The following is a 52,558-nucleotide window of genomic DNA, read 5'->3' as shown; positions in this document are numbered from 1 at the left end:
GTAGGGGTGGAGTTAAATTAACATTTCGCGTTACAGAATCTCTTTATGAGTCAATAACTGAACGAGCGAAAGGCTCAGAATCCATTCATCAGATCTGCCGACTAATGTTGACCTCTAACTATAAAATTCAGCCCGTGGATTTAGGTCATATGCATCTCGTAAACAAGATGGAGAGATTCTATTTTTCTAGATTTAATAGCATGGCAAGGGCGCTTGAGATATTACAAGAAAAGCACTCTGATTTAGCAATTAAGTTTGTCCTTGTTTACCGTCAAATTTCAACCTTAAAATTTTTAATGGAGGAGAGTTTTGGTGAACACATTGAAGTTGTGAGAAAAAAATAAAATTTTACACATGATAATTAGATTTGAAACTCGAAAAAGAGGTATTGGAGATTACTTAGTAAATGGAAAGGTCAGACAAACCGGAATTCATCGAGATGAGTACGACATTAGAACACCCTTGCATGGTTCGCTAGAAGCTATTGAGCGTGATGCTAAATGGGTCAGCAAATATCGCAGCCAATGGGAGGGCGCTTACAAGCATATCGTGATCAGTTACGATGAATCGGATGTAGATAAATTCAAGAGCATGCTTGTTCATGATCAGCATGATATGCATAGAGAGATTGTTGAAAAGGTTTTGCGAGCAAATATTCCCCATCGTGAGCTTTCTGAACTTAATTACTATTTTGAAATGCACACTCCTACTCGTAAGCATATGCTGGATCAGTATGGCAAAAAGCGAAAGGCCCACCTTCATGTTGCAGTCTCATTACTAGACCAAAGAACTCAAAGAAAACTGAAATTCTACGACCCTAAAGATTTCGCTTACCACTCCGCTGTTCAATCAGAAATCTGCTCAGAGTATGGTTTTTTAGACCCTGTTACAGTTATGGAAAAAAATGCAGAGCAAGACATTGAGAGGGTTACGCCACTCAAGGGTAAAAAAATTGAGCAACTGGTTAGACAAGACCTAATCGAGCATCTCCTCGCATTCAAGCCAAGATCTGGATTAGAGTTAACAAATGCTCTGCGCGAATTTGAGCATATAGCTGATGTTTCAGAACCTATTACACCTATCGCAACAGGCTCAACAAGAGGCAACAGGTATCTGAAAATACAGATCAACCACAAGAAGGAACGTGGTAGAGGTCGTGGTGGTTGGCGTACCATAAACGTTCGAGGAAAAGGGCTTGAGTTTTTAGACTACCTATACGATCAGTATCGAGTAGACACATCTGATAAAACTAAGATTGACGAGTCAATCAGAAGGTTTAAAACCCAATTCATGACAGATACGTCATCCCCATTCAGTAATAGCCTGATTAACAACGTCTTTTCTGACAAATTGGAGCCAAAATACTCAGCTAAGGCTCGCCGCCGCCGCATTGATAGTGCATTAGCCTCAGGAGCAAACTATCGAGTCGATATACGAGATAACACAGAGCTACGTAGAGCCTTGATAGAGGAAAAACGAGCTAAATTCCTCGCTAAAAGACCAAACCAAACAACAGGCGAGCGCGAAGAACAGATCAGACGCAGCAATAAAAGAAACATCGATGAATCCACTCGATTTATAAATGAATTAACTAAACAACAAAGGCAATTTTACTCAATTTATAAAACGAATATTGATCGCTCTTTTCTCGATGACGGGGTTTTCCTTACGCCTCACGAAAACCCTAACATTCACAAGTATTTCAGTAAGAAATGGAAGTGTTTCATAGAAGATAACGGAGACATGATATCAGCTAGTACAGCAAAAGATTCTCCGTTAGATAAGATCGCTGATCTGATGGTTCAACAAGCTCTGGCAAAAGGTTGGTCACTAGAGACAATCAAAGCCACTGAAGAGTCAAGCAAAGAGTTTAGGGCTGCTATAGAACGCGCAATAGAACGACAGAAGGCTGGTTTGTCGCAGGAAGAGAAAAAAGATTTAAGGGTTGTTGAAATCAAAATACCAACCGCTGAAAAATTTAAGGAACCTGCTAAAAACCTTTACTCAGATCGCCTTGAGAGGGAGTTGTCTGAACGTGTTAATCGAAGAGCGAGAGTTATTTGCGATCACGTCAAAAGCGCCGTTACACCTGAGATGATTAAAGCCATTCTTGAAAGACTTGAACCACTTGGTCGCTCCCCTGACTTTGATAGCCTTGGGTTTGAGCGTAACGATAAAAAGCACCTGATTATTATTGTTGGTGGTCGTCGTCGCTATAACGCGATAGACCTACTAAATAAAGTTTTGGGCGTCTCAGTTAGTGATGCTGTTGATGAAATTAGTAGACAAATCGATTTAGCTAAACCGAAACAGGAAGAAGTGTTAGATGATGATCGCGGGATCGGTGGCGGAGCTGGACAGAGTCCTATTCCCGAACCAGAACCAAAACCTGATCAACCAGAAAACCAACCTAATCGCACACCAAAGCCTAGACCAGCACCTAGAGCACATATCAAACCCGAGATATAACGAAAAAGCCCCTATTTAGGGGCTTTTGGTTTACTGAGCGATATCTACAACACCATTTTTATTGCTGTCAGCATTTGAAGAGAACCGGATATATAAAAAATCCAAACCACGCCTTTATCAACAATATCTAGCAACACTCTGGAAAGCGGCACCTTTGGCTTATCTAAGAAGTTTTTTGTGTGAACTAATGCCTTATGTTTAAAACTAAGTTCCTTGGGTATATTTAGTTTTCGGCGTTTATCCTCTTCTCGTCGCGTTTTGGCTGCAACCTGTCTCCATCGAGCTAAGGCTAGGCAGATTACTGCCGGAATAAGTGCGGTAAATAAGAAACCATCATCAATCATCGTTTATTTTAATTTTACAAAATTTTTGTACGCAACCAAAAAAATGGCGGGAAATCCCACCATTTTCTATCTTACATCTAGTCATTTTTAGGCTCGATAGAGCGCTGAGAACCCGGAGAGTGCTCCTCTTTGGTGTCTGCCTTATCGTTTTGAGATAAAGACTTTCCTTCCCTCTGAGGTGCTTCTTTCTGCCTATCTCTACTCATCCCACCATCAGTCTCTGAAGTGTTACTAGTCTGAGTTTCTGAGGTTGGAGTATCACTCATTTTTCTCTCTGATTGAGGAGTTATAGATTCACTACTATCGTTCCCCTTTTTGTTGTCACTATTATCGGAGGACATTAAAGTTTGAAACTTTTCTACTTCCGAAACTCGTTTCTATCGTGGCTACCAGAGGCCAAATCTGACAATAAAGATTGAAACTTAGACTCTAGCAACGTAGCTCTCCAAACAGTGTGGTCACAGTGACAACACTGTTTGAAACTCACTTTTGGACAAAAATCATTTAGGGTCGATGCTCTAAATAACCCTATATTCATTACTTAATGTATTCTGACCGAGCCAAATACCCCACTAAAGTGGAAGTCAATGATAAATAAATATGCAAAAGGCAAGGTTTTCACACCTTGCCTCTATTAAAATCATGCTGCATACCACCCATCAGCTAGCACTTCAGCCTGATCGAGAACAAGCTTAATCGCCTCTTCAGCCGCATCAGGTGGGTACTTCCAACGACGCAGTAAACGACGTACAAGGTTGCGCATACGAGCACGGACACTCTCACGTTTCTGCCAATCTACCGTAGCGGACTTACGCAGTTGGTGAGTGAGTTCAATGGCGAGTTGACGAAGGTTGTCATCGCCTAGGGTTCGCACAGAAGCTTCGTTGGTGACCAATGCACGGTAAAACGCTATTTCATCAGTAGATAGGTTGAGCTTATCCATCATCTCAGCGTCAGCCTGCATCTCTTTAGCCCACTGGATCAGCTCTTCAATTACCTGCGCGGTTTCAATGTTGCGATTATGATATTTCTGCAAAGTCGACATAATACGGTCGGAATATTTCTTTTCCTGCACTACATCGTTTTTCATTCTTGCTTTTACTTCGTCGCGCAGCAGCTTTTCTAGCAGTTCTACGGCTAAATTCTTCTCTTTCATATTGGCGACATCTTCCAAAAACTCAGGAGAGAGCAAGCCAATATTGGGCTTATCTAAGCCAACGGTTTTGAAGATGTCATCGACTCCATCTGCCACAATTGCATTGTTGAGGATCTGGCGCAAAGCAGAATTGCGTAATTCGTCGCTGCGTTTCTTGTCAACAGTAGAATGTTTTAAGAAGGCGGTCTTAATCGCTCCATAAAAGGCAATCTCGCTCTTATAGCCGTCCACTTCATCCAAGGTATTACACAGTGAGAAGGCTTTCATCATCGCAGCCATAACATCAAGAAAACGGCGTTTACCATCACGAACTTCTTCACCTTTGCTGTTGCGGTGTGAGAGGCCAGATATATGGTTCACGGCTCCCGGAAGCAGTTGCAGTGGTTTGGTTTCAAAATCCGGACGATAATCGAAGACTGTACCATCGACGGGCGTGGCAAACATTCCGCGAATCACGTCTATTTTTTCCATGAAGACAGCGAAAGCTTCAGCGGTGTCGACGGTAGGCTGACCTTTCCCTTGACTGTTGGTATAGGTCTTAAGTGCGTTTTTAAGCTCATTGGCAATACCAATATAGTCAACAACTAAACCTCCGGGCTTATCCTTAAACACGCGATTCACACGCGCTATCGCCTGCATCAGGTTATGACCTTTCATTGGTTTGTCGATATACATGGTATGGCAGCAAGGCGCATCAAAACCTGTTAGCCACATATCACGGACAATTACTAATTGCAGTTCATCACTGGTGTCTTTATAACGTTTCTCGAAAAGCTTCTTAGTCTTCTTATCATGGATATGAGGCTGCATTTTAGCTTTGTCGGCGGCGCTGCCAGTCATGACGATTTTGATCGCGCCTTTATTTGGATCATCGCTATGCCATTCGGGTTTGATAGCCACAATTGCATCGTATAAATCCACACAAATCTCGCGACTCATGGCAACGATCATAGCCTTGCCCGGAAAGGTTTCACAGCGAGTCGTAAAGTGCTCAACCAGATCTTGCGCAACCTGCTGGATTCTTGGCTCTGCACCAACGAGTTTTTCGAGAGCTGACCACTGTGATTTTATTTTCTCACGACTCTCAGTTTCTTCGTCTTCGCCTATTTCCTCTTCGACCTGATCGTTAAGCGCTTCGATTTCACCTTGATTAATATCGAGCTTGGCTAAGCGAGATTCGTAGTAAATCGGCACAGTGGCGCCATCATCGACAGCATCTTGAATATCGTAAATAGAGACATAGTCACCAAAGACACCACGAGTATCTTTATCATCCATCGATATCGGTGTACCCGTGAAACCAATAAAGGCCGCATTTGGTAGCGCGTCACGCATATACTTTGAGTAGCCATACACATAACGCTGATCAATCACATTGCCGTTCTCGTCTTTGACATCAACAAGTCGAGCTTTGTTGCCATACTGACTGCGGTGCGCCTCATCGGAAACCACCACGATATTAGATCGTTCAGAAAGGATAGGATGTGCCATTTCTTCATCGAGCAGCGCAAACTTTTGTACGGTTGTGAAGATGATGCCACCGGACTGACGGTTAAGAAGTAAATCGCGTAATGAATCACGATCTTCAGCCTGTTGAGGGATTTGCTTCAACGTTTCTTGAGCCATGGTGAAGGTATTAAATAACTGACCATCTAAGTCATTACGGTCAGTCACCACCACTAAAGTTGGGTTATTCATCTCCGACTGTTGAAGTAACTTACTCGCGTAGCAGACCATCGAAATGCTTTTCCCGCTGCCTTGGGTATGCCAAACCACGCCTGCTTTTTTGCTTCCGGGCACCACCGTATTGGCATAGTTGGCTCGTGGTTCGGTGACTTGGTCAGAGGTTGTGGCCGCGATGACAGTTGCTTTCACCGCAGCACGCACGGCATGGAATTGGTGATAACCTGCGATTTTTTTGATGATCTTGTCGCCATCATTTTCGAACAATACAAAGTAGCGAATGTAATCGAGCAGCAATTCTGGCTTAAAGAAGCCACGCACCATGGTCTCTAATTGGAATTCGAGTAACGGCTTATCGTCTTCGTCCTCGATGGTTTTCCATGGCAAAAAGCGCTCTTTATTAGCCGTTAACGATCCGACTCGCGCCGTCCAACCATCAGAAATGACCAGCGCTTCATTGAATACAAAGAGATCAGCGATTTCTTCTTTGTAAGTTTGGATTTGATTGTAAGCATTCCAAATATCGGCGTGATCATCGGCTGGGTTTTTTAGCTCTATCACTGCCAAAGGCAAGCCATTGATAAATGCCACGACATCAGGCCTGCGATTGACCTTGGTGCCTGTAATGGTGAACTGATTGACCACTAAGAATTCGTTATTCTCACGGTTCTCAAAATCAATTAAGCGAACATGAGTATGTTTGCTCACCCATTGTTCTTGCTCCATCACAGAGTATTCAACGGGCACACCCTCGATTAAATATTGGTGAAAGAGTTTGTTGTTTTTAATAAGTACAGGCGTTTGCGGCGTGGCAACGGTTTTCGCTACTTCGATTAAGGTGTCACTGGGTACATTAGGGTTTAAGGTTTCCAAGGCAGACACTAAACGCGCCTGTAGAGTGACTTGCTGATAGTTTTCACGTTCAGGCGTATCACCATCCGGTGCTATGTCATAGCCATTTTGGTATTGGTAGCCTAGCTCTTTAAACCAATCGAGGCATTGTTGTTCTAGTTGGTCTTCTGTTATCACTTTGGTTCCTCGCTACTTAAGCGCTGCATCTCGGTGCAAAAGGAATTAAACGCGTCATTCTCAAGAAAAACGCTTTGTAACATTGCCATTTGAGTAAAATATACTTCCGTCTGCTCTTCTAACGTCTGAGCATCCTGAATAAAACTCGTAAGCTCGCGATATATAATCAAAGGATGCCACGGGTTTAATTTATGCCCTGCAATAGTTCTATCACTTAGCTTCCAATCTGTGGGTAATTTCGCCTTAATTTCATTGACCAGAAGGTCATAATACCCTTGAGATTTTAAACTAGACTGGATGCTTTTATTAACACTCAACACTAGCGATGCAATAGGCCCATTTCCCATCAAATCTTCGACTTGATGATCATACCCGTCCATAATAAACCCGCAGAATATTCCGGGTATCCAGCCACTTTCGTCATTGCCTGCATTGATTGAAGAAAACTCCAAACCAATTCGACCGAAAGCATCGTAGCGACCACGCGCGTTACGGTGTTTAGGCGGAATGTGAAATTTAACCTTATTACTTTCCTGATAAACAGGCCATGACCGATGCAGAGAGCGACGCGCTATTTCATAAAGCTGCTTATCTATATTTTTAACGTCATTGTAATAGGCGATCGCCAAAGGATTTAGCGGTGTTGAATTAACTAATCCATTGCTTTTTATTAAGTTAACGAACTCAGCGCGCAACCAGCTCTCTTTATTATCACCTTCACCTAGCGACTCAATAATTTTGGCGACTTCATACCAACACAAAGCGATATCCGGTGATTGGCGGTGTTGTCCAGAATGAGCAGTAACGAGAGCGATGAGGAATGACTTATTCAGATGCGCTTTAGCGAATTTTCGATAATTACTGAGTTGCTTATTGTGTAGTTCAGACCAAACCTTGTGCTCAAAAACAAGGCAAAAGTCCTCATCGGTGGAGTTCCACAACAGATCAGGATACTTTCCACCAAAATTGACTTGAGTATCTATATCTGTGGAAGTGGATAGATTTAAGATCTCCGCTCTATACTGTGGTGATTTTTCAGCAAGTAGCTGAGCATATGCTTTTCTGACCACTTCATCATACTTAAGTAGCCAAGCAAACGCTTCGGTAATAAAGTTTTCTGTAGGGGATGTTTGATGACTTGATGCATATTTGCTGACGTTAACAAGTAAACTTTCCATATCAATGATTCCATGATGCCTCAGTACTTTTAGCTAAGTCTGAGGCTATTATATGTTTATTATTAGTTCTGTTAGCCTAACTCGATTTAGATTATCACCAAGTTGCTATTTTTATCTAATACCAACAGGTCTGGGCGAACTCAGGTATCATCAAAGCCACACCCCCCTTTCTGAATGATTACCATCCCTTCACCGATTGCATGTGGTTGATGATCAGGCCATTCTTGTAAATGTTCTCGCTCTCGAAAACCTAACTTATTAAACGTGAAGCGAACTTGAATACATAACTATTTACTTACAAAAAAGGGAGTCCAAACAAAGCACCAATAATCCCAATAGGGCTAATAGGTAAAGCTACATCACCGACAAGATCTGCTAGTCCTTCACTTACAACGTCACTTGCTACGGATTCACCAACATTGTTAAAAACTTCACCTGTTAATACCTCTGACACGGTATCATCCAATACAACATTGTCGATCCCCGAATCAATCACCAACGTGCTATCCAAGCTATCGGCGACCTCACTAGTGACAATAATTGGGATGTCTGAGTTTTCAGCAAGCGTCTCATTGATATAACTGACGCTGTCTGTCGCTTTAAGCTGAACTTCTGCGGCAATATCACCATCACTCATCAGAGCAATATCCGAAACGGGGTGATTAGTTGCTTCAAATAACAAAGTATCCATACCTTGATCGTTGAGTGCAGTGACAACCTCTTGCTCAAACACAATGCCTTTGATATTGCTGATATGTCCCGACATCGCATCGGGGTCGACATCAGAGAAATAATCAAGAATGTCGTCGTTACTTGCGAGTTCTAACTCGTTATAACCACGACGGACTGCATCAAAAACTGAGCTTTGAGCAATCATTGCTGACGCGATCCTGACAAGTAGTCAACAATTTGCTTGAAGCTAGTATTAAGCATTGGATAAATACGGTGCCCATTTACGTTGCTCAAATTTCCATGCGTCGGTGCATTTAATTTCGCAATATCTTGGGCAGAATTACCCTTTTTAGTTTCAAATTCAGTATTAGCTCCAAGTCCAACCAGTTTCATGACGGATTCAAGGTAGCCACTACTAGCTGCAACCATTAAAGGTGACCATCCATCCTCATTTCGCAAATCAAGATTGGCACCTTTACTATGGATAAGTTCCAATGTTGATGCTTGGTTATAACTTGCTGCCCAATAAGCGGCAGTTCTTCCAGACTTACTCTGAAGATTTACATCCGCACCTTTATCTATCAGCAACGAAATGAGTTCATTTTTGCCATTTTGAGCCAATAAAGATAACGCTGGATGCGAGTCTTTGTTTCTTGCGTTAGGATTCGCACCAGCAGTAACGAGCGCTTTGATCATTTCATCATCACCTTTAGTAACGGCGATAATCAGCATCGTTTCATTATCTTCGTTTTCCACATCTGGATTAACGCCATTAGCTAGTAGCTTCTTAGCGATGTTGACATGCCCATTTTGATACGCTGACAACATAGCGGCTTCTGAGTACTTGGCGCTGAATACCGCACCTTGAGCAAGGAGCTTATCGACGACTTCTAAACGTTGTTTGAAATAAGCGCCCGTAACCGCATTCCAGCCATCGTTATTGCAAACATCGACGGCAGCTCCGTGCTTAAGCAGAAATTCAACCGCTTTGACTCGGCCTTTCATTGAGGCCCAAATTAAAGGTGTCCAGCCCTTGTCGTTTCGGATGTTAACTTCAGCGCCTTTTTCTACCATCAACTCTGCGAGTTCAAAGTATTCATTGTCTAAACAAAGCAACAATGCGCTGCTCATTTGTTGTGGTCGATAGTTAGGGTTTGCGCCTTTGTGTAACAGTGTTTGAGCAATATTCAAAAAACCAAGTTCAATCGCCAACCGAAGTGGGTTATGACCTGCATGATTGATATCAAAACCGACGCTGTTAATGATGTTCTGGGAGAGTGTCGAAAACCCATTTTTCAAAGCAAGCTCAAATGGCGTTGCTTCTAATTCTTCAAAGACGGTGTTAACTAACTCTGGCTGATGTTCAAGTACATCATTCAATAACGCCAAATTACCAGACTCAATGGCAGTCAATAGTTGCTCAGTCATTAGCATTAACCCTTTCGACGTCTAACTCGATTTCGCCGGAAAGCAATTTAGGGAGCAAGGTGTCACGGAGCGATGACAAGCTTTCGATCTCCTTAGATAAAACCTCAACTTTCTGGTCAATTGGGTCTACGATCTTATGAAATGCTTCAATTAGCTCTTGAGGTGGCGCAACAAATGAAACCTTCTTCAACTCTTTCTGATTGATAGAGCTAAAGACTGTTCCCGAAGATCCACTGTCACCTAATTTTTTCTCAATATGGCTCATAAACGCATAAGTAAATGAACGGGAATCACTCTTATGCTTAATAGCGGCTACACCACGTCCAATACAGCAATCAATAGCAGCCATATTCTTATCACCAACAGGGGCACGAACACTAATTAGTGTGTCGCCAGCTTTAGCAAAGCGTTTCGGGTCGGTCGTATAGACACGAACATCTGGGTAGCGGAAACCAAAGTCTCTACGACCTTGGAAAAAGGCAATACCTTCACCTTCTTCGTTATAAGTTTCACCCTTTGGCGATTGTCCCATTGTTATATTGAAATGCTCACCCATAGAGCTAGCACTCCAACCCTCAGGAATCGAACCAAGCTCCGACTCAACGAGCTTATCGGGGAATAGCGAGGCAGTAGCCGCATCCATCCCTTCTGGTTGCTCGCCATTCATCTTGGCTTTTACTGGATCGAAATCGACAAACCATGATTTGAAGATGGCTTGCGCCATTTCTTCTAGGGTCTGGTTGGTTCTTGAATTGAGTTCAATCTTGCTTTCAAAGCTTTCTAATACATCACCAATTCGTTTTTGAACGTCTAATGAGGGTTTTGATACCTCCAAAGACTCCAGCATTGATTTAGTTAAAGCATTTCTCGTGCCTCCTGTACTTGCAATTGTTAGGAGGTAGTTTTGCATCTTTGTAGATGTCAAAAAATATCGAAGATAGCGATGATCGAACTCTTCGGGATCAACTCGAAGAATTGCTACATGCTGATTAACTCGTGCAGGTAAAAACTCATTCGGAGCTAAGCATACTCTTGCTACAGAATCACCAGTGATGTTGATGAGCACATCATTTGGTTCAATAATTACATTTTTTAGCTTCTGAGCAGCTTCAGGCGTTATATAAACCAAACCATCAGATTTAAAGCCTTCATTATAAATATTCTGACTACGAATCAGCGAGATTTCACCATGATCTAGATAGACACTATTCCCACCTTTAGGTGTCGCACCACTGCCGATCTTTGAACAGTAATCTCCAAGTTTTACGATTGGCCAATTACAGCTCATAACCCAACCCCGCTAAGTTCTTCTTAATCTCAGCCTCTAGCGTTGCCGACTCAGCAAACTGCTCGCTCAACTTGGCGGTTAGCGTTGCCATCTTCTCACCAAATGGAACACCATCATCTGATTCTTCTTCTGCGCCAACGTAACGCCCCGGAGTGAGCACAAAATCGTGTTTCTTAATCTCTTCCAACGTTGCGGATTTGCAGAAGCCTGCTTGGTCTTCATAAGCGATGCCATTTACTTCAGCACCCGTTTTCCATGCATGGTAAAGGTCGGCAACTTTCTGAATATCATCGCGAGTGAAATCACGTAGTACACGGTCTTTCATATAGCCAAGGTTACGCGCATCAATAAACAATACCTCGCCTTTACGATCACGTAGCTTACGACCTGATTTATCGGTACGTGCTTTTTTGTTTTTGGTTAAGAACCAGATACAAGCAGGGATCTGCGTGTTGGTGAAAAGTTGTCCCGGAAGCGCCACCATACACTCGACCAAATCGTTCTCGACCAAGGCCGCACGAATTTCGCCTTCGTTGTTGGTGGTTGAACTCATCGAACCATTAGCAAGTAACAAGGCTTGAGAACCATCTGGTGCAAGGTGGTAAAGCATATGCTGCATCCAAGCAAAGTTGGCGTTCCCTGATGGTGGTGTGCCGTATACCCAACGTGGATCGTTATCATCGACACCTGTGTTCCACTCTTTCATGTTGAAAGGCGGGTTAGCCATGATGAAGTCAGCTCGTAAATCAGGGTGTTGGTCGTTGGTATAGGTACTGGCAGGCTCCTTACCGAAATCGTAATCCAAGCCACGGATTGCCATGTTCATCGCTGCAAGCTGCCATGTGGTGTAGTTGTATTCCTGACCGTAAATCGAGATTCTTTGTTTTTGCGTGAGCGGGTCAATCTCTTTTTGGTTAGCACGGCGCTCAATAAACTTCTCTGATTGCACAAAGAAACCGCCCGAACCCATTGCTGGGTCATACACACGGCCTTCAAACGGCTCAATCATCTCAACAATCAGCGAAACAATTGATGCGGGCGTGTAGAACTGACCGCCTTTTTTACCTTCAGCAAGAGCAAATTGGCCTAAGAAGTATTCGTAAATGTGCCCAAGGATATCTTTACTGTTCAGGGATTTATGATTAAACGGAATGGTCGCGATTAGGTTAATCAGCTCATTAAGTTTTGCCTGATCAATTTTTAGCGATGCGTAGTGCTTGTTGAGAACACCTTTTAGTTTCTGGTTGTCGCGCTCAATGCCTTCCAGCGCGTTATCAATCAGGTGACCAACAGAAGTAATTTTCTTCGTCTTACCATCAATCACTAAGTCCGCACCACCAATAACCATCGGGCCATTGTCTTGCAGGAACTTCCAACGAGATTCAGTAGGCAACCAAAACACGTTTTTCTCTTTGTAGTAATCGCGCTGTTCCAGCTCAATCGCGATTTCTTGTTCAAGTTCTTCAGCCGAGTAACCTTCAGGATCGAGGAAATACTCGTGCTCAGGGTTAGCAAAGTCTTGTTTTAGTTCTTCTTGGCGAAGCGTGAAGGCGTCAGACACGTATTTAACGAAAATTAAGCCAAGCACCGCATGTTTGTATTGAGAGGCATCGAGTGACGCACGGAGTTTGTCTGCGGCTGTCCAGAGCTTGCTTTCCAGCTCTTTCAGGAATAGTTGTTCTTGTTCGTTCATTGCTGATTTCTTGAATTCGAAAAATTTACCTTATGATACCAGTAACTAAGCAAACTTCCTTGAGTTCTGCCTTACTTAACAGTGATTTTTATGAAGTAAGGAGCACATTATGGCTGCTTGGAATAAAGGAAAAAGAGTTGGGCAGAAGAAAGCGTTTAAATTGGAGGACATTTGGCGCATCCGAATTCGGTTGGAGCTTGAGGAACGACTGTTTGAGCTGGCGCTGTTTAACCTTGCCATCGATAGCAAACTCAGAGCATGTGACTTGCGTAACCTAAAGGTACAAGACGTTAGCCACAGTGGCTGCGTGATGTCACGAGCGATTGTGAAGCAACAGAAAACCCATCAAGAAGTGCACTTCGAAATCACGCCTAAGACCCAACAAACCTTATCTCAATGGATTATCCTGAATGGTCTGGTACCAACCGACTACGTATTCCCAAGCCCACGCCGTGAAGGGCAACCAATCTCTTACCATTACTACACGACTATGGTTAACAGATGGGTGACTGATATCGGTTTAGATAAAACTCAATACGGCACGCACTCGCTACGACGAACTAAAGCTTCTTTGATCTACGCTAAGACCAAGAATCTTAGAGCTATTCAGTTACTTCTGGGTCATGCTAAGCTCGAAAGCACGATTGAATACCTTGGTGTCGAGATTGAAGATGCACTAAGGATTTCAGAGAGTTGTGAGACGTGAAGGATATTAGAATTCAGATACAGAAAAACCCGCTTTAGGCGGGTTTTTCTGTTAGAATCGTTGCAACTTAGTTCGCAGGTGCTGTCTTTCGAGAGCTAGCCTGAAAATAAATCCAAGTGCTTACACAGAAATAATACGAGAATGACAGGCATAATGCAAGCTCAAGACTACCAATATTTAAAGCAGGATCTTTCACTACCCCGTTTGTCTAGCTATCAGCATTTCTTCAAGCCTCAAACTCCAGCCGAGCTATATGGTCACTATTGCTGGAATGAAGCTATATCTGCTGCTTTTTTTCGTTTAATCGGTATTGTTGAGATAACCCTAAGAAACAAGTTGCACTCAGCGTTAAGTAGCCATTACTACAACTCAAGTTCAATTGGCTCTAAAGCGAGTAATGACTGGTACAAAGCGTTAGACCTCAATCTGCGCTCTGAAGAAAATATTCTTAAAATAACCCACAAAAGAAAAAAAGGGAAATGGCAGCCTAAGCATCCCCCTGTCAGCCACGATGACGTTATATCACGATTAACGTATGGCTTTTGGCCTAAAGTTTTAGATATTCAGAGAGATAAAACAAATAAACCTGTACCATGGGGCCAGATCATTCCCGCCGTTATACCTTACCATCGACACAAAAGTGATAGTTACTGGAAGAAAGTAAAGCATCAAGACGCTCTCTATGCACGACTAGAAATGGTTGGCTCGATGAGAAACCGTATCGCTCATTTCGAACCTATTTGGAAGCAAGGTGATCTCTTCGAAGAAACAAGGGAGCGCCAAAACAAAATTCCAAAAAAACTAGGAAACGCGCCAACTACGGATAAAGAAGCGCTAGACAGACTAATACTCATTCATGAACGTGTTCAAGAGTTGTTAGGTTGGCTATCAGCATCACGATTAAAAAACTATCAAAATAGCTATACTTTTCGTCAACTAAACTGGTTGCTCAGCAAATCAGGAAAGGCAACATACTTAGATTTACAAGATCAAAGCCAACTCAGTAAAACTGAGTTCAAACGAAATATGACAAGCATAGTTTCAAAGCAAAAAACTGTTGCCGTTACTCAAAAAAATGATGTTGTGGGGATATTTTATCCATTAGGACAAATCTAAGGCGCTTTTGTCCCGAAGTGACTCAAAATCATCGTCAGCATATCTCCGGGCAACCGATTTTTAACTACTCACCTTTAATGAATAATTTTGCAAAACCATATGTTTCTCTCACATGAATTTTATTGAGGAAAATTTTGAAGCAGGACGACAAGAAATTTAAAGAGCGAAAATGACAATGGGGCACTTTTGCGTTAGAAAGTGCCCACTGTGAATGTATGAAGCGCTGTTGTACAAAAGGCAAACTACGACAAAAAGCATCGAAAGGTCGAACTTTAATGTCATAGTTCTAGTCTTTATTGTCGAGTTTCAAACTTTAATGTTCAACGACAACTATCACCTCGTTTCTTTTGAGATGCCGCAGCTTCCTGTTTAGCTCTGGCGCTAACAATGTTTAGAGTTTGTGTCACTTGGTTAGCTATCATGTACGCACCGATAGCACTACTAATATTCCCGCCCATAGATTTGAAAATCGACTGAACGCCTATCATATTTAATGCACTGTTACCTAACTCAAACCCTTGTTCGCGACAGAATTTCTCAACTCCACAGTAGAGTAAAACGGTCATCCCCAGTGTTAGTAGGTATGCAACAAAACTAGGTATGAGACTCGATAGGCTACCATCAAATCCCGTAAAATTAAGGGCACCAGCAACGCTGTTTACCATGTAAAAACCTACGCCACCTAGCTCCCAATAAAGGATAAACGAGATAACAATCAAAGGCGCTGTGAGCAAAAGTCTTATTAGTTGATTAACATGATCTTGGTAACTAACCATTCGCATACCGAATACATCGATAAACACTAAGGAGATCGTGATCGGAGAAAAAACAACCGATGCAATCCCCTCTAATAGATACAGTATCACCGCTTTTGTAATTTGCATGATTAAGTACAGCGGTATCATAAATCCGATATAGATTCCCGCAAATAGAAATGGCATCTCTAAACTTGAGATAACATCAGAGATAGCTGCCACAATCCCAGAAAATGCTTGCACATACTTTAGACCAAGCAACGTACCAAAAACCTGTTTAAGACCATCAGCAAAAAAGCTTAATGTGTTTGTTACCCAGTTTCCGCCACTCGAACCATCACTCTCAGTAAGACCTTGAATCTTGGCATTAACTACCTGAATCACTTTGTCTAACACTATTATGTTCAACGCTGCCTTAAATGTATCATGCCCATACATAACAAAGCCGAGAAGAGGGTTCCCTTCAAAATTAAAACATGTGGTTCTTGTTGAACACGCTTGGTAGCTGTCAGTTAATGATAATGCTTTATCAAACCCCATAGCCTTCTTCAAAGAGTCGTCGGCAGGAATCGCCATATCTATCATTGCACGTAATGCGCTATCAACATTGCTAGCGATATCGGTGTCCTGATCTTCGTCGAGGCTAGTAGCTTGAGACTCGACATCACCACTAACTGAGGCGTTAATTACGCTACCGCTAAATCTCGCGTTATCGAGTTCGACAGAATAGTCATCTGCTATATTGCGCATAGACAGAACACCATTAGGCGCTACGTGGCTAGCAGCAGATGCACTAGGTTTAGCCCCGTCCAATGTTGCTCCAATTTTTATAGCCGTATCGTTAGCTGAGAGGAACATAGCAGGTATACCTAGAACACCTCTTTGTCTAGCATCTGTTATTGCTCGCTGACTTGATTCATTAATCTCTATTTCAAGATTCTTTAGAAGAGCATGTTTTTTAGCAGCACTAACTCTCGCGAAATAGTTCGATAAAACATCGATTTCACGTTTAGCATCGGCAAGATATTTTCGCGCCTTATCTTCAGTTTTTGGCTTAAATTGATTAATCAAGATCTCTAATGATGTGTTAATCTCTCCGCTCCTGACCTTACTTACGAGCTGATTAATAACCTTCTGATCATCAGAATCCAGCAAAGATGTGAATGTGCCGTCAGGTGTTGGCAGTAGGCAAACTGGATATACGTAAGCGGCATCAGAGATATTCCTGAATTTATCGTTAGAGTCCATCGATCCCTTGCTAAGGTCGTATGTTAACCACGCCTCCCATTGAGCCATTTGCTCGATGTTTTTGTAGCAGTTAAATCGTCTCAAAGCCGTTGTTGCTAATTTGGTTTGATCAAACAGTTTATAAATTGGCTCATTACCTCGCTCTGCCAACTCACCCGATCTAAAAAACGGACTAAACCTTAACTCGCTCGATAGTGCATCATTTTTGGTCGCATCCAAAGAGAAGGCACCAAATAGGTAGCCATCCAAAGCAGAAAGAATGGATAGTGCTGACGCATCTGGATGCTGATCTTGAACCTCGTAAATTAATTCCTGCATTTGCGAAGAGGCCGATTCACTCGCCGCCTTGGCCTGAGCTTCGGTTGACAAAGCTCTAACCAAAAGGGTTTCCTGAATTTTTGGTATGGCCTTTGAGTTAGCTACCACCCTTAATGCCTCATCTGAGATCTCAGGGATAGGTGATGAGATACTCATTGTGTTTCGAGCCTTATAAAGATCAGAAACAGACAGATTGCGCTCGAAAAGTGGGGCTGAACCATCCTCTCTGTAGTCAAACGGCTCCAGTGTGGCTCCAGCATTACTGTTTAAAACTGGGTTTTTTATTCTAGCAACCAGTGTTGTGTCACCTGCTAGTGAGCTAGCTACATCACCAACGGTCGGGTCACGATCCTCATAATCAGAAAAAAATCCGATTATTGAGTCTAAAAATCCGCCACCTGAACTATTTTCGCCCTTTACCATGCTGGCATTTTCTGTGCGAATGTTCATGTAATTTAAAGTTAACGCTGACTGCTCCGCTCCGTATAATCCACGCACTAGGTTTTCCGCATAATCTTGACCCATACCATTAAACTGCATGTATTCGTCAGCCATTGCTATCGTCTCAGTCTTCTGAGAGCCGAGCATTTTCTCTGGCAAATGTGAGCCAACTGATGCGGCTAATTTTAGTCCGACCAACAATACACTGATATACAAGACTTGGATTAAGGAAATCCCGCCAAGATACGGCGTAGATAGAGCAACCCCGCCGCCAGTTTTTAATAGCGTGATTAAATCATCTCGACTACTAACAAACTTTCCGCTACTCATCGCTCTGTAGAAAAGAAGAGGGAGAACTATTAGCCCAGCCAAAAACCAAATATATCCTGCCGAGAGCGACGTAAAATGGATCATTGTTGATATAAGGCTGGTCTGATTTTTTACGGTTGTTGGTATCTCTGGCGTAGGTGTGTTTGTGAGCCTATAAACGCCCCTTACCGCGCCGTTTGATTGTGGCAAATCTCCCAATAATATGCCGACACCAATCAAACTTGGGTCATTTTCACAAACACTCATGTCTCCTAAAACTACCTTACCCTCTCTATCAAAGGCTGTTCCACAATCGATAGTGTTCGCAAAAATAGATGGAGAGAATAACGCTAGCGCTATAAGGCTAAAGGTGACAAGCCAGTGATAAAAAGAGCTTCGTCTTTTTTTTCTGGAGTTATAATGCATCTCGTTTATTTAAATTTTAATAATAAACAGATCTTTGTACAAATTTTTTGTAAGGTAATTAAATTATTGTTTTTGTTTGCTTGAAAATAAAAAGGGAGGTTTTTTACCCTCCTCGATTAAATATAACTTTTAACATTAAATATTTTAAGTAATGAACTTAATGACTCGCCTTTCTGAATATCATCTCTAGCCTCATCATCCAGTAGATTACCTAGGAAGCTCAGAATCTTAAATGGAGCATCAAATAGGCATTTATACATAATAAATAAATAAAGGAAAAACCCAAGCATAAACAGAATGACGGAATCAATAACACTCGATGAGTCAAGAAGCGATGTACTGTTAACGACGTCATAAACTATATCAGTTGAGTAATAAACTAATACATACCCAGCGAAATTTGCCATAACAGCAAAAATAAAAAGTAATGCAGTGTCTATAATTAAAGTTTTTATATTCGATATTAATGCCCAATCAGATTCTTTATTCACTTCTTCACTTGTCAGGAATGTGTTTTTCAATATAGAAGCGAGTGGTTTAATCATATAAAACAAACACAACTTAATTAATCTGCACAAAATTAGTAGTACAACCTTTGCAGTAAAAAACAATGAAAGCACTCTTGTGCAAAAAATCACAATAGCCACCATCAGAGAAGAAGAACCTAAGGAGCTAATAAAACCTCCAGTTGTCTCCCATCCCAACTTCTCTGCAACGAATCCTCCCGTTACCATCGCCACTGCTAAATTAACGTAAAAGGAAAAGTCCTCGACTCTTTTAGCAAAAGGATCTTTATTCAAGACAACCTCAGATAAATCGCTAAGGTTAAAGCTATCCTCACTAATTTTATTGCTACCTTCAAACCAAATGTTTCTTAAGTATGGGTGGTTTTTTTCTAAAAAAGCAGGGACATCAGAGTCGCTGATTTGCTTGATGGTTTTTGGGCTGTAACTGTATTCCTGTCTAATAGACGATATAGTATTAGGTAGTGTTATGTGCAGGATTTTATCAAAGTAAGGCTGGTACAAATTTTCCAATTCCCTCTGAACCTGAGTTACCCCATCAGTAATACGAAATGAGGAATCCAATAAACCTGAGTGATAAATCACTGTAGCGCTTCGGTCTTTTATGTTTGAATTTGATTCAATTTCAATCAGCTTTTGGGCTGCTGCTTTAGTCATTAGCGATAGTTTTGCGATCTCGGGAATAACTACATTACCCTTTTCATCGTAACTGTAACCATCAACAGCGTCGAACCAAACTCCATCATTACTCTCATAGCCATAGAACCCATCTATCAGTTCTCCCGCCCCGTTTTTCCTTGAACAAAACAGACTGTACTCTAATTCGCTAATTGACACTCGTTGACCATGCACCCTAGGACAGATAACACTACGCTTATAATCATCTAAGGCATTTACTGCATCTTCAAAAGTGCCCTTAAGGTTTTCACGCAGATAACGTTCCGGTGCCGTGAGGCTTTTTTTATCAATTAGTTTTGGTGAAAATTCAATATTCAATCTCGCATTACTAATGTCAGCACCATACTCGGTACTGTCGAGCACCCATCGACATTCAGCGATTTTTGCTTTTTGAACGTAATCTCTGCTAGAGATAAGGCAATTTTCATTAACATTAATGCGAGACGACTCAGGGAGAGCGTCTGCCGCCTTTTTTTGCAGTTGTGCTAGACCAACCAGCGCTTCATTTGACGCAGGTTGACCTTGAGGCCATTTTTTTCGTAGTTCAGAATCCAAATGAGCATCATTGATAATTCTCGACAAAACAACATCTTCAATAACCAACTGTATTGATTGATAAGACTTTTCAATATCTTTAGTCTGATCTAGATTGGGGCTGAGCATACCAGAACCAGTATACAATGCAGAGTAAAGCCAACTTGAGAAAAATGAGGCTGATAATGCCATGAAGATTATCACCGTAGTCATCAAGATACTTAAAACGTTTGTTTCCCAAGATGGAATTGGAGCAATCAGAGCTATTATAATAAACAAATTGATGATGATTTTTACTGAGTCACTCTTAACATCTTCTGCTTCATCATCCCCCTCATGATCATTAGAAAAAACGTATTCCCATCCCCTGAAAAATAGGATGTACACAAACAGCGAAATAGCTACGGCGGTTAGAACACCATAGAAAGCTAAAGATAAATGTTCTAATAAGCTACCTTTACGCTCCGACTGGATATACGTTTGATGGTAAAAATCGTTGTTTTTGTCGGTATAGACTTTGTGAGGGTTGTCTATCGTTATCTTGTTATTGATTGGTAGTGAATTAATGAAACCATCAAGTTCATCAACTGATAGAAGGTCGATTGATTTTTGCGTTGCATTTGGGAAAAGCATAGATGCACCTTCAACAATAGTATCAGGTTTTGAGCGCACATCTATTATGCTGCTTTTACTGTTAGAGTTGCTACCTATTGACTCTGCGTAAGCGACAAACCCAATTGATAGAAAACATATATATATTAAGACACGAATCATCCACCCTGTTAACGTTTATACATTACTTCATATTTTTCCTCGATAGCCTTACCTTCTCTGTAGTCAGAATATTTATCGAATCCTGCATAAAGAATTGTGGCTACAGCAAATAAAACAGCTACTATTGGTGTTTTCATAATTTATTCCTTTTTAAAATTGCAAACTTCTTTCGGTGGGTAATAAATCTTACCGTCGTGGACAAATGCATTTTTAGATAGCATATAAGCAACATGACCTCTAGATTTAATATCTAGCTCTTCAAACAATTTATTTCTGTCATTGTTATATTCCTCACGCAACAACTTAATGAGAGAATTCTCTTTTATGAAAAGCTCAATGTCTTTATATTCCATAAATTTTTTTTCTTTAATTATACAAATTTTTTGAACGACAAACAATATATTTATACCATTTCCCTCAAAAAATTATACATATACAAAAATTTTGAAAGCTATCTTATATATATTAAAATTAAAATAAAAGATGCATTTATATAGACTGATTAGAGTTACTTTTATTGCCTTCATTATATTTATTAGCGCCTGCGCTAATGCTGCTGGCAATACATGCGCATACGACGAATTTAAAGACCCTATCAATAAATTCGCACTCAGCACCTTCGGCTCTGACACTGCTGCAACCCTCATTGATGGAGAATCCAACAAGGAGGCGGTCAGAAGAATGTCTCAAATAGATATAGAAAACTGTTCCTTTAGGGTTAACATCTCAAAAATCACAACCGAAATTATCCCACTCACCTCGGTAGTATCCGGTGTGCTCCTTTTCAGTTTCGGTATTTGGGGGTTATTTGCTAACAAATCGTTTGGCCTGTTGCTGGGTGAGAAAGGTGCAAGCAAAAAAATCTTCACAGCCGTTTTTGTTGTCGGTGGGGTTTTGATTTTACTCGGAAGTACAGGTGGAGGTTTAGCTAACGCTCAGAAATTACTTATGAATCAACTCGCTCGAAGTGTTTCAGGTGCAAAGATCGTGGCTGACGAAATGATGCCACCACAAAAATTGAGCTTGCCATTTTATCGCACACCTCCATCAACGTGGTTAATCGAAAAAACTGAGAGTGACACAATCAACAACTACAACACGAATGCATTCTCGCAAATCATCGACTACTCGCGCTGCGTACTAGAAGAGAAAGGTGACGATGTAACTGTTGATCAGATAATAAAAGAAATTTACACCCACAAAAGCGCAGGCAGGGTTATTGTCAAAGCTGGTAATTCAGGCTCCGCTTGCGAACTAACTGTCTCAACCTCCATCGACTCCCCGATGAGCGATCCAAAGTTCGCTGCTGTATCAGATAGGCTAAAAATTGACAGTTTTATCGATCTATATGAGCAAAATCAACTCCGAACGATAACAGCTCTAACCTACGACCTTGTGCGCTCAGCCCACTCATTCAACAAGGCAATGTATGCCTCCGTTGACTACCGACCCATGTACATTCGAGCTGAATCTCAAAACATCAATATTCCAGAGAACTGGAAATCGCTATGTCCTGCATCGACTGACTACTCAAGCCTAGTTAGCCGCGACAATAAAAAGCTCATTGCATCTGAGATTGTTACAATGCAACGCATAGCAGAGCTATGTATGTCAGATCACGTAACCCAAGTTCTGGCATATCCATCATACACTGATTTTCGCGAAAACAGCGTAAGACAGGTGTGTAACGGTGAGTCTATCGACAAATGCTTACCTAAGGTTTGTTCTGCCAAAACGGATGGTAGTAACAGTAATTTGTTTGAGTGTGGCTCAGCTATCTACGCAAGCGCCTCGACCCATCTGCATAAAGAGAATCTCAAAAGGGGTTGGGCGTTTAGGCCATCTCAATTTCTCTCTGACTTGTCCATAGCTAGCGCGAGACAAGAGCCTCAAACGGTACTGTCTGGCTTTAGAGCTGAGTCTAGAAATAGTCTAGCAGTAACAGCAAACAGCACTCACTCAACAAGATATCGAGATCTTAACGACAAATTACGTTTCGTTATTAGCGATACTGACGCTGGACTGTATAGCTACATCCCAGCCGCACCAAAAGATCAATCCTCTGAGTCTCACGACATCATAGGAATGACAAGATTAACCCAGTGTCTAGAAACACCAAACCAACTGATCACTGACGCAGAAGGTCAACCTAAATATATGTGCGAGGCACCCGTTGTCGAAATCGCCAAAACAGGTCAAACATTGATCAGGTTATATAGCTATTTACAAGCAGGAAAATGGTCAGCGGAAATAGTTAATAAAACCAGTTTATCGAAAAAATCAGCATCTAAGCACGAGGTCGGTCTCACAGGCTCTAAATCTTCTGCTAAAAGCCACGAAGTTAAGAACAGCTCGATGATGCAGGGCGTTAAGAAGTACCTGACTCCAGTGATAGGGACTGCGGCGATTGGAGCAATGGAATACATGATGACAGATAAAGTTTCTCTCGATGATTCGCCATATGCAATGGAGAATGTTAACGGGTTTGCTAATGCATCTCTAAGCACTGCTTACCTCGCAGGATACATCTTGCAGGGCGATGGAGACAGATGGGTTGAGCCATCTCAGATCATATTCCTCGCAGGGTTTGTTATGGCGTACATTATCCCGCTGTCAATAATGGCTATGTTCTATTTCGCCACCATTCTTTGGATTTTGTTAGTTACTCTAACAGTTTGGCTATTAAATCCTTTAGTTGCATACATCGTAACCAAACAGGCGGATGAGATAGCTATGCAAATCAAAAAAATAATAACTCATGTAACACTACTAATAATAGCGCCGCCTCTGTTTGCAATGGGTTTTTACCGTTCGTTAGGGCTAATGGAAACCCACCTACCCATAATGCTCGGCTCTGTAAATGATCTGGCGGCACTATCAGTAATGACCGATTCTTTAGTTAGTTCAATCGTGAAATGCCTTGTTTTTGCAGGGATATACTTTGTTTTTCTGACGATCTTTGTTTATAACATCATTCAAGAGACACCGAGAGGCTACCAGACCGTTCGACGATTAGTGTTCGAGGAGACTAGCGAAGATGAGTTCGGCTCAGCATCCAGAGATGCACTAGGCCAAACCAGAAGCGCCGCCGAAAAGCTCAAGAGTCTTAAATAGCAATAAATACCCCTTATGGTCTTGAAATCAGTACCATAAGGGGCTATGATCAGACTGTAGATGAAGGGCGGTAGAGGAATCCCCCTGTAAAATAGCATCAACCTCATTGGATGAGTGGCGGTAGAGGAATCCCCACATAAAATAGTATCAACCTCACTGGATTAATCTACACAGAAAGCCCCTTTACTGGGGCTTTTTTGTGCCTACGGAAAAGCAATGGACATAAGAACACTCAAGCAGGCATCTTACGAGCAGCTAGCTAAAGACCGACCTCAGGTGCTGGAGAAAAACCGTGGTTACGGCATCGTATCGATTACCATCGATACACTAACCTACGCAATTCCTCTCCGTAGCAATATGAACCACCGAAACGGATTCAAAACCATCCCTATCAAGAGAGGTGGCAAATTGATCTGGAACGGCCTCGATTACTCTAAAGCCTTGGTTGTTCAGCAAGCCGACATTGAATCCGAAGCGTTTAAGCTCCGCGCACAAAAAGAATTCGATAAAATTCAAGCCAACAAGGACAAGATTAAGCTTGAATTCGAGGCATACGTTAAGGCATATATTGAGTGTGTTGCCAAGGGCACGAGTACAACCGATGCTAGATTCAAATTCACCACTCTGCAATATTTTCACGCCGAGATAGGAATAGAAAAAGGAGCCTAATGGCTCCTTTTATGTTACTTACTTATCTGAGCTAGACTCAGGGTCGCTTTCTGGTTTATCTACCCTCTCATCCTGAGAGGCATTATCACCTCTTCGCTTAAGCTCTGGGCGTTCTTGCTCCGGTTCAGTTCTATTATCAGCAACATCGTTCGTCTGAGTCAGTGCCTCTCTTCTCGGCTTACTATTCTCCCTCGCTGGCCTCAAAGTATCTCTTTGCGGTTGGCTTGGTAGTGAAAATCCTTGAATCTCATTTATCTCGCTTCCCGTAACCTGATCCGTGCCGCCCCTGCTTAGGTTTGAGATGTTCTTATTTGTGTCAACACCTACTATCTCACCCCCTTTCAGCATGAACTCTGTAGCGCCCTCTTGAGCCAAAACGCCAACTTTTGCGCCGATCAGCTCAGCCATTTCACTCTCTGAATTTCTATCATCGTCTGTTCTAGACTCTCCAGTAATAAAATCTAATCGATCCCTCATTCCTTCTCGAATGAACTCAGAAAACAGCTTGAACCCAAACCCTAGGCACAAACAAACCATGATCGCGACTGCGACCTGAGATGCCATGATATTACCGTCTACGCTATTTAAAAGCGGCGCAGAAACAGTAGACATCACATCTTTAAAAAAAAACGCGACGAGAGGGAGAGCACAGACAGTAACAACAAATGCAATCGTCATAAAAGCTGGCTGTAAAAAACCACGAATCACACCTATCACGCCAAAACGCTCGTAAAACCATCGATTGCTACCGCCCATAAGAATAAAGGCCCACAGCATCGGAGACACAAACAGAACAGTTAGAGAAAACGTCTCAAATCCAAACAGCGCTATACTAAAAATCACAAGAGGCATGTAGTAGATCAGTAATTGAAACACCCCACCGATCATATGAGTTAAGGCCACCATCCCCACGATAGCTATAGCTATCGTGTTACTAATCAGATCTTTAAACATCGTCCTAGCCGCCCCAAAAAATTTATCCACACCTCCAATCTCGCTGGAATTGCTCGTGTTTTTTTGCAACTTAACAGAACCAGTCAGACCACCATCAGTCTCGGAAGAAACGCCCTTCTTGCTATTAAACTTGCTTAATGCTTTTTTTGCTAAAAAAGCACTTGCACCTACTGTGATCGTGGTTGCAATCACTTCCACACCCAGAGTTATCGCAGCAATCCCCTGATCTCTAAAATACAACATCGGTGATTTTAAAAACTGTGAGCAATAAGCAACCATTTCTGAACGTGTACGCTCTAAGTGGTTCAAAACCGACTGATCTATCTGAACATCACATGCCTTCAGCATCGCATATCTTAATTCAGTCTCAGTCATTGTTGAGTGTGGTCGAGTTTGTGACACAATATCAAATGCGTCCCCAATCACATTGCCGCTCAAATCTAACACTAACTCCTCGTGAGTTTTCGTGTCAGCACTAAACTGCCCTGTTTCGTACTCAAGGCCAGTGTTCATAATGGCATTAGATGTAGAAGTATTTCCGCTCATCGTAGAAATAACAGAATCAAACGACTCTTGCGCAGTCTGTCCAGCTCCAGCGGATTCATCCGTATGGCTGTTAAACATGTAGGCAGGTAAAACGATTTTCACATCAGTGATCCCCTTCTCTCCCTCAATATTCGGAGGCAAATAGGAGGTTTGAGAATCAAAGTTTTTTGTTGCGCTAATACTGGATTGCAGCGCCGCCTTCCCCTCTTTGTTAGTCGTCAGGTGTTGACTAACACTAAGATTTGATTCGTAAGTTCCTAAAAACGCAGAGCCAAATTTAGACATTCCGTGTTTTCTTGCCTCAATTGCAGCCGCTTTACTTCTGCTTGCTGAGTTAAGGCTCGCAATTGCACTATCGACACGAAGATTTTTTAACGCCTGAGTAAATGCTAACTGAACCTCAGCTTCTGATTTATACAAATCTAAAAGCTCAGCGTATGCGTCAGCAATTTTTTGAGGGTGCTGTGCAGCAACCTCTAACGTGGAATGGGTGAAACTTGAAGCTGTACTATCATCAGCATTAAACAAAAGCGCCAAATCACCGCCCTCGTGTACCGCTGAACAGCTAATTGAAAACTCAGAAACACCTACATTACCTGCGTTTAGAGCCTTAACAGTGTACCTATTTCGGATGTACTCAGCTCGATTGCTGAGGCAAGATTTAAGACGCAATTCTTTAGCTATAACGTCAGCGAGAGCCGACCTTTTATTAAATCGCTCCATCGCTTCCTGCTCTTGGCGCACTAAAGCCGCCCCTCCTTCTGCATTAAACATAAGCGCAGAAAAGAAATACTTTAAGGCGCGATCTGCCATCAGCTCTTTATCCAACTCTGGGTTTTCATTAGCCTGAATTGAGCGGTAAATATCCACCCACGCCTCAAACGCTGCATCCCTCTTTATGCGTGATGCATCTTTTAACGAGTCCAGTTTTTTATTAATCAGTTTTGAGAATGGTTTAATTGCTTCAGGTTCGACAGGAGATACAAGCGTTTGAGTTCCACAGATTGTTGCTGAATCCAGATCATGTTCCATTCCCCATCCAGATGTGATTTTTACTGAGTTTTGTCCGGGTTTTAGCTCATGCATTGAGGCAGCAGAGTCGCCCAATGTTGATAAATTTAGACTAGATCCATTTCTGTATGTGCTAGTGTTTGCAGCTAGGCCGTTTTGAGCATCGCGATACACCCCAAGTAGTGCAGCCTGATTGATACAAACCGCCATCTCGATATCGTTACGCGCTCTAGTCAGAGGAAGGTTAGAGGCGGCGGCTGAGTAGGTGACAGTATCAACACCCCCTACCTTCAAACCTTCATCAACAAAATTTGTTGTTAATGTGTGAGAGATAATATTTTGAACAAATAACCCAAATGAATAACCGAGGATACCTATATATGCAAAAATAAAAGCTGCTACATTTACGCTATTGTTCTCAGAAACAATTGAGCTTTGGGAAGGGATTTTTAAACTCATAAACAGTGCGACCGCGCACATAGCAATATAAAACTTTAAACGCTTCTTTTCTGAGTCATTATCATCAGCGCTAGTCATCATTTTAAAAAATGAATAAGATATGTATGCAATTGCGAAAATTATGGCAATGACAAGTAATAGCTGCGAACCCATCATTATGGATGCACGCTCTTCGCCAGCTAAATCCAAATTACTATTACGTAAGGTGTGTTGAATTTTGGCATTTTTAATTATTCCATCAACGTTTTTTTGAAACGGTTTTGCCCCCTTTAACGCTAACTCAATGGTCGCTGGATAGCTTTTAAGTTTCGCTAGAATAAGCTCATCATTTGGGCATATCTGGGCAGACAACATTTTCATGTTTCCTTGCTCATCTGTTAACCCTCTACACTCTGTAACAGGAGTTAAATCGATGAGTTCACCGCTATCGCTAGCAAAGGAAGACAAGGCTGGCAACGCTAAGACGATGATAAAGATTAGTTTTATTACATATTTCATTCCTCGTTAATTTTATTTGATGTAAGAGTTATTTATTACTAACCTTCATTACGTAAGTTAAATATGCATTTAGGTAACTTTCAGTCATAACTCGTTTTTAGCCCCTCTTTTATAGAGGGGTTTTTTATTAATTTTAGAAATTAATAACCTTTAATACAAATTTTTTGTAAGCAGTTTAATTTTTATATTCCTAATCACCCTATTATCTCTTTTAAAATAAATTCAATTGGTTAAACTTAAATTAAAACGTATGACAAACTTAAAAACTGAAGCTAATAAAGAGATCGAAATGACCACCCCCTGCATTTGCGGTAACAGCACAGGAATAGTTCTAGGAACAATCCAGCTAGAAGAACAAAATGAATTCGGAGACGACTATTGCGAGATTGTTGTTGAGTGCTCGTGGTGCGAAAAGGTTCACACATTCGAAGCGCTGGTTGTTTAAGAGATAATTAGGATAGCCTTTTTGCTATCCTAATTTGACACGCCCATTTTGTTTAATTAACATAGTGATTAGCTGCTTAGGCTGATGGTGCGTTTACCTTAAACTAAGCCCTCTCAGAGTGTTCTATATTGCTTAAACTAGTTAACGCTGGTCATGGCAACCAACAAAATTAAACGCGGTATGTCGAGTAAATCCAGCAAATTAACAAGTAAGGCAATATGAATATTGACGCTTATTCAAACTTCATCGAAGTTTCAACACAAAATCTAAAATCTGTTTTCCGCCGTAAATTCAATACAATCCCTAAAGATAAACGTCAGGTATCGCTTACTCAGGCGTATAACATTCTGGCTAAATCTGCATACTTTAGTAGTTATCAGGCCATGATAAGCACTGAAACGGCACTGATTCAAATCAGTGAGGTTGGTGAAGCGCTTATAAACTGCGGCGCTAGCGACTACAACGCCAGCGAGATCGCAAGACTTCTGGGCGCAGACGTAATATGCCCGAGACTAACAGGTAGGTTATCGATCGGTGTAATTGACAATGACTCAGTTCTTTACGACCCGTACCCTCATGATGAACACCCATACCTTTCCGATGTTGAGTTTTATCCATTGTCGGTTGATGAAAATACAGGCGCTTGGATCTCCAATGCGGACTGGAGTAACTTTATCGTTAGTCTCAGGGAAAAAATCACAAAAGGCGAAGAGCTAGAGGATGCCATCGAGTCTTGCTGGAGCGAAGTCAGTATTGAGGGTTGTGACGAGGTATATATTGAAAACCACTTTGATATAGATGAGATCAGAACCTGCTCAGAAGGGCGTTTTCGACAAATAGTTCTAGAAAACACAATTTACAGCCATGCGGATATTGTTTATCAGCACCTAAATCAGGAAAGAGAGAATATTTAAGTAAAAAAGGAAGGCTTACACCTTCCTTTTTATCATTTGACGAGCCAGATCTCTATATCGCTGACTATTGCTTCTCCAGCTATCTCGGTTAGCTGTACTGCTCTATTAGATAGGGAATTTTGTGATGCTGGTCGTTGTTGTAGGGGGGCACACGACGATTCGGAAAATATTGTACGCTAAGAGCGTAACCTTATGTTCCTAAAGGAAAAATTTGCTTAGATTTACTCATCCCCACAAAAAGGAAAGGGAACTATAAAGGTTCCCTAGAAATACTTCGCTTCATTTTTTGCAACTTTGTTGTTGGCCGTGTCACGCTTCAACTCGGACTTAACATGATTACCTATGGGAATCATGGGTCTTCTTGACTCTTACAGTCTGGCTGACCAAGCGCAGCGCGTTCCGCTTTCGATAATTTAGAGAGCAGGGCGGCTCATACCAGCTCTTGATATAAGATTATAACTGAGACTGTATAATGTAAATATATTTATAATCTTACTTGCTTGAACCAAGAATGGTTAAGGCTTCTATGCTAGGCATGGGACACCTAGCTTGGGTAACCAGTTTAGTATAGCTCAATGCCGTGCCTGATATCACCACATCATCAACTAATCAGCCTAGGCTTACACCTTCCTTTTTTACTATTTCACCAACCAGATTTCTACATCGCTGACTATTGCTTCTCCTGCAATTTCTTTAAGTCGCACTGCTCTGTTTGATAAAGAGTTCTGTGATGGTGGACGTTGTTGTAAATGAATTATGTCGTCTTTTGTGATAGGGGCATTTGGGTGAATGATATACATACCAAATTTCAATTTTTCTGAAGGTTCACCGCGCCTGATAACACGAGCTGTGTATTTTTTACCTGATTCTCTTCGAAACGTGATGCTTGAAAACTCCACACCATCCAACGCTGACGCATAATGAAGCAGTTCCTCTGGACTGATAGTTAGCGTAATTGTGTCACCATCATCATCAAGCTCGGGCTTTATTTTCCCGCCTGTTCTGTCACTAATGCTCGCCGCCGTTCTACTCATCTCTCGTTTCGTTTCAACGAGAATGTCATCGAAGTTATCAAGGTGCTCGATATCCCCATAAAACCAGCGATTTATCTCAACTCTGCCATTCATTTGATCGGACGATTTTCGATTCACAGACCTGTACGCTGTTGCGGTTGCTAACGTTAGATTTGTTACCTTGTCACCTAGGAAAATTGGATTGTTTTTGTAGCTAGTAATAGTCGGTTTGATTGATGTGGCTTCGCTCTCTGCAATTGCTTCAAGCAATGCCAAGTATTCTAGATCTAGTTCGTGGTACTTGGCCTTTAGCTGCTCATACTCATCCGCACTTTCAGCTTTGTAAACTGCTCTGATGTAAGGTGAGTAATGCCCCCCACTACATTTTGATTCGTCATATCGAATCAGCGTATTTTCTGATGATAACAACTCATCGAGCGAGTGGTTAATTGTGCTAATTAGTTCTCTGAGTTCCTGTTGTTCAGCAGTCATTTAAACACCAATATAGATAAGAATAGCTAAAAAGCTATCCTGTTCTATCTGTTTAGATAATGAAAGGTAACTCCCAGAAAAATGAGAGCCACCGAGTTTTTATAGATCAATTTGCGAGATTTTCTTGAGTAGCTCAGCAGCACCTTTAGCGTCTGCCTTAGCATCATGCGCTTGGCCTTTCCATTCAACACCTGCCCTTTCCATCGCGGCAGAAAGGCTGATAGTGCCATAGCGATTTGTAGCGCCATAAACTTTTGCTGCTAGACGCATTGCGCAGCGCTCCGCAGTAGCACTAATCCAATCTCCTGAAAACGTTCGCTCGATAGCATTTCTATCAAATGCTAGATTAAAGGCTGTCCACTTCCTGCTCTTCAGCACAACCTCCAGATCTCTACTTACCTCATCTGGCGTAGGCGCACCCTCCAACATACTCGCGCTAATTCCATGGATATCCTGTGCCTCTTGAGCAATCTCTCGATCTGTATGAACTAGAGATGAGTAAAGTGTTTCGCCCGTTTTACAGCAAACAGCAGCGATCTGAATAACCACTCCATCAAGGTCAGTCGTTTCTGTATCAATCATTATAAGGCCATTATCGATAGCCTCTTTGCACCAAGTGAGCGCTTTGCCCTTTGGCGAGGCCATAAGTAATTTTTTAGTTGCGGCGTTTTGTGCTTCAGTTCTTGGTTTGTTGCTTAGTTCGCGCATCGGCACACATTGCCTTAGCGTGAAACATTCAATCTTGCCGCTGCTATATGGATTTTTGTACGAGTATCTGCTACGTGCTTCTTTCGATGGCTTGACTCGGAAAATCGCCTTTAATGTGGGTTTGGTGTGCTGCTTGCCTATCAAATTCGCTTTAGCTGCTGATTCTCGACGTTCAGCAAAACTCATTGCCTCGAATCCTTCAATTTTCTCGATGTAAAAATCTATTGCTCTCATAATTTTGTGTTCGTTTTTTCTTAAACATAGTAACCAAAACCAAGAGCTGTCAACACGATTTTTTCAATATAAACACTTGATATATATAAATTTATTTATATATATCACTTTTTAAAATTACCTTAAACGCAGGAGGTTGAGGAGTGGATTTTTAACTAAAACTACCAGATTAGAATAGCTAAAAAGGCTATTCTAATTAACCTAACCGAGAAAAAAAACTGAGCGGGTAACTAAGCAACCACCGCGATCACCTAATCGCGACAGCAGGTCTTAGTTGGTGCTCGACTTTAACAATGCTTGTTATTGCTGATCTCAGTTTAGAAATGGAAATACGAAGGTTTCTGAGTGCTGTCAAATCCCTATCTGGAATTTCGGTGCCATGATCAGTTACTAGATTTTCAGCTAAACCCTTAATGTTCGTCTCAATTTTACGCACAAACAGATTGGCTTCATCGAGTTTAGCCATACTTTCGCTATCAAAATAGGATTCTGGCGAATCTGACTCCTCGATTTCGCGATAGCGTTCTCTCCAAACACTAGTTTCGCCATCGATGGCGCGAGCAATCTCATTAGCGAATAATGAGAAATTCATAGAATTACAATTCAACACATCGCGGCTTAACATGCTTGGTGCAGTTTCGGCCTCTTCTAGACTGGCAACAGCCGAATTACTTAGCGTTAGTAGTAACAAACCCATAGTTAAAAACCCCTTTTTCATATCAAACCTTAGCATTTAGCGGCTTGATGGATTTAAATCGGCCTGAAACATAAGAGCTTCCTACCTTCAACATGTTCATTTTGCGACTAACCTCGTAGGCCAGCAAAAAATCTAGATGCATACCTGTAAGTTTGTCCATAACGATTTCCCAGCGGCGAGTAAACTCAGGGGCTTTAGGCGATTGGATATCTAAAACAAACCTTAACTCTTGGCCTTCTTTCGTAAAATTTTGGATTTCCGCTGTTATAAACCTGTCCCTTATTTGCTCGACATACCTAGCAAATTCTTCCATACCAGCCCCTTGTGTCTCTTCATGAATAGATTAAAGTAATGCAACTAAATGTACATATCAATAGAATCAAACATAAGCAATCACTAATGCAGTATATATTAAACAAAGCCTTAGAAACTCTTCTACGCCTCGGTGTAAATCGCTCAGAGCGAGCCGCTATTTTGGGGTGTAATGATGCTGAGGTTAAGGCTGAGATAGTGGTTGAGCTGGGTGCAGTCCTTGATGATGTAACCGTGAGAGAACCTTCAGCCCGATTATGTGGGAGAAGGCCGATTGAGTTGCTTAGGACAGGGGATGTAGTATTGATAGCAGAGATGTTCACTGCATTAAAAAAGCCTCATTGAGGCTTTCTGTTTTATCGCTTTGGTTTATTAATAGGTTTTGGGGTTGGTGGGTTTTTCTTCTTATCTTGGTGATCGATTGTGCCGACAAACCTGAACGCAGCCTCAAATACCTCTTGTCCGTAAATGTTTTTTCTGGTTACCTTGTCACCTGTTAGTAACGCGATTTCATCTCCAACCTTCTTTATAATCCGTTTACTCATCCCCAAAATCTAATTCCATTTGATCACCAACCTTCAGCTCATCTTCTTCAATACTAACCACGATAGGCTCTATTCTTTTCCAGATCGGCAGATGGTATATCGCCTCAGTAGTAACATCTTTAGCCACAAAATATGAACCAATAGCGGCATAAATAAAACCAGACGACTCATCAAGTATCAGGCCATGAACCAAAGAACCAAGAGCAATGGCTAGGGTGCCCAGAAGTAATGTAGGGTAATAGGTTGATGGATTTACTCGCAGGTGTGGACGCTTACCTATCATTTCCTTAAAAAATGGGGTTTTAACGTAAGCCTTTCTGCGGTCAGCTATTTTGCTGTTGATTGTAAGTGTCGCGAACAGTGCCCCAATCGGGGCTAGAGCAAGTAAGGGGTTGGCTATAAAGGCCAGAATAGCTATAACTGCCAATACTTCAGCAATTTTTAATTTAGTTTTTTCTTGAATTTCCCACCCTGCCTCAACTGGTGAGACGGAGTGCTTTTTAGGTTGTTTAGTTTGTATTTTCATCCTCTTTTTGTTTGATTTTTAATCTTTGAATCTCCACATTTCTGTAGGAGTGGAGCTTATTAATTGTCTTGTTGATCTCAGTTAGGCGCTTCATCGCTAGAGAGACTGAGGTAGCCGAACTAACGCCAGCCATCCTTGAGGCTTCCCTAACCCCGATGTTGCTATCAGAGCACAACAGTCTGACTGCCTCTTTAACCTCGGCTTTCATCCTAACTAAGGTTAGAAGCAATTCTAATTTTTCAATCTGTTTGTTGTTCATTTGTTTGCATTTTTATGTATGTATTAACAATATTGTCAGCATCTGACTCACTAAAACTATACATCATGCGCAGAAGAGTTTTTACTACTCTAGGCTCCAGTTCATTTACAGCCTCACTAATCGTGTTACTCAAAATCAGATAGTTCAAAACGTTCGGGTCGTCAGCTAATCTAGCTAGCATTCCTGCATTTTCAAGCAGTTGCTCTGCATTTTTTTGAGTTAGAATATTCCAGCGCCTTTCTTTGTTATCGATAGCCTCGATCATGTGTTTTTGTATGTAGTTGCGTACCAGTTGATCAGATTCGATAAGAAATTCATCTTGACTGGGTTCAGGTTCGGCAGGCTTTCTGGTTCCATCGAGGTTGTAGGCTTGGGTATGTAGATTTTTTAGCGTGGTCAGGCATACCGAGGAGACTGTTATTTCGTCGATGGTGTGGTTAATTGATAAAAAATTCTCTTTGTTAGTCATTTGCTCCGTTTTATTTAATATTTCCTAGGCTCTTAATATGGCTATCATCCTTCAAAAGTTGGTTGTACTCAGCCTCCCAATCTCTTTCAATTTGGCGCTGTAATCGACTAAACTCCCGTCTGATTTCGCCCAACTTTTTTTCAGTAAGACTTATTCCGTACCTCATACTTAACGATTTAAGGTCATCAGGGTCATTGCTATTCAGCAAAGCCATTTCGAGGATCTGATGAACACCGTTCTCGTAATTCACATCAACCTCAATCTCGTTCGATGGAGAATACTCGTTCTCGATGTAGTGCATCATTCCTGTTTGCATCCTAAAGTTGAGGCGAACGCCACCAACAACCAGAACACTCTCGTAGACAGCGAAATAATGCGTGTATGGGTCGCGGCAAGTAGGCTGAATCTCTTGCTTCCACTCGATCTGCTTTCTAATTATCGTCATTAATTTGTCTTTTATTTTTTTAGGCTAAGCGCCTGTTATACTTAAATCGTACAAACTAGATTACACACCTTCAAGTAAATGCAGATATTTTTTTAAATTATTTTCATCAACTTAAGACTATGATTGAGGTGACAACTTTTTCACTAGTGAAAATATCGAAGGTTTACCGACAAGATTGAAAAGGTGACAACTTTTTCACTAGTGAAAATATTGAAGGTTTGCAGACAAGGCTGAAAAGTTGACGACTTTTTCACTAGTGAAAATATTGCAGGTTTGCAGACAAGGCTGAAAAGTTGACGACTTTTTCACTAGTGAAAATATTGCAGGTTTGATTGATTAGCACCGAATTCTAGGTAAATCATGCCAATTTGTTGTGTATCTAGGCGTTAGCATATCTCTGCGCATCGCCCATTTTTTCTCAATCCCCTGCGCCCCGAGAAAAAGAGTATCTGAGCCGTAGCGGTGGTTTAGAGCATCATAGACCCCCATCAGCTTAGGGTTGTTGGGATTTTGATTAAAAAGATCGGGTTGTTCATTTCTGCCATCCGCGAGATCTAAAAGGCCAACGCCTATTTTATAAAACCTTACCCCTTCCTGATAAAGCTGGTTAGCGAGACTTGAGGCAATACGTGTTATTTGAGTGACATCTGAAGTTGGGTAGGCAAAGCGGTGAACTGCACGGCGAGTAACCTGATTTCCCTCATCAAACGGTGATGTACTAGCAAAACACATCATCACACGGCAAAGCGATTTTTGTCGGCGAGCCTTCATCGATGCTATGTTTGCGTGTTGACATAAAGCCTGCGTTAACGATTCTAGGTCTGTTATTCTCTGCCCTGCGCTGCGGGTTGAGAAAATTTGTTTCTTATCTACTCTAGCGGAATCCCATGATTTGCATTGCTGTCCATTAAGTTCGCGCACAGTTCTCTCAACCTCTACATTAAACTCTTTACGAATCAATGCAGGCGGGTAGTTCGCAAGCTGCAAAGCGGTGTTGATGCCCATAAATTTGAGGCGATGATATGTTTTCCGACCAATTCCCCACACATCATCAACCTCAAGGTGAGATAAAACCTCTATCCTCTCCTGCTCTGAATCGATAACACAAACCCCGCGATAGCCCGGAATTTTTTTGGCGGCATGATTCGCGATCTTGGCTAACGTCAAGGTTTCCCCAAACCCAACACAAACAGGCAAACGGCATTCCTTCCATACAGCTCGGCGTATCTTCGCACCATGCTCCTTAAGGCAAGGGATGGCTTTGCTAGTGCGCTCAAAGGAAAGAAAGGACTCATCAATACTGTATATGTGCTGGTCTGGCGCAAAGCGCCCGATAACGTTCATCATCTTAGCTGACAGGTCAGCGTATAGCTCATAGTTGGACGATAAGGCGATTACGCCACGCTGCTCACATAGAGATTTGATTTTAAAATAGGGTTCAAATTTAGGCACTCCAGCGGCTTTGGCTTGCCTATTTGCAGCCACAACACAGCCGTCATTATTGGAGAGAACCACTATCGGCTTACCTCGCCATTCTGGTCGAAACACCTGCTCTGCTGAACAATAAAACGAGTTAGCATCCACCAAGGCGAACATTAGCTAGCTCTCAGTAATGGGCTTGGACGATGACAACGGATAGAGCGAATAACCACCCCCTCCATTGAGAATTGGTCACATTCGTTGATTTGAACAGGCAGGTGTTTTTCATTTGCAGATAACAGCAGGCGGCGGTAAATGTCGATCTTCTTACAGATAAACTCGCCATTCAGGTTTGCAACCACAATGTCCCCGTTTTGAACCTGAACAAACCGATCAACTATCAGTAAATCGCCATCAAAAATTCCAACCCCTTCCATTGAATCGCCGCAGGCACACCCAATAAATGTCGCGCTCGGGTGCTCGACGAGAAGCTGGTCGAGGTCTAAATCTAATTGTGTGTACTCAGAAGCGGGGCTTTCAAAGCCAGTGATTCCCGCGCTAGCAGAAATTGGAATAACTCTCATAAAACAAAAAAACCACTGTTTATATATACAGTAATTTTATTGCGAAAATGAGGTTTTGCAAGGATTTTGTAGGTTGATGGTTGGTGCTAAAACAGCTAACCTATCTTTGTGTGGTACATCATCAAAGCCTCGGCGTCGTTTTTCGATTTCGAGGCTTTTTTGTTTCCTAAGATTAAATAAGAACTGAGACACTGCTTGCAACTATCTGATTTAAAAGGCGTTGACCATCATTGACCACGCATGGTCAATAAGCAGCAATGATCTAGTTTTTTAAAAAATCTGGCAGGTTGATAATTGCAGCTAAAACAACTAATCTACCTTTGTTGGATACATCATCAGAGCCTCATGGTCTTTATCACGATCACGAGGCTTTTTTGTTTTCCGCGATTAAAAAATGAAGAAGAATGAGCTAGTTATTTAAAGAATCGGACAGGTTGATAAATGCTGATACAGCAGCTAATCTATCAAGCGTTCGGTACATCATCAAAGCCTCTTGAACACTAGAATCATGAGGCTTTCTTGTTTCTGCTTTATTATTTCTGATCTCGTCTCAGAGCTAAAGATAAAGACTCTCGCTCGCGTTCAGATTGTGAAAGGTCGTGTTGAGTTTGAGAAAGTTGTTTTTGAAGCTCAATAAGCTGGCCTTGGAGTGCTCCAAGTTGTCTACTATCACCTCTCGCCTCAGCTAGCTCAGAAGTTAGGCGGCTGATTTCATTTGTTTGATTTTCAAGCTGCGTCTGAAGCCTGATTGATGCCGATTTTTGCTCTGCTAAATCCGTCATGGTTTGATTGTGAAGCTCAATCGTTTTCTGATGCTGCTCTTGCTCCAGTTCTCTCTTAGCTTGCTCAACACTCAACAATTTTAGTTGTTCGCGTAGGCTAGAAGCCTCCTGTTCCGCTCTATCAGCACGCCTATCTGCGGCAGTAACTAGAGCCTCTGCTTCTTGTTTCGCGTTGCTAACAATAAGGTCGCTCTTGCTTTCAATAGCCTTAATTTCGCTCTCTGCTTTACGCTCAGCTTCTTTAGCAGTCTCTTGAGCATCCTTCATGCCCTGTTCGGCCTTCTCAGCGCGTTCTTTTGCTACTGTGACCTTATCATTAGCCTCATTGATGGCTTGATCTGCCCTAGCCTCTGCTAACTCAACGCGGTGAGTGCAATCAGCCTCTTTCTCAGCTAATAGTTCGATGGCTTCATCAAGTTGAGTCTTTTGCTCTGAAATGATTTTTTGAAGTTGTTCCGTTTTTCGGTCAACAACAGACTGAACTTCAGATGCTAGTAATTTGGCTATTGAGCTAGAACCTAGCTCGTCTGCCATGCGCATCACTTCTGCGTTTCGTTTATCGAAAAAATCACGAAGGTGTTTTGAAACAGTTTCTGTTTTGCCTCCCGTTACAGCTATTACGCCGCGAACAGTTGGGTTAATCCCCTGTCCTAGCATTGTGGAAGCCGCTTTACTGACCTGATCGAATGAAACGCCCTGTTGTGACATGATTTTTAATCCTTATTCGTGTGATGCGGTTATTATATATGCAATTGAGGGAAACAGGAAACATATGTTTCCTTTTATTAATGTTTCCCTAATTCATACAACTTCCCTTCTGAAACAAGAGTGCAAACACTCAAATACACACACCAGAGTGTGTATACACATACACACTAGAGTGTGTATACACACCAAACTAGCCTAACATGACAATTCGTTGAAAAGCCTTACGCTAAAACGTATGAACCGTTATCGAGGCGTTTAAGTACATTCCTGTTTGCCAGCTCTTCTAAATATTTTTTGATCTCTTTTTGTTTAATAACACCTTTAAATGCTTGCCATACATCGCGATGCTTAGGCTCAATAGATTTGCTTTGGATAGCAACGCGCATATTTTCCAAAATTTGCTCAGGCGTTGTCGCAGCAACAAAAGTAACTTCTGGTAGCGTTTCAACGTGTGTCGTTTTACGTTGTGTTTCAGTTACGAAACCAGCAGAGACGGGACTTTCAGGGTAGTTTGTTTCATCTTGTCTCGCAGTGTTTTGCTGTGCTGTTTCTCGGTTAAGGTGAAACAAAACGAATGTCATGGCGATACCGATGGCCTCAAGGCCAACTGCAACTATTAACACAAGTTCAGTTGAGAGTGATGAAAGTAGGTTGTTGTCAGTTGCACTGGATGCAGCCTCAATAGCCTCATTTAGATCAGACGTTTTTTGAGAGATTAGGTTCGTAGTGTTTGCTGCTTTGGATACATGATTGATTGATAACTGTGTAGAACGTAACTCTTCTAATCCTGTGATTTCGGTCTGAATAGCCTCAACCTTAAGCTGTGCGGCTTTTGCGACCTTAGAGTCAGAGAGCATTGTGTCTATACCGTTTTGAAGCGAGAACACCGATGCTGCACCACTAACTCCAATTAAGCCGACACTTAGGACTGCTAGGAGTAGGGCTGTCACTTGACTACGAGAAACAATTTTTGCAACTAGGGTAGGCGCATAACTCTTGAATGCATCGAAAACCAAACCGACTAGCGCGAAAACGATTGGCATCCCTGTGGATGCGCCCAGCTCATACATAAAATGCATTGTGAGGTACAAGCTGATCGCACTAGATGTAAAAAGGATTAGATAGCAAAAGATTTTGTGAGTGTTTGTGTTTGTAGTAATATTCGTCATGATTAGCTCTAATTTTTAGCGAAGTTTGGGTTTGTCACGCCTCCTTCTGGCTGCAACCGGAAGGAGGTTTTATTTTGATTTTTCAATGTGTGTATACACACAAAGGTGTGTATACACACACCAATATATATAATAAAAACCAACGGTACAACAGTATTTTGGTTGATTATTAAAAATATTTCATGCACAGTTAGACAATGTGTGTATACACACAGAGGTGTGTATACAAACTAATTAAATGGAAGATAAAAAATGCCAGTATTAACCATCAGTGCAGAAAAGGGTGGGTGCGGAAAAACACTTCTAGCAGTCACTATCGCAGCAGCCGCACAAAATGCGGGATTAAATAAAATTCTAATCATAGATGGCGATAGTCGAGAGGAGTCTTATGAATGGGCAACGGCTCGCCTTGAGAGCGGGTTAGGTCAGGGTATCGATACACTAAAGTTCAGTCATGAGTTGAGTGCTGAAGCTCAAGGAATCGACATAGAAGCGGTATCATCTAATTACGATCTTACGATTATCGACACAGCAGCCACGCACTCAACGTTTAGTAATGACGCAATGATTGCTAGTGACATGGTTCTAACGCCGTTTATCGTAAACGAGAAAGATGCTAGGGTTAAATCAGTGGAACGCGCACTTAACATCCACAAGGTTCTAAACGCGCACTTCCCTCACATCAAAACAAAAATTCTGATGACTAGAGTTTCTACGCTTAATCAGTTCCAGCAAATATCTAGAGTTAGAGAGATGATTGAACAGGCCGGAGGTGAGTACATATCGTCATTTCTAACAGATTTAAATCCATTTTGGAAAGATTGGGATCGTGGCTTAAGTTGTTTTGAATCATCACTAAAAAGTGCAACCAGAGCACAAAAAGAAGCTAACGATTTAGTTATAGAAATCCTAAAGGAGTGTGTATAATTTGTGTGTATACACATACACACCACTATACACACATAATAGTTAAAGAAACATTATGAATACAAGCACTAACGAATCATCGATTGCGGCACTGGCAGCAAAAGCTAACGAAAAAAAGAAATCAGAAAACAAAGGCAGAGAAGCATTAGCAGAAACACAAGCTCAAAATAACAAATCAGCAAAACCAGCACCAGAAAAGAAAGTAAGCAAAGCTGGTAAACGCCGCAATGTCTACTTTAACCCTAAGTCCCTCGAAAACCTTGTTCGCATAGAGGAAATGGATGAGGTTGGCCTGAGTCCAGCTATTCAAGCGGCATTATACATGTTTGCTAACGCTACAGATAAAAAGCGCAAAGCAGTGTATAAAGAGCTAAGGATACAGTGCAAATCCGATGATTAATGGGGACTCAGAGACAATCATATATCGATAATGCCTCCTCAGGTGAAGGGGGCATTTTCACACCTGTCTAAGCAATACCAAGATCTTCCTTCATCTTCTTCGCAACTCTCGTCACCGTTCGTGGGGACGTTCCTGTAAGTTCAGCTACTTCGCTTATGGTTAGACCATTCACTACTCGCAATTTGTATATTTTCTCATGCTTTTTGAGATCAGGTTTTCGCCCAGTGTATCTTTTTTGGGCTTTGGCCTTTTCTATACCCTCACGTTGGCGGTTGCGCCTTTGGAGATAGTCACGGCGCGACGAAACAGCCAGTACATCCATCAAAAGACCGTTCAGTCCGCGAACTATAACCCTCGTAAACTCATCATCAAAATCAGGAGAAAGACACATATGACTTGTTGGTAAATCCAACGAAACAACCCTTATCTCTTTTTGATTAAGCAGTTCCTTAAGTTGGTTCCAGCCACTTTCGTCCAACCTCGACAATCTGTCGATTGATTCAATAAGAATTACATCTCCTCGCTCTGCGTCATCAAGAAGCTTCATAAGCTGAGGACGTTTAAGGATAGCTCCTGACTCATTCTCAAGATAATAACCTGCGACTCTATGACCTCGCTCCCTAGCAAAATCAATCAAGGCTTGTTTAGCTCGGGAGGCATCTTGTTCTTTGGTTGATGCCCTAAGGTATCCAAAAATATACATTTGATTGCTCCTGTGGCGATTTAGGCCATATACATTATGTCATTAAAAGTAGGTCATATAAGTTATGTCATATGCATAAAAACATCCAGTTTTTATGGTGGTCATATGGGTATACCCAAAAAGCACAAATAAAAGTAAACTTTTTTAGTTTACCACTTGAAGTAAACCAAAATGGTTTATATACTTATCACAAGAAGAAGGAAAACCTCGATAATAAATTTGAAAAAATAGTGAATTAAAAAAGATGAAAACATACGAAAACGTAAACATTACTTATGAAATTATTGAAGAACAGGTTTCATTCGGTGGCCGTCCATTTTTTGAAGTAGTAATTGAAAACCTTAAAACCAACAACGCTTGGAAATTCCAGTTAGATGTCGATGGAGATATTGACGGGGATTGCTGGTACTGGATGAATGGTGATGAAAACCCACTGTTAGAAGATGAAGAGGAAAAAGAGTTTCTTTATGTGCAGGGTATAGCTATTGAGTACATCAGAGATCTCATTAAAAACGAAGATACAAAGATTAAGATTGAAAATCTTCTAGAACTTCAAGGGGAAAATTCATAAATAGTTATGTGGGGCGACTAAGGTCGCCCTGATGTGAAACTTAAAGATAAAAAGAAATATGCTATGCAAGCAATGTTATTAAAGGATTATATAGAGAAATATTACGGTAGCTACTCAGGAGCAATAGCTACTTTTGCTGAAGCTATGGGTGTTGCAAAACAACAGGTTAATAAATGGCTAACAGGAGGCTGGTTAGTGGTTATAGCATCAAATAACCAACCACGAATGGTATCACCAAAGCACATACTACCCGAAACCCCTGTTGCAAAAAATATCTTCATATCTGAGATAAAATACCCAATGTATGACGAAAAAAATAGCTCAGATCCTGTTTATCTATCACTTTGTAAAGTGACCGGAGAGATAGATATTGTTAGAGAAAAGAATGATGAAAATATCAAGAAATACTTTTTTACAGTAGATAGCAGATTGTTTGAGTACAATTCCGTAATCAAACAAATAGTTCCAAAACTTCAAAGGCTATTAGCTATTAATTCTGCCTTAACATACACAACCAAAGACTCTTCAATACCTGATCTTACGGCTAGAATGGAATTAATATTGTTCGACATTCAACATGATTTGTACATGTGCAATTCTTTTGATGATGAACAGTTTTAATGACAACTAAAGAATACAAAATAACTCAAAACCCGATAAAACTAATAATAAATACAACATATGAACAAAGAACTACTCACAAATTCTCAAGAATTTAAATACTGCCCTGAGCTTACACAAGAATTTCCAGAAACAGGAAGATACACTAATTTTTCGATCACATGCAAAAATGAAAGAAGCTCTTTCAGCAAGGTATTGAAATATGATCGAGTTTTAAAAGCTTTTGAGATTCAGGATGAATCAATGGTGCTTGATGATGTTCAGGCGCTAATGAATATGAGAGAGGAAATCCTTAACGACCTCATTGCTCTCGATAGTGAGTCTCAACTTACAGACATTATTGATAAAATTGCTGGAAATTATTTTGATGTTTTCAAAGAGGGTGGGGTTCTGAGTTTTTACACAGAACTAGGTGTACCTGAGGCAAATGTTAGGCAGTGGCTATCTGAAGGTGCTCCTTTAGTGGCTATAGAGATGGCTCATGAGTATGTCAGAAACCTCAACAATTCCATTTAAGCAGTGAAAGCTCCCGTTTGGGAGCCACAAACGACAACTTATTAACACTAAAAATAACGAAATAACTCTACAAAAATAATAAAAACAAACAATATATGAAAATTACTGTAAACAAGAGCATTGTACGCGCTGACAATTGTCACGACATTTTAAGATCTTCATTTATTCGATTCCTAGTTCGTAAAAAGCCTAGCGTTTTTGATTGTAAGGGAAGCAAAAAATCTGAGTCTGAGTATGAATCAACGATACATGCGACCTTCGACTCAGGTAAATACACGATTAAAGAGATCAAACCTATTGTCTCAGCATTTAAGAGGGAATGGCTGAATTCAGATAGCTACCTAAGTGCTGGGTTCGCTAAATCTCAATTGCTTGAGCGAGGTTGGACAAAGGGAGCGATAGAAAAATGGCTTGGTGGTTGTGATATCGAGGTTGATAACCCGCACTACAAGTCAGGTGCGCCAATGCAAATTTATAGTCTTAACCGTGTGCTCAAGGCCGAATCTAAGGAGGATTGGCAAGAATGGTACGAAAACTCACTGAATAAGCGCTCAAAACTCTCAAATGCAGGAAAGGAACGAGTAGAAAAAATTAGGTCTGAACTAATGAATCAGGTTAATTCACTAAACATATCGTTCCCTAAAATGACTAAGCAAAAGCTAAGGCTCGTTGCGGTAAATCACTACAATGACTCGGCTATCGAGAGAGGCAAGAACCTTATTACTAAAAACGATCTATGGGATGATTCGTTTTTAAACAGAATTACTGTTAACTACCTTCGACACTGCTATAACGAATATGATGAGCGGCTTTGGCGTATGACTGGAATGGTCGGTAATAGGGATGCTTATGTTGTTCTAAAAACCAGAATTCTTAGTCAGATTGCATCTCAGTACCCTCATCTAGCGAGTGAGGCCGGAAGACAGGCAAGTAGATACAAGCAAAAATAAACTGGAAAGGCTCCCGAATAGGGAGCCATAACAAGAACCTATGAACATCAAAATATTAGCAAGATCAGCACTAAAGACCGCAAGTTCCTCGAAAATACAGCTAGTTTGTGGCGCGGTGCTTGCCTGTGTGGTTTGGGATTCTCAGGGATATGAGCTAGCATTTATTGCGCTAACGCTAACCTTAATCGCTTTCAGGTTCACTCGACTAACGCTAGACGCATATAAAATAAATCTCCTCCAAGAAGGAGAGAAAAAATTAAAACAAAAATAAAATGAATAAAATAAAAGAAGAGAAACTAATCAAAATTTTAGTTGAATCAACATTAAAATTAACATCAATAATGTTTAAATTTTTATATGCACTAATAATTATTGGCACAATTTTCGGCTCAATGGCTATAACATATATATCTATTGATTTTTGCATATTTAAATCAGAATGCTTACTAATCAAAAGTCGTGACATCGTTGTTTGGGGATTATTATCTCTTATGCTTATCGCTTTTTTTGAAATGGCATGTGCTTTTGGTAAAAGAAACGAAAATAAGGTTATCTGCCTTCCTGACTTACGTGAAAACAAAGAATAATAATTATAACAATATAGAAATGAAAAAAATAAACCCAAATTATCCCAATATCGTACTCCAAACAATGCTATCTATTATTTTTACAGCAACTGGATTGGTAGCACTTTCGTTATTTGCTGCCTCGATGTTAGACTTAATAGATAACACACCTTCTATACACCATCTAGGTCAGTATTCATTATTCCCTCTAGTTATTTTAATTTTCCTGTCTATATGTGAGGAGCAACCTTCAGGGTGCGAAAAACGAAATGATAAAGAAAAGATAATTATTGATATTATTAAAAACCTTATCTCAATTTGTGTTTTGTTTTTATTTATACATTATTATTTGCCTGTTATTGTTGTTACGGCAATATGTTTTACGTCTCCAATGCCACACATTGACGCTATTAATATTTTATCAGGCTTAAATCAGCTTGATTTTCATGGAGTGACGCACCTTCACATCTCATTATTCATAACAGTAATCGCATGTAAGATATTTAATAACTACCTAATCGCTGAAATAAAGGCTAAAGAACATGATAGTTGTGAGGCCACCTGCCTTCCTGACCTTAGACAGAACAAATTTTAGCTAAGACAAACAAAAAAGGCTCCCATTTGGGAGCCTAAAAAACATCATGGTTGGCAGCACTGTTTTTTTTCATGTCAATATTTGAATAGTACTAACTAAATCCCCCCAGATCCAAAATCTCATACAAAACCACCTCAAAGATCCATTTTACTACCGACAGTTAGATCGTTAAGGTCGAAATTCTCTCTGAAATCCACTTTAAAGCCCATTTCTACACTAACCTAAGTATTTCCATCACTAAGCCAAGAAAAACAGATTACAGAGCGTTTAAGTGCGTTTTTGATAGCTCCTAAGCCATTAGTTGTTGAGATCTTTGGGTATTTTGTTTATCAAATCTACGAAAGATCTACAAAATCCGGCCTGAGAAGCCCTGTGAAGCTCCCACACTAGATTTTTCTACGTTCGATACATAACTGTATGATCCACCTCTCAGAGATGCATACAGAGATAATACTGAGCATAAAAAGCAGGTCTAGCAGGGCTAAAATCGAAAAAGATCATGTTTCTGATCTTAACTGTTGTTTATCAAAACACGAACCATACGTAATCACTAGAAACTGAAGCTCGAAAAATTTTGTTAAACCCCCTTAGGGTTTGACGAGATTTTTGAGCAGACAACGAGCCTCAGCGAGGCGTCAGTTCTTTTAAATCTTTAAGTACTTCTTAAAAGTACTTAAAGATACTTAGGAGACCCCAAAAAGTATACTACTCGGAGAAAAAGATATACTACTCGGAGAAAAAGATATACTACTCGGAGAAAAAGATATACTACTCGGAGAAAAATTATTGCCTTAACATTGAATCTAGATATACTACTCGGAGAAAAATAAGATAAAAACAGTATCCTACTCGGAGAAACAAAACCAATGAATGGACTCCTGAAAATCACTGAGGAAAAAGATCGCAAAAACACCCCGATCTCTTCCGCTTTATATGGAAGAGTTTCGATCTTTCATCCATCTCAACGATTAACACCTAACATGAAAGCTCGATTGGTTGAGGTTGCTCAGTCAGGGGGTACAGATCTTAACAACCCACTGGAGTCGGCAGACCTTGAGTACAAGGGCGAAAAGTTCAGAATTGGATTGCATGTAGACTATTTATTGCACCCTCATAGAGATGTGCTTGAGATGATCATATCCTATGCTCGCACCGTTCAACTTCACGACGAATCCTTCGATAACGGTCAGCGCCTTACTTGGTTTGGGGTGTTGTCATCGATATCAGGGATACGTATCTCCAACCCTGAAAAAGAAAAGTCCGACATAATCAATAGTGAGGCAACTGTTTTCTCAATCAGCATGTACGATTTAGCTAAACTACTCAAAATCTCACCTACCCGAAAAAACTATGATCAGATTGAAAGACGAATAACACAACTAGCTACAGCTAAAATTTCCATCAGCACGTTGAATGACGATGGTGTCCCTATTGATGTTAAACCGTTTAGTTTTGTTGAAAGTTTTCGTTTTTGTTATGACTCATCAAAAGACAAAAATAAACGTTCTGACAAGCAAGCTACTAACCATGTGTTTATAGTGCTAAACAATCAGTTAGTCGAAGCAATTGTTGATTATCCAACTAAGCATTTCAGAAAAGATCAGTATAAGATCGCAAACTACAACTCCCTACCACTAAGATCGCTCATAAAGTGGCTAACAACTAACGAGCCAGACTACCTTCATACAAAAAAAATGGAGTGGGTAATCGACAGGTATATAGACTCTGTAGCTACATCAACATCAGCCTCATTTAGATCAAAGCTAAAAAAAGAATTGCTTTCAAATGCTGAGCAAATTGAGGCAGATTACGGACTGAGAATAGCTATAGGTTCAAAAGGTGAGTTCCAATTTTTTAATGTGAATAATAAGTAGGTAGTTAATTGCTATGGTCGATTTTTCCAATCTTTCTTTTATTTCAGCAGGTGAATTGATTGATAGTGGTGATGTTCCCCCGCCGGACTTTGTGCTAAAGGGGTTAGAATCAGCTCACGTGGGAATGTTGATAGCAGCCCCAGAAATGGGGAAAAGCCATTTATGCTTTTCAATCGCTATTGAGCACTCAACTTCTATGAAATTACTCGGCATATCAGCAGCTAAAACCGCCCAAAAAACCTTACTCATTAGTGCCGAAGATAGTGTTTCTGTTATAAAGAACCAACTATCAAAAAAGATCAAGTCATTGCCTGCAAAGGTTCGTAAGCAGGCACGAGACAATATATATCCTTTTTCAGCAACACTTCCTTTTGTTACACCTAATGATGCAGCACTATCAGATCAAAATAACACTAAGGCTTATACAGATAAAATCATCGAACTGATCCGAGAACTAGGTATTAGCCTAGTTGTTATTGATACAGTATCCGAAGTGATTGGATCGTGTGATGAGGTTAAGCACGACAGAGTTATAAAAACTGCATTTCAACGTATAGCTAGAGAAAGTGGAGCAGCTTTACTGCTTGTTCACCACGTAAATAAGGCCGAAATAAAAGGCGAGCACGAGGTATCAATGGCCTCTGGCGCTGGATTAACCACAGTAATGAGATTATCAAAGCTGATTCTAGGAATCACATCTTCAAAGAGAGATAAGAGAAGACTGAATTACCTTAAGGCTAACTATTTATCTCAGGAAGAAAAACAAAGTTTTGATATAGAGTTTAATAATGGTGTTTTAGTAAACACTAATATTGAAACTTTTTTCAAGGAAGGTATAGATTCCAGTGCCCCAGAGCGACCTGAACCAATAATAGTGAAAGGCTCTAACCCTGAAGCAGACATAAAAAACAATAAGCGTCGAAGCTCAATCAGAAAAGCCTTTTAACCGAGATGAATAAAAAACGCTCACTTTACGGAGCATTTTCCATTATTCGAGTTGCTTTAAGTAGTTTTTGATGGCTCTTGATTGAGTATCGCTTAGACCTGAGATGTTTGGATCTTTGGTTATTAGCTCTAGTGTTGAACGGGGAGGTCGGCGTTGCTTTAGAATCTTTATGGTTTTGAGGTGGTTGGATATTGATAACAGTTCGTTCATTGTCATAAAAAGGATGAGCGTTATTAGGAATGCTGTAGGTGCGTTAATAAAAAGACTGTAACCTATATCATTAGTCAAAACGACAAGTCCCACGACGACAGGGATTAATAAAGTACAAACCCCTATGAGTGGACTCCGTACACTCAAAAGCTCCTCCATCAAAATCCTAGTTTTAAAATCCATAACAGATCCTTATGGTTACAAAAGTTACATTCCTAGAAGTAAAAATTGTAACCGAAAAGAGAATATAAAACAGGTACTTATAAACAGGTTACATTTTCCGAAAAAAAAATGTAACCGCTGAAACCCTTACAGGACAAGGCTTATAGCCAATTGGTTACATTTTCCTACCCATTCTTATTAAATAGAGAGTGAAGATAAAAAAAATAGTAGAGGTGTAGAATCACTGATTTTGGCCTAAAATGTAACCTTTATAGTTAAATTCCTGATTTTTAAGGTTAAATTGAGTTACATTTTATTAAAGTCGGCTGTAACTCAACGTAACTTTTGTAACCCGTTTTGTATCTGCGTGAATTATATAGGAGTTTGCGGTTACATATTTTTGTAACCTCCTCCCCGCCAAGAGAAAAAACACTCCATTTTATTTTTCCAATTTTTATTGGTAGTATTTCATTGTTGCTTTGATTGTTGTTGAGGTGGTTCTCGATAATATGCAACTATCTCTCGTTTTTGGCTTGGGATTATAGATTGAACATTAGATACCCGCTCCTGAGTGGGTATTTTTTTACCTAAATTTTTTCATTTTTATTTCATATGCGTTTGACATTAAGGAATGAAAATTACTAACCTTTTTTTGTGGGCACAAATTGATTGTAATTTTAACCACTGCCGAGGGGCTAACCATCTCTCGTTAATTAATCTATAAATCCAAAAACTAAACGAATAATAATGAAAAACACCTCTTTTGGCGGTAATTCCGCACCCCAGCATCAACTAACTGAACTCATGAAGGTCAGAATAACCTCTGACCAGAAAAACTGGCTTAAAACACAATCTAATGCATCTAGGTTAATCAGGAATGCGATTGATGAGTTGATGAAAAAGTCTTTAAATAGAGTTGGTGGCGATCATGGAAATGCTTAATAATGTTGTATCTATTGAAAGCTCGATAGATAAGGTAGATGCGCAAACTCTTAAGCTTGCAAATGAAATCAAATTCGAAATCAATAAACTGCTAGGTATTACCGAATCAGAGTCTGTCGATTGGTTAGATATCCCTATTGATTACGTCGCCTTACATAATCAATTGAAAGGTTCGTTCTATTCGAGTGTTAATCGACGCATTTATTTAGTTAATGAGGATGGCTCTCTTATTCAGTTTGATGGAAGTGAGGCAATATCAGCCTTAACACGACGATATGGGGCAGCTATAGATGATTTGGAACTGGAGGATATTGTTGAAGACCGTGTTCGTCGGATCACCAATGGAAATGCAGAACGAAAGTCACTTTTGAAAAAAATTTCTGAGGTTCCATCAAAGTCTTTAATCAGCTTCATTAAATATTATTCACAACGAGATAAAATTAGTATTGAAGTGGATATTTTCGCTGAAGACAGTTATATACGATTAACTCCTGATTCAGCAATTATCAGATTCAATCATATTCCGTATGAATGTAAGGTCTCAGAAAATAACCTTCGAGATGATATAATCAGTGATTATAAAATGCATTTTCCTCAATTGGATGATCTTTTAAAATTAATTGTAGCGAGTCGTTTTGCTAGAGATAGAAAAAAATGTTATCTGTGGCTAAAGTGTCAATCGGATTGGGGAAAAGGATTTTTGAGTGGGGTTCTATCTGAGCTTGGCTTGGTCGTTCATACAAGTGTGAAAGAAATCGAAAGAATGATGTCAGGATCACCCGTTGCAAAAGACTATCCTGCATTTAAACGTGCTCTAATTCTCTGGATTGACGAGTTTAAGTCGATCAAATCTGAGGTAAAAGAGCTATGCTCCAGCATTAATATTTCTCCTAAAAACCAACTAAGTGTAACCGTCCCTCTGTATACAAAACTCTTCACCTCAGATGAAGGGGTGAGTTCAATGGCAAACGAATATGGAATAGAAGATCAGTTTGCCAATCGATTCAGTTTGATTGAGGTAGACGGCAATATCGAAAAGCGTTCTAAGTGGCTAGAGGTAGGTAAGGCTGTTTACGCTGATAACGTCGGTAGTTATGCAGCAAACACCATTAATAAAATGATTGATGAACTCAGAGTTTTAGGTGAAATTGAAGCCTCAATTGAAGCAGATAAAATCATCGCTGAGTTTGTTTCTAAATACGGAATAGATAAGAAGTTTAGTCGTCTGTCTAGTAGTCTAGATATGGTGGTTTCAGAAATCTCTTCTTATATCTATGAACGTTACAAAAGTCATCCATCAGCGATGAAGATTGAAGGGTATATTTATCTCAGATCTGCAAGCAAAGAGGTCGGTAATATAATAACAGATATTTTCGACAAAAGCATGGCAGGAACATACATCAAAAAGAAAGACCAGATTATTAAAAAATTGAGTTTGTCTGGAGAAGGTGTAAAGGTTGTAAGAATTGATGGCACAACGGTACGCGCTGTTATCGTAAGAAAACCTGAAGATTTTGATTTTAATTTACCTCCAGAGTCGAGCGAACCGCCATGCTAAAGAATATGAAAGCCTCCTTAAATGGAGGCTTTTTTTTTGAATTATTATTTAGGTAGATTATGAACATGAGCTTTTCCATTTTTAATCTTATGTATCATGTCGTTCTTAAATAGATACTCTATAACCCCTTTTCTTTTATTATTTATTTTTATCATCATTAGTTTTCACTTTATTTTTGAATTTCCTAGTGTGTTGCGGTAGATGTTTTTGTATGAATAACTCTAGCTGATATTCTGGAATATTTACAGAAATACTAGCATCCTTTTTAGATATACCAAAACCACTTTTAAATAGCTTTGTTAGATGTTTGTTTGAGAATCCTCTTGATTTATATATATCAATTATTTCTTTGAATTCTAATAGCTGGTTTTCATATTTCGATTTCAATCTATTAATCTGAATCGGCTTAAGTCTGCCACTCTCAACCTTTCCCAAAACCAACTTCAAAAACTCTCTTTTTTGCGCCTCATTTAAGTTAAGGTGATCAATTGAAACTTTATTTTTTTTCATAATATTTATTCGTTTCTCATTAATTATAGTAACCACAAAACTTTGATTCAAATATGTGAATTTGTGTAGTCAAAAAAATATAGTATCATTAAGTTAGGTGGAGAAATAAATTGTGGAGGCACGTCCACATTGTCTACATTTTGCATCCGCAAAGACAATATCGTGCCTTAAGGGCAAGCCCTTAAGAAATCCAGAAAAAAAACAAATAACTAATGACAAATAGAGAGAAAAAGGAAAAGTTAACTAAAGTAATTAGTTACAGAATTAGTAGAGAATTATATGATGAAATTAAGCCCCTTCTATTGAATGGCGAAACTCTAAATTCTTACGCTAGAAATATGATAGATGTTGAGAGAGTTATTCCTCCTGAAGATAAATCTAAAGAACTAAAGGCAGTAGCTATTTTGCAAAATGAATCTGAGTGTTTTGATTCTTTTTCAAAAATATTTTGGGGGATGATAAATCAAGGCTCTTTTACTAAAGATAATATAGACTTCAATATCACTAAATTTTTAATTACCTTGAGGCGAATTTGTCATTCATTATCGATTGTTAATTCAGTTAAATCGGATTCATCGAAAGGTGTTAGTAGAAGCAATGTTTCGGATATTGTATTTGATAATGATTTTGATGCTGAAGGTAGGGGTGGAGTTAAATTAACATTTCGCGTTACAGAATCTCTTTATGAGTCAATAACTGAACGAGCGAAAGGCTCAGAATCCATTCATCAGATCTGCCGACTAATGTTGACCTCTAACTATAAAAT

The 52,558-nt window shown here is 40.5% G+C and carries 48 protein-coding genes; 21 read left to right on the top strand and 27 right to left on the bottom strand.

Translation table 11 applies throughout. From position 1 onward, the window contains the following. Both L3V30_RS22105 and L3V30_RS22100 read left to right on the top strand, forming a co-directional pair. Window positions 1–344: hypothetical protein (locus tag L3V30_RS22105; protein ID WP_237309915.1), on the top strand; the 344-nt coding region annotated here is incomplete at its 5' end. 10 nt (window positions 345–354) lie between these two features. Further along, window positions 355–2,469, top strand: a complete 2,115-nt coding sequence (locus L3V30_RS22100) for a hypothetical protein (RefSeq protein ID WP_029844982.1) — start codon at window positions 355–357, stop codon at window positions 2,467–2,469. A 44-nt stretch (window positions 2,470–2,513) separates the two neighbouring features. Here L3V30_RS22100 and L3V30_RS22095 read toward each other — a convergent pair whose 3' ends face one another. From L3V30_RS22095 to L3V30_RS22060, 8 genes are all read right to left on the bottom strand, one after another. Further along, complete coding sequence (locus tag L3V30_RS22095) at window positions 2,514–2,813, bottom strand: hypothetical protein (protein ID WP_029844981.1); 300 nt, start codon at window positions 2,811–2,813, stop codon at window positions 2,514–2,516. A 77-nt stretch (window positions 2,814–2,890) separates the two neighbouring features. Continuing rightward, window positions 2,891–3,079 carry a hypothetical protein gene (locus L3V30_RS22090; protein ID WP_154218827.1) on the bottom strand — a complete coding sequence of 63 codons (189 nt, stop codon included), beginning with the start codon at window positions 3,077–3,079 and terminating at the stop codon, window positions 2,891–2,893. A gap of 374 nt (window positions 3,080–3,453) precedes the next feature. Beyond that, on the bottom strand, window positions 3,454–6,681 hold the full coding sequence (locus tag L3V30_RS22085; protein WP_237309913.1) for a type I restriction endonuclease subunit R: 3,228 nt from the start codon (window positions 6,679–6,681) through the stop codon (window positions 3,454–3,456). After that, entirely contained in the window at window positions 6,678–7,859 is a 1,182-nt protein-coding gene (locus L3V30_RS22080; protein ID WP_237309911.1) for a PD-(D/E)XK nuclease family protein, read from the bottom strand. The genes L3V30_RS22085 and L3V30_RS22080 overlap by 4 nt, the downstream gene beginning before the upstream one ends. Before the next feature lie 295 nt (window positions 7,860–8,154). After that, window positions 8,155–8,736, bottom strand: a complete 582-nt coding sequence (locus L3V30_RS22075) for a cytochrome P450 (protein ID WP_237309909.1) — start codon at window positions 8,734–8,736, stop codon at window positions 8,155–8,157. Then, the gene (locus tag L3V30_RS22070) at window positions 8,733–9,959 is read right to left on the bottom strand and encodes an ankyrin repeat domain-containing protein (protein WP_237309906.1); all 1,227 of its coding nucleotides are present in this window, start codon (window positions 9,957–9,959) and stop codon (window positions 8,733–8,735) included. Before L3V30_RS22070 ends, L3V30_RS22075 begins: the two co-directional genes overlap by 4 nt. Continuing rightward, window positions 9,952–11,247, bottom strand: coding sequence for a restriction endonuclease subunit S (locus L3V30_RS22065; protein ID WP_237309904.1), 1,296 nt, complete (start codon window positions 11,245–11,247; stop codon window positions 9,952–9,954). Before L3V30_RS22065 ends, L3V30_RS22070 begins: the two co-directional genes overlap by 8 nt. Beyond that, window positions 11,237–12,940, bottom strand: coding sequence for a class I SAM-dependent DNA methyltransferase (locus L3V30_RS22060; protein WP_237309902.1), 1,704 nt, complete (start codon window positions 12,938–12,940; stop codon window positions 11,237–11,239). Before L3V30_RS22060 ends, L3V30_RS22065 begins: the two co-directional genes overlap by 11 nt. 109 nt (window positions 12,941–13,049) lie before the next feature. Between L3V30_RS22060 and L3V30_RS22055 the strand changes: the two genes are divergently transcribed. Together L3V30_RS22055 and L3V30_RS22050 are read left to right on the top strand one after the other, a co-directional pair. Continuing rightward, window positions 13,050–13,646 carry a tyrosine-type recombinase/integrase gene (locus L3V30_RS22055; protein ID WP_140316748.1) on the top strand — a complete coding sequence of 199 codons (597 nt, stop codon included), beginning with the start codon at window positions 13,050–13,052 and terminating at the stop codon, window positions 13,644–13,646. A gap of 153 nt (window positions 13,647–13,799) precedes the next feature. Beyond that, a complete protein-coding gene (locus tag L3V30_RS22050; protein WP_180788106.1) occupies window positions 13,800–14,762 on the top strand; it encodes an Abi family protein in 963 nt (320 codons plus the stop codon). A gap of 320 nt (window positions 14,763–15,082) precedes the next feature. Here the strand turns inward: L3V30_RS22050 and L3V30_RS22045 are convergent, their stop codons facing one another. The 4 genes from L3V30_RS22045 to L3V30_RS22035 all read right to left on the bottom strand — a co-directional run bounded on the left by L3V30_RS22045 (window position 15,083) and on the right by L3V30_RS22035 (window position 21,122). Beyond that, window positions 15,083–18,259 (bottom strand): hypothetical protein, encoded by a 3,177-nt coding sequence (locus L3V30_RS22045; protein WP_237309900.1) that lies wholly within the window; start codon window positions 18,257–18,259, stop codon window positions 15,083–15,085. Between the two features lie 116 nt (window positions 18,260–18,375). Beyond that, on the bottom strand, window positions 18,376–20,667 hold the full coding sequence (locus L3V30_RS22040) for a hypothetical protein (RefSeq protein ID WP_237309898.1): 2,292 nt from the start codon (window positions 20,665–20,667) through the stop codon (window positions 18,376–18,378). A 110-nt stretch (window positions 20,668–20,777) separates the two neighbouring features. After that, on the bottom strand, window positions 20,778–20,906 hold the full coding sequence (locus L3V30_RS23995; protein ID WP_267136968.1) for a hypothetical protein: 129 nt from the start codon (window positions 20,904–20,906) through the stop codon (window positions 20,778–20,780). A gap of 3 nt (window positions 20,907–20,909) precedes the next feature. After that, window positions 20,910–21,122, bottom strand: a complete 213-nt coding sequence (locus L3V30_RS22035; protein ID WP_029844530.1) for a hypothetical protein — start codon at window positions 21,120–21,122, stop codon at window positions 20,910–20,912. Window positions 21,123–21,252: 130 nt separating this feature from the next. On the opposite strand from L3V30_RS22035, the gene L3V30_RS22030 reads away from it, so the two are divergent. Next, window positions 21,253–23,883, top strand: coding sequence for a hypothetical protein (locus L3V30_RS22030; protein ID WP_029844531.1), 2,631 nt, complete (start codon window positions 21,253–21,255; stop codon window positions 23,881–23,883). A 216-nt stretch (window positions 23,884–24,099) separates the two neighbouring features. Beyond that, complete coding sequence (locus L3V30_RS22025) at window positions 24,100–24,552, top strand: hypothetical protein (protein ID WP_029844533.1); 453 nt, start codon at window positions 24,100–24,102, stop codon at window positions 24,550–24,552. Between the two features lie 18 nt (window positions 24,553–24,570). Here the strand turns inward: L3V30_RS22025 and L3V30_RS22020 are convergent, their stop codons facing one another. After that, entirely contained in the window at window positions 24,571–28,020 is a 3,450-nt protein-coding gene (locus tag L3V30_RS22020) for a hypothetical protein (protein WP_029844535.1), read from the bottom strand. A 663-nt stretch (window positions 28,021–28,683) separates the two neighbouring features. Here L3V30_RS22020 and L3V30_RS22015 point away from each other — a divergent pair. Then, entirely contained in the window at window positions 28,684–29,379 is a 696-nt protein-coding gene (locus tag L3V30_RS22015; RefSeq protein ID WP_029844537.1) for a hypothetical protein, read from the top strand. A gap of 638 nt (window positions 29,380–30,017) precedes the next feature. Here the strand turns inward: L3V30_RS22015 and L3V30_RS22010 are convergent. The 4 genes from L3V30_RS22010 to L3V30_RS21995 all read right to left on the bottom strand — a co-directional run bounded on the left by L3V30_RS22010 (window position 30,018) and on the right by L3V30_RS21995 (window position 32,836). Then, the gene (locus L3V30_RS22010; RefSeq protein ID WP_237309896.1) at window positions 30,018–30,884 is read right to left on the bottom strand and encodes a hypothetical protein; all 867 of its coding nucleotides are present in this window, start codon (window positions 30,882–30,884) and stop codon (window positions 30,018–30,020) included. A gap of 99 nt (window positions 30,885–30,983) precedes the next feature. Beyond that, the gene (locus tag L3V30_RS22005; protein ID WP_237309894.1) at window positions 30,984–31,778 is read right to left on the bottom strand and encodes a 3'-5' exonuclease; all 795 of its coding nucleotides are present in this window, start codon (window positions 31,776–31,778) and stop codon (window positions 30,984–30,986) included. A gap of 295 nt (window positions 31,779–32,073) precedes the next feature. Continuing rightward, window positions 32,074–32,544 (bottom strand): hypothetical protein, encoded by a 471-nt coding sequence (locus L3V30_RS22000; RefSeq protein WP_237309892.1) that lies wholly within the window; start codon window positions 32,542–32,544, stop codon window positions 32,074–32,076. Between the two features lies 1 nt (window position 32,545). Then, the gene (locus L3V30_RS21995; RefSeq protein WP_237309890.1) at window positions 32,546–32,836 is read right to left on the bottom strand and encodes a hypothetical protein; all 291 of its coding nucleotides are present in this window, start codon (window positions 32,834–32,836) and stop codon (window positions 32,546–32,548) included. Between the two features lie 38 nt (window positions 32,837–32,874). Between L3V30_RS21995 and L3V30_RS21990 the strand changes: the two genes are divergently transcribed. Continuing rightward, window positions 32,875–33,180: a hypothetical protein gene (locus tag L3V30_RS21990; protein ID WP_237309888.1), complete on the top strand. Its 306-nt coding sequence runs from the start codon at window positions 32,875–32,877 to the stop codon at window positions 33,178–33,180. An 11-nt stretch (window positions 33,181–33,191) separates the two neighbouring features. Here the strand turns inward: L3V30_RS21990 and L3V30_RS21985 are convergent, their stop codons facing one another. From L3V30_RS21985 to L3V30_RS21950, 8 genes are all read right to left on the bottom strand, one after another. Beyond that, window positions 33,192–33,380, bottom strand: a complete 189-nt coding sequence (locus tag L3V30_RS21985; RefSeq protein WP_237309886.1) for a hypothetical protein — start codon at window positions 33,378–33,380, stop codon at window positions 33,192–33,194. Then, window positions 33,373–33,906 carry a hypothetical protein gene (locus L3V30_RS21980; protein ID WP_237309884.1) on the bottom strand — a complete coding sequence of 178 codons (534 nt, stop codon included), beginning with the start codon at window positions 33,904–33,906 and terminating at the stop codon, window positions 33,373–33,375. Before L3V30_RS21980 ends, L3V30_RS21985 begins: the two co-directional genes overlap by 8 nt. A 239-nt stretch (window positions 33,907–34,145) precedes the next feature. Further along, entirely contained in the window at window positions 34,146–34,634 is a 489-nt protein-coding gene (locus L3V30_RS21975; RefSeq protein ID WP_237309882.1) for a hypothetical protein, read from the bottom strand. A gap of 10 nt (window positions 34,635–34,644) precedes the next feature. Continuing rightward, entirely contained in the window at window positions 34,645–35,079 is a 435-nt protein-coding gene (locus L3V30_RS21970; protein WP_237309880.1) for a hypothetical protein, read from the bottom strand. 336 nt (window positions 35,080–35,415) lie between these two features. Continuing rightward, window positions 35,416–36,675, bottom strand: a complete 1,260-nt coding sequence (locus L3V30_RS21965) for a Y-family DNA polymerase (protein WP_237309878.1) — start codon at window positions 36,673–36,675, stop codon at window positions 35,416–35,418. Then, window positions 36,675–37,082: a translesion error-prone DNA polymerase V autoproteolytic subunit gene (umuD, locus tag L3V30_RS21960; protein ID WP_237309876.1), complete on the bottom strand. Its 408-nt coding sequence runs from the start codon at window positions 37,080–37,082 to the stop codon at window positions 36,675–36,677. The genes L3V30_RS21965 and umuD overlap by 1 nt, the downstream gene beginning before the upstream one ends. Before the next feature lie 533 nt (window positions 37,083–37,615). Further along, window positions 37,616–38,572 carry a DNA-binding protein gene (locus L3V30_RS21955; protein ID WP_237309875.1) on the bottom strand — a complete coding sequence of 319 codons (957 nt, stop codon included), beginning with the start codon at window positions 38,570–38,572 and terminating at the stop codon, window positions 37,616–37,618. A gap of 221 nt (window positions 38,573–38,793) precedes the next feature. Beyond that, a complete protein-coding gene (locus L3V30_RS21950; RefSeq protein WP_237309874.1) occupies window positions 38,794–39,651 on the bottom strand; it encodes a hypothetical protein in 858 nt (285 codons plus the stop codon). A 342-nt stretch (window positions 39,652–39,993) separates the two neighbouring features. On the opposite strand from L3V30_RS21950, the gene L3V30_RS21945 reads away from it, so the two are divergent. Beyond that, the gene (locus L3V30_RS21945; protein ID WP_140208019.1) at window positions 39,994–40,668 is read left to right on the top strand and encodes a ParA family protein; all 675 of its coding nucleotides are present in this window, start codon (window positions 39,994–39,996) and stop codon (window positions 40,666–40,668) included. A gap of 55 nt (window positions 40,669–40,723) precedes the next feature. Then, the gene (locus L3V30_RS21940) at window positions 40,724–41,068 is read left to right on the top strand and encodes a hypothetical protein (protein WP_140208020.1); all 345 of its coding nucleotides are present in this window, start codon (window positions 40,724–40,726) and stop codon (window positions 41,066–41,068) included. Window positions 41,069–41,135: 67 nt separating this feature from the next. Here L3V30_RS21940 and L3V30_RS21935 read toward each other — a convergent pair whose 3' ends face one another. Further along, window positions 41,136–41,771, bottom strand: a complete 636-nt coding sequence (locus L3V30_RS21935) for a recombinase family protein (RefSeq protein ID WP_140208021.1) — start codon at window positions 41,769–41,771, stop codon at window positions 41,136–41,138. 244 nt (window positions 41,772–42,015) lie between these two features. Between L3V30_RS21935 and L3V30_RS21930 the strand changes: the two genes are divergently transcribed. From L3V30_RS21930 to L3V30_RS21885, 10 genes are all read left to right on the top strand, one after another. Further along, window positions 42,016–42,342, top strand: coding sequence for a hypothetical protein (locus L3V30_RS21930; RefSeq protein WP_237309873.1), 327 nt, complete (start codon window positions 42,016–42,018; stop codon window positions 42,340–42,342). A 33-nt stretch (window positions 42,343–42,375) separates the two neighbouring features. Further along, entirely contained in the window at window positions 42,376–42,963 is a 588-nt protein-coding gene (locus L3V30_RS21925; protein ID WP_237309872.1) for a hypothetical protein, read from the top strand. Window positions 42,964–43,023: 60 nt separating this feature from the next. Beyond that, window positions 43,024–43,479 carry a hypothetical protein gene (locus L3V30_RS21920; RefSeq protein ID WP_237309871.1) on the top strand — a complete coding sequence of 152 codons (456 nt, stop codon included), beginning with the start codon at window positions 43,024–43,026 and terminating at the stop codon, window positions 43,477–43,479. A 95-nt stretch (window positions 43,480–43,574) separates the two neighbouring features. Continuing rightward, window positions 43,575–44,429 (top strand): hypothetical protein, encoded by an 855-nt coding sequence (locus L3V30_RS21915; protein WP_237309870.1) that lies wholly within the window; start codon window positions 43,575–43,577, stop codon window positions 44,427–44,429. 272 nt (window positions 44,430–44,701) lie between these two features. Next, window positions 44,702–45,016, top strand: a complete 315-nt coding sequence (locus L3V30_RS21910) for a hypothetical protein (protein ID WP_237309869.1) — start codon at window positions 44,702–44,704, stop codon at window positions 45,014–45,016. After that, window positions 45,000–45,590 carry a hypothetical protein gene (locus tag L3V30_RS21905; protein ID WP_237309867.1) on the top strand — a complete coding sequence of 197 codons (591 nt, stop codon included), beginning with the start codon at window positions 45,000–45,002 and terminating at the stop codon, window positions 45,588–45,590. The genes L3V30_RS21910 and L3V30_RS21905 overlap by 17 nt, the downstream gene beginning before the upstream one ends. Window positions 45,591–46,456: 866 nt before the next feature. Next, entirely contained in the window at window positions 46,457–47,464 is a 1,008-nt protein-coding gene (locus L3V30_RS21900) for a DNA mismatch repair protein (protein WP_237309865.1), read from the top strand. A 13-nt stretch (window positions 47,465–47,477) separates the two neighbouring features. After that, window positions 47,478–48,410 (top strand): AAA family ATPase, encoded by a 933-nt coding sequence (locus L3V30_RS21895; RefSeq protein ID WP_237309864.1) that lies wholly within the window; start codon window positions 47,478–47,480, stop codon window positions 48,408–48,410. Window positions 48,411–49,529: 1,119 nt separating this feature from the next. Beyond that, window positions 49,530–49,724: a hypothetical protein gene (locus L3V30_RS21890; protein WP_237309862.1), complete on the top strand. Its 195-nt coding sequence runs from the start codon at window positions 49,530–49,532 to the stop codon at window positions 49,722–49,724. Continuing rightward, window positions 49,711–51,282, top strand: a complete 1,572-nt coding sequence (locus L3V30_RS21885) for a hypothetical protein (RefSeq protein ID WP_237309860.1) — start codon at window positions 49,711–49,713, stop codon at window positions 51,280–51,282. The genes L3V30_RS21890 and L3V30_RS21885 overlap by 14 nt, the downstream gene beginning before the upstream one ends. A gap of 138 nt (window positions 51,283–51,420) precedes the next feature. Here L3V30_RS21885 and L3V30_RS21880 read toward each other — a convergent pair whose 3' ends face one another. Continuing rightward, window positions 51,421–51,792, bottom strand: a complete 372-nt coding sequence (locus tag L3V30_RS21880) for a hypothetical protein (RefSeq protein ID WP_237309858.1) — start codon at window positions 51,790–51,792, stop codon at window positions 51,421–51,423. Window positions 51,793–52,004: 212 nt separating this feature from the next. Between L3V30_RS21880 and L3V30_RS21875 the strand changes: the two genes are divergently transcribed. Then, on the top strand, window positions 52,005–52,558 hold a 554-nt coding region (locus tag L3V30_RS21875; protein WP_237309856.1), incomplete at its 3' end, for a hypothetical protein.

Source organism: Vibrio sp. A1-1 (assembly GCF_021728175.1).
Taxonomy (GTDB): domain Bacteria; phylum Pseudomonadota; class Gammaproteobacteria; order Enterobacterales; family Vibrionaceae; genus Vibrio; species Vibrio diabolicus.
This window is presented reverse-complemented; position numbering and strand designations above follow the sequence as displayed.

Coding starts and splice junctions, on each gene's coding strand:
- L3V30_RS22100 (WP_029844982.1), top strand. CDS start 355: ATGATAATTAGATTTGAAACTCGAAAAAGAGGTATTGGAGATTACTTA.
- L3V30_RS22095 (WP_029844981.1), bottom strand. CDS start 2,813: ATGATTGATGATGGTTTCTTATTTACCGCACTTATTCCGGCAGTAATC.
- L3V30_RS22090 (WP_154218827.1), bottom strand. CDS start 3,079: ATGAGTGATACTCCAACCTCAGAAACTCAGACTAGTAACACTTCAGAG.
- L3V30_RS22080 (WP_237309911.1), bottom strand. CDS start 7,859: ATGGAAAGTTTACTTGTTAACGTCAGCAAATATGCATCAAGTCATCAA.
- L3V30_RS22075 (WP_237309909.1), bottom strand. CDS start 8,736: ATGATTGCTCAAAGCTCAGTTTTTGATGCAGTCCGTCGTGGTTATAAC.
- L3V30_RS22070 (WP_237309906.1), bottom strand. CDS start 9,959: ATGACTGAGCAACTATTGACTGCCATTGAGTCTGGTAATTTGGCGTTA.
- L3V30_RS22065 (WP_237309904.1), bottom strand. CDS start 11,247: ATGAGCTGTAATTGGCCAATCGTAAAACTTGGAGATTACTGTTCAAAG.
- L3V30_RS22060 (WP_237309902.1), bottom strand. CDS start 12,940: ATGAACGAACAAGAACAACTATTCCTGAAAGAGCTGGAAAGCAAGCTC.
- L3V30_RS22055 (WP_140316748.1), top strand. CDS start 13,050: ATGGCTGCTTGGAATAAAGGAAAAAGAGTTGGGCAGAAGAAAGCGTTT.
- L3V30_RS22050 (WP_180788106.1), top strand. CDS start 13,800: ATGCAAGCTCAAGACTACCAATATTTAAAGCAGGATCTTTCACTACCC.
- L3V30_RS22045 (WP_237309900.1), bottom strand. CDS start 18,259: ATGCATTATAACTCCAGAAAAAAAAGACGAAGCTCTTTTTATCACTGG.
- L3V30_RS23995 (WP_267136968.1), bottom strand. CDS start 20,906: ATGAAAACACCAATAGTAGCTGTTTTATTTGCTGTAGCCACAATTCTT.
- L3V30_RS22035 (WP_029844530.1), bottom strand. CDS start 21,122: ATGGAATATAAAGACATTGAGCTTTTCATAAAAGAGAATTCTCTCATT.
- L3V30_RS22030 (WP_029844531.1), top strand. CDS start 21,253: ATGCATTTATATAGACTGATTAGAGTTACTTTTATTGCCTTCATTATA.
- L3V30_RS22025 (WP_029844533.1), top strand. CDS start 24,100: ATGGACATAAGAACACTCAAGCAGGCATCTTACGAGCAGCTAGCTAAA.
- L3V30_RS22020 (WP_029844535.1), bottom strand. CDS start 28,020: ATGAAATATGTAATAAAACTAATCTTTATCATCGTCTTAGCGTTGCCA.
- L3V30_RS22015 (WP_029844537.1), top strand. CDS start 28,684: ATGAATATTGACGCTTATTCAAACTTCATCGAAGTTTCAACACAAAAT.
- L3V30_RS22010 (WP_237309896.1), bottom strand. CDS start 30,884: ATGACTGCTGAACAACAGGAACTCAGAGAACTAATTAGCACAATTAAC.
- L3V30_RS22005 (WP_237309894.1), bottom strand. CDS start 31,778: ATGAGTTTTGCTGAACGTCGAGAATCAGCAGCTAAAGCGAATTTGATA.
- L3V30_RS22000 (WP_237309892.1), bottom strand. CDS start 32,544: ATGAAAAAGGGGTTTTTAACTATGGGTTTGTTACTACTAACGCTAAGT.
- L3V30_RS21995 (WP_237309890.1), bottom strand. CDS start 32,836: ATGGAAGAATTTGCTAGGTATGTCGAGCAAATAAGGGACAGGTTTATA.
- L3V30_RS21990 (WP_237309888.1), top strand. CDS start 32,875: ATGCAACTAAATGTACATATCAATAGAATCAAACATAAGCAATCACTA.
- L3V30_RS21985 (WP_237309886.1), bottom strand. CDS start 33,380: ATGAGTAAACGGATTATAAAGAAGGTTGGAGATGAAATCGCGTTACTA.
- L3V30_RS21980 (WP_237309884.1), bottom strand. CDS start 33,906: ATGAAAATACAAACTAAACAACCTAAAAAGCACTCCGTCTCACCAGTT.
- L3V30_RS21975 (WP_237309882.1), bottom strand. CDS start 34,634: ATGACTAACAAAGAGAATTTTTTATCAATTAACCACACCATCGACGAA.
- L3V30_RS21970 (WP_237309880.1), bottom strand. CDS start 35,079: ATGACGATAATTAGAAAGCAGATCGAGTGGAAGCAAGAGATTCAGCCT.
- L3V30_RS21965 (WP_237309878.1), bottom strand. CDS start 36,675: ATGTTCGCCTTGGTGGATGCTAACTCGTTTTATTGTTCAGCAGAGCAG.
- umuD (WP_237309876.1), bottom strand. CDS start 37,082: ATGAGAGTTATTCCAATTTCTGCTAGCGCGGGAATCACTGGCTTTGAA.
- L3V30_RS21955 (WP_237309875.1), bottom strand. CDS start 38,572: ATGTCACAACAGGGCGTTTCATTCGATCAGGTCAGTAAAGCGGCTTCC.
- L3V30_RS21950 (WP_237309874.1), bottom strand. CDS start 39,651: ATGCATTTTATGTATGAGCTGGGCGCATCCACAGGGATGCCAATCGTT.
- L3V30_RS21945 (WP_140208019.1), top strand. CDS start 39,994: ATGCCAGTATTAACCATCAGTGCAGAAAAGGGTGGGTGCGGAAAAACA.
- L3V30_RS21940 (WP_140208020.1), top strand. CDS start 40,724: ATGAATACAAGCACTAACGAATCATCGATTGCGGCACTGGCAGCAAAA.
- L3V30_RS21935 (WP_140208021.1), bottom strand. CDS start 41,771: ATGTATATTTTTGGATACCTTAGGGCATCAACCAAAGAACAAGATGCC.
- L3V30_RS21930 (WP_237309873.1), top strand. CDS start 42,016: ATGAAAACATACGAAAACGTAAACATTACTTATGAAATTATTGAAGAA.
- L3V30_RS21920 (WP_237309871.1), top strand. CDS start 43,024: ATGAACAAAGAACTACTCACAAATTCTCAAGAATTTAAATACTGCCCT.
- L3V30_RS21915 (WP_237309870.1), top strand. CDS start 43,575: ATGAAAATTACTGTAAACAAGAGCATTGTACGCGCTGACAATTGTCAC.
- L3V30_RS21910 (WP_237309869.1), top strand. CDS start 44,702: ATGAATAAAATAAAAGAAGAGAAACTAATCAAAATTTTAGTTGAATCA.
- L3V30_RS21900 (WP_237309865.1), top strand. CDS start 46,457: ATGAATGGACTCCTGAAAATCACTGAGGAAAAAGATCGCAAAAACACC.
- L3V30_RS21895 (WP_237309864.1), top strand. CDS start 47,478: ATGGTCGATTTTTCCAATCTTTCTTTTATTTCAGCAGGTGAATTGATT.
- L3V30_RS21890 (WP_237309862.1), top strand. CDS start 49,530: ATGAAAAACACCTCTTTTGGCGGTAATTCCGCACCCCAGCATCAACTA.
- L3V30_RS21885 (WP_237309860.1), top strand. CDS start 49,711: ATGGAAATGCTTAATAATGTTGTATCTATTGAAAGCTCGATAGATAAG.
- L3V30_RS21880 (WP_237309858.1), bottom strand. CDS start 51,792: ATGAAAAAAAATAAAGTTTCAATTGATCACCTTAACTTAAATGAGGCG.